General features: G+C 45.9%; 40 protein-coding genes (1 of these 40 cut by a window edge). 17 read left to right on the top strand and 23 right to left on the bottom strand.

Annotated elements, in window-relative coordinates:
- Window positions 1–166: 166 nt before the first annotated feature.
- Window positions 167–1045, bottom strand: coding sequence for a carbohydrate kinase family protein (locus tag AC1DP6_RS06415; RefSeq protein ID WP_477054088.1), 879 nt, complete (start codon window positions 1043–1045; stop codon window positions 167–169).
- Window positions 1046–1160: 115 nt separating this feature from the next.
- On the opposite strand from AC1DP6_RS06415, the gene AC1DP6_RS06410 reads away from it, so the two are divergent.
- The 3 genes from AC1DP6_RS06410 to AC1DP6_RS06400 all read left to right on the top strand — a co-directional run bounded on the left by AC1DP6_RS06410 (window position 1161) and on the right by AC1DP6_RS06400 (window position 8091).
- Complete coding sequence (locus AC1DP6_RS06410; protein ID WP_477054087.1) at window positions 1161–1844, top strand: VIT1/CCC1 transporter family protein; 684 nt, start codon at window positions 1161–1163, stop codon at window positions 1842–1844.
- Window positions 1845–1901: 57 nt separating this feature from the next.
- Window positions 1902–5699 carry a hypothetical protein gene (locus AC1DP6_RS06405; RefSeq protein WP_477054086.1) on the top strand — a complete coding sequence of 1266 codons (3798 nt, stop codon included), beginning with the start codon at window positions 1902–1904 and terminating at the stop codon, window positions 5697–5699.
- A 274-nt stretch (window positions 5700–5973) separates the two neighbouring features.
- Window positions 5974–8091, top strand: a complete 2118-nt coding sequence (locus AC1DP6_RS06400; protein ID WP_477054085.1) for a DNA topoisomerase 3 — start codon at window positions 5974–5976, stop codon at window positions 8089–8091.
- Between the two features lie 47 nt (window positions 8092–8138).
- On the opposite strand, the gene AC1DP6_RS06395 is transcribed toward AC1DP6_RS06400, so the two are convergent.
- The 4 genes from AC1DP6_RS06395 to AC1DP6_RS06380 all read right to left on the bottom strand — a co-directional run bounded on the left by AC1DP6_RS06395 (window position 8139) and on the right by AC1DP6_RS06380 (window position 11332).
- Window positions 8139–8972, bottom strand: coding sequence for an oxidoreductase (locus AC1DP6_RS06395; protein ID WP_477054084.1), 834 nt, complete (start codon window positions 8970–8972; stop codon window positions 8139–8141).
- Between the two features lie 85 nt (window positions 8973–9057).
- The gene (locus AC1DP6_RS06390; protein WP_477054083.1) at window positions 9058–9960 is read right to left on the bottom strand and encodes an AraC family transcriptional regulator; all 903 of its coding nucleotides are present in this window, start codon (window positions 9958–9960) and stop codon (window positions 9058–9060) included.
- Between the two features lie 127 nt (window positions 9961–10087).
- On the bottom strand, window positions 10088–10528 hold the full coding sequence (locus AC1DP6_RS06385; RefSeq protein ID WP_477054082.1) for a nuclear transport factor 2 family protein: 441 nt from the start codon (window positions 10526–10528) through the stop codon (window positions 10088–10090).
- Between the two features lie 261 nt (window positions 10529–10789).
- On the bottom strand, window positions 10790–11332 hold the full coding sequence (locus AC1DP6_RS06380) for a TetR/AcrR family transcriptional regulator (RefSeq protein ID WP_477054081.1): 543 nt from the start codon (window positions 11330–11332) through the stop codon (window positions 10790–10792).
- A 123-nt stretch (window positions 11333–11455) separates the two neighbouring features.
- On the opposite strand from AC1DP6_RS06380, the gene AC1DP6_RS06375 reads away from it, so the two are divergent.
- Window positions 11456–14218, top strand: a complete 2763-nt coding sequence (locus tag AC1DP6_RS06375) for an alpha-L-rhamnosidase (protein ID WP_477054080.1) — start codon at window positions 11456–11458, stop codon at window positions 14216–14218.
- Here AC1DP6_RS06375 and rpiA read toward each other — a convergent pair.
- The 3 genes from rpiA to AC1DP6_RS06360 form a co-directional block, all read right to left on the bottom strand.
- A complete protein-coding gene (gene rpiA, locus AC1DP6_RS06370; protein WP_477054079.1) occupies window positions 14206–14907 on the bottom strand; it encodes a ribose-5-phosphate isomerase RpiA in 702 nt (233 codons plus the stop codon). The genes AC1DP6_RS06375 and rpiA overlap by 13 nt on opposite strands.
- A gap of 64 nt (window positions 14908–14971) precedes the next feature.
- Window positions 14972–17422 carry a glycoside hydrolase family 95 protein gene (locus AC1DP6_RS06365; protein WP_477054078.1) on the bottom strand — a complete coding sequence of 817 codons (2451 nt, stop codon included), beginning with the start codon at window positions 17420–17422 and terminating at the stop codon, window positions 14972–14974.
- 114 nt (window positions 17423–17536) lie between these two features.
- Window positions 17537–18463 carry a YihY/virulence factor BrkB family protein gene (locus AC1DP6_RS06360; RefSeq protein ID WP_477054077.1) on the bottom strand — a complete coding sequence of 309 codons (927 nt, stop codon included), beginning with the start codon at window positions 18461–18463 and terminating at the stop codon, window positions 17537–17539.
- Between the two features lie 124 nt (window positions 18464–18587).
- On the opposite strand from AC1DP6_RS06360, the gene AC1DP6_RS06355 reads away from it, so the two are divergent.
- Window positions 18588–19403: a helix-turn-helix domain-containing protein gene (locus AC1DP6_RS06355; protein ID WP_477054076.1), complete on the top strand. Its 816-nt coding sequence runs from the start codon at window positions 18588–18590 to the stop codon at window positions 19401–19403.
- Here the strand turns inward: AC1DP6_RS06355 and AC1DP6_RS06350 are convergent.
- Window positions 19396–19581 (bottom strand): hypothetical protein, encoded by a 186-nt coding sequence (locus AC1DP6_RS06350; protein ID WP_441572074.1) that lies wholly within the window; start codon window positions 19579–19581, stop codon window positions 19396–19398. The genes AC1DP6_RS06355 and AC1DP6_RS06350 overlap by 8 nt on opposite strands.
- 178 nt (window positions 19582–19759) lie before the next feature.
- On the opposite strand from AC1DP6_RS06350, the gene AC1DP6_RS06345 reads away from it, so the two are divergent.
- Window positions 19760–20296: a dihydrofolate reductase family protein gene (locus AC1DP6_RS06345; RefSeq protein WP_477054075.1), complete on the top strand. Its 537-nt coding sequence runs from the start codon at window positions 19760–19762 to the stop codon at window positions 20294–20296.
- Window positions 20297–20345: 49 nt separating this feature from the next.
- On the opposite strand, the gene AC1DP6_RS06340 is transcribed toward AC1DP6_RS06345, so the two are convergent.
- Together AC1DP6_RS06340 and AC1DP6_RS06335 are read right to left on the bottom strand one after the other, a co-directional pair.
- Window positions 20346–20732 carry a tautomerase family protein gene (locus AC1DP6_RS06340; protein ID WP_477054074.1) on the bottom strand — a complete coding sequence of 129 codons (387 nt, stop codon included), beginning with the start codon at window positions 20730–20732 and terminating at the stop codon, window positions 20346–20348.
- Window positions 20733–20735: 3 nt separating this feature from the next.
- Window positions 20736–21122 (bottom strand): cupin domain-containing protein, encoded by a 387-nt coding sequence (locus AC1DP6_RS06335; protein ID WP_477054073.1) that lies wholly within the window; start codon window positions 21120–21122, stop codon window positions 20736–20738.
- An 89-nt stretch (window positions 21123–21211) separates the two neighbouring features.
- Here AC1DP6_RS06335 and AC1DP6_RS06330 point away from each other — a divergent pair, with 89 nt between their 5' ends.
- Window positions 21212–22111 (top strand): LysR substrate-binding domain-containing protein, encoded by a 900-nt coding sequence (locus AC1DP6_RS06330; RefSeq protein ID WP_477054072.1) that lies wholly within the window; start codon window positions 21212–21214, stop codon window positions 22109–22111.
- Between the two features lie 76 nt (window positions 22112–22187).
- Here the strand turns inward: AC1DP6_RS06330 and AC1DP6_RS06325 are convergent, their stop codons facing one another.
- The 7 genes from AC1DP6_RS06325 to AC1DP6_RS06295 all read right to left on the bottom strand — a co-directional run bounded on the left by AC1DP6_RS06325 (window position 22188) and on the right by AC1DP6_RS06295 (window position 31590).
- Window positions 22188–22889 carry a DUF3823 domain-containing protein gene (locus tag AC1DP6_RS06325; RefSeq protein ID WP_477054071.1) on the bottom strand — a complete coding sequence of 234 codons (702 nt, stop codon included), beginning with the start codon at window positions 22887–22889 and terminating at the stop codon, window positions 22188–22190.
- Between the two features lie 11 nt (window positions 22890–22900).
- A complete protein-coding gene (locus AC1DP6_RS06320; RefSeq protein WP_477054070.1) occupies window positions 22901–24850 on the bottom strand; it encodes a RagB/SusD family nutrient uptake outer membrane protein in 1950 nt (649 codons plus the stop codon).
- Between the two features lie 18 nt (window positions 24851–24868).
- Window positions 24869–28030 (bottom strand): SusC/RagA family TonB-linked outer membrane protein, encoded by a 3162-nt coding sequence (locus tag AC1DP6_RS06315; RefSeq protein ID WP_477054069.1) that lies wholly within the window; start codon window positions 28028–28030, stop codon window positions 24869–24871.
- 71 nt (window positions 28031–28101) lie between these two features.
- Window positions 28102–28455 carry a hypothetical protein gene (locus tag AC1DP6_RS06310; RefSeq protein WP_477054068.1) on the bottom strand — a complete coding sequence of 118 codons (354 nt, stop codon included), beginning with the start codon at window positions 28453–28455 and terminating at the stop codon, window positions 28102–28104.
- A gap of 9 nt (window positions 28456–28464) precedes the next feature.
- Entirely contained in the window at window positions 28465–28698 is a 234-nt protein-coding gene (locus AC1DP6_RS06305) for a hypothetical protein (protein WP_477054067.1), read from the bottom strand.
- 2 nt (window positions 28699–28700) lie between these two features.
- Complete coding sequence (locus tag AC1DP6_RS06300) at window positions 28701–30548, bottom strand: glycoside hydrolase family 2 protein (RefSeq protein ID WP_477054066.1); 1848 nt, start codon at window positions 30546–30548, stop codon at window positions 28701–28703.
- A gap of 19 nt (window positions 30549–30567) precedes the next feature.
- A complete protein-coding gene (locus AC1DP6_RS06295; protein ID WP_477054065.1) occupies window positions 30568–31590 on the bottom strand; it encodes a glycoside hydrolase family 43 protein in 1023 nt (340 codons plus the stop codon).
- Window positions 31591–31793: 203 nt separating this feature from the next.
- Here AC1DP6_RS06295 and AC1DP6_RS06290 point away from each other — a divergent pair, with 203 nt between their 5' ends.
- From AC1DP6_RS06290 to AC1DP6_RS06270, 5 genes are all read left to right on the top strand, one after another.
- Window positions 31794–34955, top strand: a complete 3162-nt coding sequence (locus AC1DP6_RS06290) for a ligand-binding sensor domain-containing protein (RefSeq protein ID WP_477054064.1) — start codon at window positions 31794–31796, stop codon at window positions 34953–34955.
- Complete coding sequence (locus AC1DP6_RS06285) at window positions 34937–35716, top strand: response regulator transcription factor (RefSeq protein WP_477054063.1); 780 nt, start codon at window positions 34937–34939, stop codon at window positions 35714–35716. Before AC1DP6_RS06290 ends, AC1DP6_RS06285 begins: the two co-directional genes overlap by 19 nt.
- A 143-nt stretch (window positions 35717–35859) precedes the next feature.
- Window positions 35860–36408 carry a hypothetical protein gene (locus AC1DP6_RS06280; protein WP_477054062.1) on the top strand — a complete coding sequence of 183 codons (549 nt, stop codon included), beginning with the start codon at window positions 35860–35862 and terminating at the stop codon, window positions 36406–36408.
- Window positions 36405–36773, top strand: coding sequence for a helix-turn-helix transcriptional regulator (locus AC1DP6_RS06275; protein ID WP_477054061.1), 369 nt, complete (start codon window positions 36405–36407; stop codon window positions 36771–36773). The genes AC1DP6_RS06280 and AC1DP6_RS06275 overlap by 4 nt, the downstream gene beginning before the upstream one ends.
- 206 nt (window positions 36774–36979) lie before the next feature.
- Entirely contained in the window at window positions 36980–39223 is a 2244-nt protein-coding gene (locus AC1DP6_RS06270) for a monovalent cation:proton antiporter family protein (protein ID WP_477054060.1), read from the top strand.
- Between the two features lie 75 nt (window positions 39224–39298).
- On the opposite strand, the gene acnA is transcribed toward AC1DP6_RS06270, so the two are convergent.
- Entirely contained in the window at window positions 39299–42025 is a 2727-nt protein-coding gene (gene acnA, locus AC1DP6_RS06265) for an aconitate hydratase AcnA (RefSeq protein ID WP_477054059.1), read from the bottom strand.
- Window positions 42026–42184: 159 nt separating this feature from the next.
- Here acnA and AC1DP6_RS06260 point away from each other — a divergent pair, with 159 nt between their 5' ends.
- Window positions 42185–43021: a class I SAM-dependent methyltransferase gene (locus AC1DP6_RS06260; RefSeq protein ID WP_477054058.1), complete on the top strand. Its 837-nt coding sequence runs from the start codon at window positions 42185–42187 to the stop codon at window positions 43019–43021.
- A gap of 94 nt (window positions 43022–43115) precedes the next feature.
- Here the strand turns inward: AC1DP6_RS06260 and AC1DP6_RS06255 are convergent, their stop codons facing one another.
- Both AC1DP6_RS06255 and AC1DP6_RS06250 read right to left on the bottom strand, forming a co-directional pair.
- Complete coding sequence (locus tag AC1DP6_RS06255; protein WP_477054057.1) at window positions 43116–44132, bottom strand: MBL fold metallo-hydrolase; 1017 nt, start codon at window positions 44130–44132, stop codon at window positions 43116–43118.
- 140 nt (window positions 44133–44272) lie between these two features.
- On the bottom strand, window positions 44273–46042 hold the full coding sequence (locus tag AC1DP6_RS06250) for a chloride channel protein (RefSeq protein WP_477054056.1): 1770 nt from the start codon (window positions 46040–46042) through the stop codon (window positions 44273–44275).
- A 146-nt stretch (window positions 46043–46188) separates the two neighbouring features.
- Here AC1DP6_RS06250 and AC1DP6_RS06245 point away from each other — a divergent pair, with 146 nt between their 5' ends.
- Entirely contained in the window at window positions 46189–46857 is a 669-nt protein-coding gene (locus AC1DP6_RS06245) for a Crp/Fnr family transcriptional regulator (protein WP_477054055.1), read from the top strand.
- Between the two features lie 4 nt (window positions 46858–46861).
- On the opposite strand, the gene AC1DP6_RS06240 is transcribed toward AC1DP6_RS06245, so the two are convergent.
- Both AC1DP6_RS06240 and cobA read right to left on the bottom strand, forming a co-directional pair.
- Window positions 46862–47554: a Crp/Fnr family transcriptional regulator gene (locus tag AC1DP6_RS06240; protein WP_477054054.1), complete on the bottom strand. Its 693-nt coding sequence runs from the start codon at window positions 47552–47554 to the stop codon at window positions 46862–46864.
- Entirely contained in the window at window positions 47541–48326 is a 786-nt protein-coding gene (gene cobA, locus AC1DP6_RS06235) for a uroporphyrinogen-III C-methyltransferase (RefSeq protein WP_477054053.1), read from the bottom strand. Before cobA ends, AC1DP6_RS06240 begins: the two co-directional genes overlap by 14 nt.
- A 185-nt stretch (window positions 48327–48511) precedes the next feature.
- Between cobA and nirB the strand changes: the two genes are divergently transcribed.
- From nirB to AC1DP6_RS06220, 3 genes are all read left to right on the top strand, one after another.
- On the top strand, window positions 48512–51010 hold the full coding sequence (gene nirB, locus AC1DP6_RS06230; RefSeq protein WP_477054052.1) for a nitrite reductase large subunit NirB: 2499 nt from the start codon (window positions 48512–48514) through the stop codon (window positions 51008–51010).
- A gap of 24 nt (window positions 51011–51034) precedes the next feature.
- On the top strand, window positions 51035–51418 hold the full coding sequence (nirD, locus tag AC1DP6_RS06225) for a nitrite reductase small subunit NirD (protein ID WP_477054051.1): 384 nt from the start codon (window positions 51035–51037) through the stop codon (window positions 51416–51418).
- Window positions 51419–51499: 81 nt separating this feature from the next.
- Window positions 51500–52543, top strand: partial view of an alginate export family protein gene (locus AC1DP6_RS06220; protein WP_477054050.1) — the 5' portion only. Its footprint extends 279 nt past the window's final position; the window shows 1044 of its 1323 coding nt (coding positions 1–1044); its start codon is at window positions 51500–51502; the stop codon falls past the right edge of the window.

Here is a 52543-nt window from a genome sequence, read left to right as displayed (position 1 = left end):
GTCCAGGATTACACTGATTTTCCGGATTTTGTTTTACAGGATTAAAAAAGATTAGAGAAGATATAAGCGGATAATGTTTGCTTATATTTTCTCTAATCTCTTAAACTTTATAATCAAAACAAATCCGGAAAATCAGTGTAATCCTGGACAAGACAAAAAACCACTCCTACCTAACCGCTATCTGCTCCGGCGCATAATCCGGACACCCGCCCGCATAGGATGCCACCAGTGCGCCCAGCACATTTGCAAAGCGCAAACACTCCCTCGCAGGCCGCTGCCTGCTGAAGTTATGCAGAAAGCCCGCCAGGAAAGCATCACCGCTACCAATGGTATCCACTACTTTCACCGCAATACCTGGCTCTACATAGCAGGTATCGTTCATAAACAGCAACGCCCCTTCGCCCCCCATGGTGACCACAATGGTAGGAATATTAAATTGCGCAGACAATGCACGCACTGCCTGTTCTTTATCTTCAAACGGATGATACCAGCCACTGATCAGCTCCAGTTCCGCGATGTTCAGTTTCAGGATATTACATTGCTGCAGCAGCCACTCCACATGTGCACGGGTATAATGAGGTTCCCGCAGGTTAATATCCAGCACTTTTACCAGATCATGCTGCAGCGCCTGTTCCAGCGTAGGCCGGGTTACCACCTCCCGGGAACAAAGACTCCCGAACACCAGGTACCGGGTACCGGCTTGTTTTAACAGCGCAGCCAGTGCCGGCTCCCATTGGATAAAGTCCCACGCTGCCGGATATACGATATCATAATGCACCTCGCTGGGATTGGTCATGTCTGCATATACCTTCCCTGTTTCCTGTTTTTCATCTACCTGCACAAAAGCAGTATTGAGCCCAAAACCATGCAGCATATCCAGCAATCCCTGCCCCCGCCGATCCTTTCCTATCCGCGATACCAGTGATACTGTTTCTCCCAGTTTCTGCAGGTGATACGCTACGTTCATCACGGCACCACCGGGCAATTCCTTCTCCGGCAGGATGTCCCATAACATTTCACCAAAACATACGATTTCGTTTGCCATAATTTTCCAACTTTGATTAGCAGTGGTGATCAACTGCGCTTACCTTTACAATCCATACAAAGTACGATAAAGCACTTATATTTATATCATTAATACCCCCTATAAACCCGGAAAAATGCATCAGGAAGAACATTTAAAAAGCTCGGACTTTATCACCGACATGGTCATCGGCATGAGCGATGGATTGACAGTGCCTTTTGCACTGGCAGCAGGACTCAGTGGCGCGGTAAGCAGCAACAACATTATTCTTACTGCAGGTATTGCTGAAATAGTAGCCGGCTGCATTGCCATGGGCCTGGGTGGCTACCTTGCCGGTAAAACAGAACTGGAGCACTACGAAAGCGAATTAAAAAGAGAATATGCAGAAGTTGAAACAGTGCCTGAAAAAGAAATGGAAGAAGTAAAAGAGGTATTTGCAGAATATGGATTAAGTGCGGAAGCACAGCAGCTCATCGCAACGGAACTGTCTAAAGACAAAACCAAGTGGGTTAATTTCATGATGAAGTTTGAACTGGGACTGGAAGCACCTAATCCCAACAGGGCCAGACAGAGCGCCCTCACCATTGGCGCATCCTATTTTGTGGGCGGCTTGCTGCCTTTATCGGCTTACCTTTTCACGGATACGCCTCAACGTGGATTGATCGGATCTACGGCACTCACTATTATTTGCTTATTTGTATTTGGTTATTTCAAAAGCAAAGTAACCGGTCAGCCGCCAGTACAGGGCGCGTTGAAGGTCACTATGATCGGGGTGCTGGCTGCTGCTGCTGCCTTCGGCATTGCCAGATTGGTGGCTTAATTTTAAACATAAGCGCCGGAGAAATGTTAGCAAATGGTAAATCCGTTAATCAAATTCATGAAACTAAATCCCAGGTATAAAAAATGGCTCAAAATATTGCTGATTCTACTCATAGCGAGGATAGTCATCGGCGGTTTGCTCTATTACCTGGTGCAGCATAAGTTTGTAAAGATTGTTCAATACATTGTTAACAAAGAATCCGGAGGTACCTACCAGTTTGATGCGGATGATATCAATTTCTCCCTGTGGAAAAAAAATATCGTGGTACATGGCGCCCGGCTCACTGGAAAAGATACCGTACACGTCAACGCTCACTACGATGTAAAAATACCCCGGATCTATTTATCTATACAGTCCTGGCGCGCCCTGATCCTGCATAAAAAACTGTTGGTAGACAGCCTTTCTGTGATCAGTCCTTCCCTCTTCGTTCATGAGCATGTGGCACCCGGCCCACGGCAGGAAACCTTTCAGCTGTCTTCTATCGTGGAACACCTGGAACAAACTTTACAATATGTAAACGCGCGCATCGTACATCTGCAGGAAGGATCCCTTGTATACAGCAAAGTAAATGGACCACCGCCGCTACGTGTGGATCACTTTAATTTCTCTATCGTTAATTTCTCCAAAGTCACCAACGCCGACAATCATATTTTAGGATCCGAAGATGTGGACTTCTCCTTCGATCAGCAGCACTGGATATTACCCGATGGCAGGAATACCATCAGTTTCAAACGCCTCCATTTCTCCGGTAAAAAACAAGTCTTTGAACTGGACTCCTGTACCATTTTCAGCGCGGCTACTGCCAACAAAGGCGAGATGTCGCTGCAGGCAGATAAATTCTATTTCAATGCACGCCACCTCCCCGCTATTTATATGCGGCAGGAACTGCTGATCGACACCCTCGTATGTATACGACCGGTACTGAAGCTTCCCGGTAGAAAGGCCACCGTCAAAGACAAACAGGTAGTATTGGACAGTCTGCCCAATACGTTATTCAAAAAAATGAACTTCAAATATATTGCGGTAAAAGACGGGGAACTGTTACTCAAAGGAAATGTGTCTACCGGTACCACTCAAAAAACAAACCTGCGGATTTACAACCTCACAATTGCACACGATACTACGCCTGGCATCACTACCGACAGCATTGCTCTCAACTTAAATAAAATAAAGTTCTACTCGCTGGACAGCATGTTCCAGTTGAGCGTAGACGAATTTATACTGCAACGCAATGATGTTATTTTCAACAACGTGGAATACGGGCCTACGCCGCAAAACCACTCCGGGAAAGGACTAACCTTTACCGCCCCCTCCCTGCGACTGAATAATGTAAGCCTCGAAGATCTGTTGAGAAAGCACCTCAAAGCCAGTGATGCGGAGTTGTACTCCCCCCGCATTTCGTTACTGACAAAAGCAAAGAAAGGCGTTAAAGGGAAACCACCGATAGATAGCACCGCCATTAAAATGCCGGCGTTTTATCAAACCCTGCACGGCCTGAGTGAACTGATCATGGTGAATACTTTCCGTATCACAGATGGTAATGTCAACTTCAGATCCACCGGAAAATCACCGCTAACGCTGCAGTTAAAAAGTGTAAACACAGATATCCTGTTACATAATTTCTTTCTGAGTGATTCTTTGGTAGATATAAAACATGCCATGCCCAATCTGCATATCCGGGAAATGAGCGTAGCTTCCGACAAAGTAAATATCACCGTGAACAATTATGCTTTTGACGGCACCCACCGGCATAATAAAGCAGATAAACTACTGGTAACACTCTCGAATGGCAGCCGCATTGCCGGTACCGCTCTTTACTGGGAAGTATTTGACTGGGATGTATTTCAGCAGTCAAAGGATATACAGGTAGACGTGTTACGCTTCGGCACCTTAAATATACAATTGCACAATACGGCAGCAGCCAAACACAATCCCCCTAAAGATTTGCCGGTGATACGCATTGCCCGGCTGGATATTGGCAGTCTGCAATTCAGTAGCAACGGACCTTTCCTGCAAAGCAGTTTCACCGCTAATAAAATAGCCTTCCGGGATCTGCGCACCAAACAACGGTTCATTACCTGGGGAGCGGCAGCCGGGCAGTTTTACAACATTCATCATCACAGCGAAAAAATGGAGCTGGATATGGCGGCTGTTTCACTTAATAGCAATAGTACTACTGCGCTTACAAATGCTCATGCTACCCTACATAACGAACACGGATATACTAAAATAGTGCTGCCTTCCCTGAGCATACAAACAGGCATCCACAGCACGGACTTCAGTCGCGTGATGGTGCAGTCACTCACCGCCGATCATCCGCAGATAGAGATATTCAGCAATGGAAAAGAAACCAAAAAACAAACTACTACGCCCCCGCTACAGGCCAGCATTACACAACTCAATGTCAACGATGCCGAATTACATTACACGAAAGTGAATGGAAAAGATAGTAACACGCTACATACGAGTATCCAACTGGCAGCCACCAAACTCGCCCTGCATACTGGAAGTGAACAACTATTACATTACGATCATATACAACTGGAAACAACACCATTGCAATTCCATAGCACGGGCACGGATCTTTCCATTCCGCAGCTGTCGCTGCAACTAACAAAAGGACTACTCAGCAAAGACAAGTCAGCTCAGATGAATCTCCACTCCGGCGTAGCGCTGAAATGGCAGGATGTACAGCTGGCACAGCATCATGGAGATACCATGGAACTGTCAGTGAATAAGCTATCTGGCATGTTTAACAACGCAGACTTCACGTTCCGGCAGCATCATAAAGTAGCCTGGCAGTCGTTTGTTGCCAACACCACCATTAGTGAAGGCGGTGTGTTTTACCGGAACAAACAACTACATGCGCAGGCCGGCGGTATTAAAATGGATCCGGCCACCCATACTTTATCTGTCAATGATTTCAGCGTAACACCCAATCTCACTGCAGAAGAAACTTTCCGGACAGCGCGCTGGCAGCGGGATTACATCACTGTAAAAGGAGATGCGCTACAACTGAGCGGCATCGTCAACAACCAGCTGCCGGAAGATACCACGCTGCATATCCGGAGGATTACTGCTACCAATACGTTGTTAACAACGGCCAGGGATAAACGAATTCCTTTTGAACATGGCATAGAAAAATTCATGCCCACCAAATTAATCAACACCTTACCATTGGCGCTGCAGGTAGATTCTATTGTATTGCAGCAGGCGGCCGTTACTGTGAATGAGTCTTCCAAATCCACCAACAAATGGTCGGCCGTACCCATTACAGATATTAATGCGCTGATCACGCACTTTGGTAATGTACATCCTAACGGCGACAGCCTGCGGGTGCAGGCCAGCGGCAAATTACTGGGTAGCCCTATTCATTACTTTTCGTATAACGAGTCGTACAGTGATTCCCTTTCCGGATTTTACGCACAGAGTTATCTGGCACCGATGGATCTGAAAAGATTCAACGAGGTAGCCATTCCTATGGCCGCTGTGAAAGTAAGACGGGGTTATGCAGATACCATCTATTCTAATTGGTCCGGGAATAAATATGTAACACTCGGCAATATGAATTTTTATTACCGTAACCTGAATGTGCAGGTGCTGAATAAAAAGGATTCCACCCGGCAAGGCTTTATGGCTAACCTGAAAACTTTGCTGGTAAATGCTTTCCTGAGAAATGCCAACCACCGGCCTACGCGTATGTTTTTTATACGCGACCGGGAGAAGTTTATTTTTAACTATTGGGTAAAAGCAGAAACTTCCGGTATCGTAACAGCCGTAGGTGTTAAGAAAAACCGGAAGTACCTGAAGAAGTATAATAAGGTGGCGAAGAAATATTCCTTGCCGAAACGATAGCGGGGAAGAAGTTTTTATTCCCTGATCAGCGAGCCCCCTTTTTCCAGTAACTCAACACAGCCAGCATACATCTAAGTGGCAAACAGGAGGAAGGTCAATAATTTCATGAACAGAAAAGTGTTTTTAAATATTTGCATTTCTAACCTTAAATTAGTGGGTATTATTGTGTTAAAGAAGTTTAAACGAGATCATGATCACTTTAACGGTAAACACCACTTTAACCCTATTCATTTGAACTATTTATCCGACATTTGTTACCCAATTTTAATCGATTATGAAAGTTTGCATTGCTGAAAAACCAAGTGTGGCAAGAGATATTGCAGAAGTGATCGGAGCTAAACAACGCAAAGATGGCTATTATGAGGGCAATGGCTACCAGGTAACCTGGACTTTCGGACATTTCTGCACCCTGAAGGAACCGCATGATTATTACGAGCAATGGAAGTTCTGGCGACTGGAAGATCTCCCCATGATACCTCCCAGCTTCGGTATTAAGCTGATTGAAAATTCAGGCGTACAAAAGCAGTTTAAGATTATAGAAACCCTGGTACAGCAATGTGAAGAAGTCATCAACTGCGGGGATGCCGGCCAGGAAGGAGAGCTGATACAACGCTGGGTACTGCTGAAAGCAAAATGTGTAGCCCCCATTAAAAGACTCTGGATTTCCTCCCTCACCGTGGAGGCTATCCGCGATGGCTTTCTCCACCTGAAGGAATCAGAACAATACAATAACCTATATGCTGCCGGCAGCGCCCGCGCTATCGGCGACTGGCTGCTGGGTATGAATGCCACCCGGCTTTTCACCAAAAAGTTTGCACAGGGAAAAGTGGTATTGTCCATCGGTCGCGTACAAACACCCACGCTGGCCATGCTGGTACAACGGCAAAAGGAAATCAATGCGTTTGTGTCGGAGGACTATTGGGAGCTCAAAACCATTTACAGGGAGACAGAGTTCACCGCCGCCATTGATCGGCTCAAAAGCCCGGATAAAGCCGCTAAAGGGCTGGCCTATCTGCAGGAGCATCCATTTGAGGTCACCTCTTTCGAAAAAAAAGATGGTAAGGAAGGTAATCCCCGTCTGTTTGACCTCACCGCCCTACAGGTAGAAGCCAATAAAAAATTCGGTTTCTCGGCAGACGATACGCTCAAATATATTCAGAACCTCTACGAGAAAAAACTGACTACCTACCCCAGGGTAGATACCACTTACCTCTCGGAAGACCTGCACCCGAAAATTGCCGGGATCCTAACGGATATGACGCCCTACAGTGCACTCACCGCACCGCTGCTGGCGAATCCTATCCCTAAGCTGAAAACCGTTTTCGATGATAAAAAGGTAACAGATCACCATGCCATCATCCCTACCGGTATGCACCCCGGCGGTTTGCCACTGGAAGAAAAGCGTATCTACGACCTGGTAGCCCGCCGCTTTATTGCCGCTTTTTACCCGGAATGTAAAATCTCCAACACCACCGTACTCGGAAAAGTAGGACAGGTACCTTTTAAAGTGACCGGTAAACAAATCCTGGAACCAGGCTGGAAGGAAGTATATGCCAACGATGTAAAAGAGAAAAAAGAAGGCGAAGAAGAAGAAAAAATATTGCCTCACTTCGAAGTAGGAGAAAGTGGTCCGCATACTCCCAGGATACACCAGGGAAAAACCACTCCTCCCAAAGCCTTTACAGAAGCTACTTTGCTGAGAGCGATGGAAACAGCCGGTAAACAGGTAGATGATGAAGACTTACGCGAAATGCTGAAAGATAATGGTATTGGCCGGCCTTCTACCCGCGCCAATATTATTGAAACCCTGTTCCGCAGAAAATATATAGAAAAGAAAAAGAAGAATATCTATGCCACCCAAACAGGCATAGACCTCATCGATACCATACAAACGGAACTGCTGAAAAGTCCCGAACTCACCGGTCAGTGGGAACGCAAACTCCGTCTCATAGAAAAAGGCGAGTATGCCATGGAAACCTTCAAGGATGAATTGATCCAGATGGTGGTAGACCTGACCAAAGAAGTAAAAACATCCAGCTATAAGTTCATCACCATTGCGCCTGATCCGCCACCGGCACCACCGGAAAAGGAAAAGGTTAAAAAAGAACCCAAGCCTAAAAAAGTGATGGTCATCGAAGAGATGTCCTGCCCCAAATGCAAAACACATTTACTCAAAAAAGGCAATACAGCCTACGGCTGCGCTAATTTCAAGGAATGTGGATTCAAACTTCCTTTTGAAATGCTGGGCAAAAAACTCAACGACAAACAGGTAGCCGATCTGGTTAGCAAAGGGAAAACAGCTAAGATCAAGGGGTTGAAAATGCCCGGTAGCAGCGAGGAGAAAGAAGGGAAGCTGGTACTTGGAGCAGATTTTAATGTCAGTATAGAATAAAAAAAGCAGCGGAGCTTCCGCTGCTTTTTAACTAAGACCTATGCTGTTTAAATCGCCGTGTTCACGGTCACTTCTTTCCACGTTTCCAGATCTGCTTTTATGGCATCCATTTTCTGATAAGCCATACCATAAGCATCTTCACCCAGGAATAAATGCAACGGTGCATTTTCAACAGCGGCTACGTTAATAATAGCAGCTACTGCTTTCTCAGGATCGCCGGCCTGATTACCATTGATCTCATGCTGATGCGCGCTTTGTACATCGCGTACTGCCTGGTAAGCAGCTATTGGCTGTGCAGGCACACCCAATGAGCCGGAAGCGAGAAAATCAGTCCTGAAATAACCAGGTGATACGATGGTTACTTTGATACCGAATGGTTTTGTTTCGGCAGACAATGATTCAGATAATCCATCTACGGCAAACTTGGTAGCGCAATACACGCCGAATCCGGGGAAAGCGCCCGTGAAACCTGCAATAGAAGAGATGTTGAAGATATGTCCGGATTGTTGCGCCCTCATATGTGGTAATATCGCGCGGGTTACATTTAAGAGTCCGAATACATTCACGTCAAAGTTAGCGCGTACTTCCGCATCAGACAGTTCTTCCAAGCCGCCTACCTGTCCGTAGCCGGCGTTGTTAACCAATACATCTATACGGCCAAACTGGCGGATAGTTGCCGCTACGGCTTCTTTTACACTACTTTCACTTTTCAGGTCTACCGCCAGCGGGAGAAAATCGGCAGCAGTGGAAAGCTTGCGCAGCTCATCGATGCTACGGGAAGTAGCAGCTACCTTATATCCCTGAGCTAATAATTGCAGAACGAGCGAACGGCCTAATCCTTTGGAAGCGCCGGTTACAAACCATATTTTGTTGTTGTCCATGATCTTTGTGCTTTTTTTGTTAACACAAAAGTAGATCAGGAATACCTCCCCGCCGTTACACTAATCAAACCATTCATTGCAAAATTCAAACAATCCGGAAAGCACCGGGGGTAATGCTGGTTTGTTTCTTAAAAAAGTTGTTGAAATGGGCAGGTTCTTCAAAACCAAGGGCGTAACTGATTTCTGAAATATTCCAGTTGGTATGTTTCAGCAGGGCTTTTGCTTCGCTGGTCAGCCGTTCTGCAATATGTGCTGTGGTGGTTTTACCAGTGGTTTCCCGGATGGCACGGTTCAGGTGATTTACATGCACGGATAACTGCTTGGCAAAGTCGTTGGCAGACCTCAACGCAAAACGCTGTGCAGGCGATTCAATCGGGAACTGTCGTTCGAGTAAATCGGTAAATACCGAGGTGATGCGGGACCTGGCATCTGCATGCTGGTACAGCATTTCAGACGGCTGCATTTTAAGCGCATAGTGGATAATTTCCGTCAGGTAGCTCCGTAACAGATCATACTTATACACATAGTCAGAGCTGATTTCGGACAACATCTTTTTAAATAACTGTGCTACTTCTTTGTCCTGTGTTTTATTAAGTTGGTAAGATGGAATTCCGCCCGGCACCATCATAGGCAGGTCATGAATATTACTCCTGCTGGCACCTGTAAAAAAGGACTCCTTGAATATACAGAAATAGCCCAGGCTTTCTCCTGACAAGGATTCCCAGGCATAAGGTACCTGCGGGTTAAAGAATATGAGTGTACTACCCTTTACTTCTACCGTTTTATCGGCATAATGGAAAAGGTTATGTCCTCTTACCAGACTTACCTTATAGAAGTCGCGGCGACTGTATTTCACCATAACACGCCCGTCAATAATACAGTCTTCCATGCGGAATACATTAAAATGACCGATATCCTGCTGCAGCGTTTCAGGCACTGTACTGAATTTGTGTTGATAAAACTCCTGTAACGTTTCTGTCTTACTCATTTATCAAAGTTACAAAATTCAATGCGGATTTTGTCTTGCCCCGGATGACAAGGAGGCAGATGACGATTTATAAAGAGGCCAGACAGGATATCAGCTCCTGCCTGGCCGGTGGTAATGTTCCATTTACTTAACAGGCCAGCACCATATCTTCCGGTTCCCGGAATTTCCGTTCGGTGCTTTTAATCGCTACATCGTTGATGGCGGCTAACCTCCGCTGCATCAAACCATTTTCATTAAATTCCCAGAGCTCGTTGCCGTAAGAACGGAACCAATTACCGGCATGGTCATGCCATTCGTATTCAAAACATACTGCAATGTGATTGTCTGTGAAACTCCAGAGTTCTTTTTTCAGTTTATAGTCCAGTTCTTTTTCCCATTTTTTGGTGAGAAAAGTTACCACTTCTTCCCGGCCGTTGAGAAACTGATCGCGGTTGCGCCACACCGTATCCTGTGTATATACTAATGAAACTTTTTGCGGATCCCTGCTGTTCCAGGCATCTTCTGCCAGCTGTACTTTCTGCAGGGCTGTTTCGCGTGTAAATGGGGGAAGGGGGAATTTCTGTTCCATGATAGTTTAATTTAAGTAGTGAATATTTAGATAGATCGACCTGTCTATTTAAGATGGCTAAAAAAAGACGCAATAGCATCTTTTAGTTTTGAACATGCATCTTCATGCCTGCTAATACGCCTATATCCTGGCGATCAATAAGTCCCTTGCATCATCTGTTGTTGCTCATTTCCTTCACAAAGATAAAACGAATATTTTAAAAACAGACAGATCGATCTATCTTTTTTTATTTTTTAAAAAGAAGTGAATTTTCCGCGTTGCTTACAACAAACCGCTCACCACCTTCTTCGCCTCCTGCACCGGCCACTGGCTACGGTAAAGCTGACTTTCCACTATCGCAGATTCGAACAACAGGTACACATGATCTTTCACGACCTGTTTTTCTTTGGTAAGAATATCCCCCAGAAAAGCACGCAGGTCTTTCTTATGATCCTGGATCACGGTCAGCACTGCTGGATCTTTGTCCGTTGTTTCCGACAGGATATTCAGGAAAGCACATCCCCTGAAATGCTCTCTTTCATTATTATCAGCGAGGAAATCAAAGGCTAACTGAATCTTTTCCTTAGGCTTGGTGGCCTTATCTGTGAAGGCTTTTAAGCCCGCCATCCAATCCACATGACGCTGATTTAAAAATGCCAGCAGCAGGGATTCTTTGGATTCATAGTGCATATACAAACTGGCCCTGGCCACACCTGCTTCTTCTATCACCTGGTTAATACCAGTGGCGTGATACCCTTGGTTATAGAACAGGTTAGTGGCAGTTTCCAATAAACGCTGTTTCGGATCGCTTATCTTCTTTTTCATCTCACAAAGGTACAAAAAAGACAGATCGATCTATCTTTATTTCCATTTACATAAAACAGGTAAAAAAAAGGGCGACTTATATTATCTTGTCGCAGATTAATATTAATTAAACGTAAGCCGAGCATGCATTCAACATTCAGGAACCTGGTTCTTCCTTTTATTTTAATCATTTTTGTTGGTTTAACAGTACGTGGCCATGCACTCACGGCCGCCAAATACGCGGCCCTGGATGCCTGTACGCTGGCAGGTCGGGAAACTCCCCCGGACAACAGCGCCGCAGCCGCCCCTGCAGCCTTAAAATGCGAACACCTCCCTACCCCGCTGGGAATAGACGCCACTCATCCCCGCCTGTCGTGGCTACTGGCAGACAGCCGCAGTGGCGCACGCCAAACAGCTTACCTGATCCGCGTAGCAACAGACTCGCTTAAACTGGAATCAGCACCTGTATGGACCTCCGGCAAGATGAATACAGCGGACATGCTGGTAGCCTATACCGGTAAAGCTTTACAGCCCTTTACAAGATACTACTGGAGCGTGGAAGTATGGGATAAGGACGGCCACAAGTTACCCGCTACCCGTTCCTGGTTCGAAACAGGCATGGTGAACAGCAGCAACTGGAAAGGCGCCTGGATCAGTGATGACGACAATGTAAAATTGAAAGCTGCCGCCAACTTCCGAAAAAATTTCACAGCTGCTAAATCGATTCAGTCAGCACGGGCCTATATTGCGGTAGCCGGATTATATGAATTGTATATCAACGGGYAAAAAGCCGGTAACCATCGCCTGGACCCCATGTACACCCGGTTCGACCGCCGCACGCTATATGTTACCTACGATGTAACCCCACTCCTGCAACAAGGTAAAAATGCCATTTGCGTAATGCTGGGCAACGGCTGGTATAATCACCAGTCTACTGCCGTATGGAACTTCCACAACGCTCCCTGGCGCGGCAGACCCGCTTTTTGCATGGACTTGCGCATTACCTACACCGATGGCAGCGTGGAAACCATCACCACAGGGAAAGACTGGAAAACAGCACCAGGCCCTATCGTTTTCAACAGCATCTACACAGCAGAACATTATGACGCCCGCCGCGAACAACCAGGATGGAATACCGCCAACTTCGATGACCAGAAATGGCAACACGTTATTTTCCGTTCTGCTCCGTCTAAAAATATTGTCTCCCAGCAATTATATCCCATAGAAAATGTGGAAGAAATTCCGGCGGCGAATATGACCCAGCTCAACGACAGCACCTGGGTATTTGACCTCGGCAGAAACATTGCCGGCGTCAGCAAAATCCGGGTGAGCGGCGCAGAAGGCACTGTCATTAAACTCAAACATGGCGAACAGCTGGATAAAAAAGGGTTCGTGGACCTTTCCAACATAGTGGTGCATTATCGCCCTACTGATGATACAGATCCTTTTCAAACAGACATCTTTACCCTGAGCGGCAAAGGCGAGGAATCTTTTATGCCCCGCTTTAACTACAAAGGCTTTCAATATGTGGAAGTAAGCAGCAACAAACCGGTGAAGCTGACGAAGGAAAGTCTGACCGGCTATTTCATGCACAGCAACGTACCCCCTGCCGGGAAAATAAATAGCTCCGACACCATGATCAACAAATTATGGTGGGCCACCAACAACGCCTATCTCTCCAACCTGTTCGGCTATCCGACCGATTGCCCGCAACGTGAAAAAAATGGTTGGACCGGCGATGCACAGATTGCCATAGAAACAGGTCTGTATAATTTTGACGGCATCACCATCTATGAAAAATGGCTGGCAGATCATCGCGATGAACAACAACCCAATGGCGTGTTACCTTCTATTATTCCTACCGGTGGCTGGGGCTACGAATGGGGTAATGGTCCCGACTGGACCAGCACCATTGCCATTATTCCATGGAACATCTATTTGTTTTACGGCGACACTACCCTGTTATCCGTTTCCTACGATCACATACGCCGCTATGTAGATCATATCACGGAAATCAGTCCATCCGGCTTAACTACCTGGGGCCTGGGCGACTGGGTACCGGTAAAATCAAAATCGCCGGTAGAATTCACCTCCTCTGCTTATTCCTATGCAGATGCATTAATCCTGGCAAAAGCCGCGAAACTATTTGGTAATGCTGCTGACTATACGAAATACAGTACACTGGCAGCGAAGATCAAAAATGCTTTTAATGCCAAATACCTGAATACCACTACCGGTATTTATGGAGAAGGTGTACAAACAGAACAGAGTGTTGCTTTGTACTGGGGACTGGTTCCTGATAATATGAAAAGTAAAGTAGCCGCCAAACTCGCAGAAAGAGTAGCAGCAGATAACTTCCACCTGGACGTAGGTTTGCTGGGAACTAAAAGTATCCTGAATGCCTTAAGTGAAAACGGATATGCAGATGTAGCGTACAAATTAGCGGCTCAACGCAGCTTCCCTTCATGGGGCTGGTGGATCATGAATGGCGCTACCACGCTGTTTGAAAACTGGGATATCAACGCCGCCTCTGATCTGTCACGCAACCATATTATGTTCGGCGAAATAGGTGCCTGGATGTATAAAGGCATTGCCGGCATTAAACCGGATGAAGCTGCACCCGGATTTAAAAACATATTGCTGTCACCCAATTTTGTAAATGGCCTCGATCATTTTGATGCCAGCCACGAAAGTCCCTATGGCACCGTTAATTCTGCCTGGGAAAGAAAAGGCGACGCGATCAGCTACCATGTAACAGTGCCTGCAAATGCTAGTGCAGACATTTACTTTCACATCTCTCCTAAACAAAAAATATATGAAAATGATCAACCGGTGATCACACAAAACACCGACAAAGGATTACGCTATCATATTACCGCAGGAACAAAAACGTTTCAGATTAAATAAGCAGGATCCTTTCTGATAATCTCTACTCCTTTCTTTCCCGCTATGATAGCAGCATGCGCCATATTGTAGAAAAGCGAAGTTTCCAGGATACCGGGAATTTCCTTTAAACGATGATTAAGACTGTCTAATGGCGGGAAGGAACGGAACCAGATATCAATGAGCAGGTTGCCATTTTCTGTAATCACGGCCCCATCTTTTTTGTTACTCATCCGGATCACCGGATTGGCCAGTGAAAATATTTTCTTCAGTTGTTGTAGTACAAATGGTATGGCTTCCGGTATCACTTCTATCACCACCGGAAAAGTAGTATATAACTGTCCTACATATTTTGCGCCATCACCAATCAGGATAAATTTATCTGCCATAGACGCCAGCAGCTTCTCACGGGTATGTATACCACCTCCGCTTTTCAGGGCATTCAGCTGATGATCAAACTGATCGCAGCCATCAAAATAAATATCCAGTTGGGATACCTCACTGATATCTTTGGTATGAAAACCATTCTCCAGCAGGAGTTGCCGGGTATTAAAAGAAGAGGTAACCGTAGTAATACTTTTAGCCAATGTTACCTCTTCTTTCAAAAAATTAACCAGGTGCGCAATTGTAGAGCCGGCACCTAAACCGATAATTTGACCAGGTTTTATAAAGTCCATTGCTGCCTTTGCAGCCACTTGTTTCAGATCTTCCATGTCAGGATATTGAATGGCAAAGATCTGTTTTTTTTTATTATGCGATTTTTTGTCTTTCTCTGGATTATACCGTTATTCGATAGCTCATGCCTTTAGTTGTATTAAAGCTTAACACCCCGTTTTCATACTGATGAGGTACAGCTACTCCATTACGATCCTTTACCACAGCAGTTTGTGGCAACAACAATTTGCAGGCAACGCCGCTACCAGAATGGATACTTACCTCCTGCACAGTTTTGTTTTTCCAGCTAAAGTCTATCACGAAATCATTTACCGCACGCAGTCCTTTAATGCGACCGGCGGCAAACTGTTCCCCATCCGGCAGTGCAGGTAATAAGCGGATAATATTTTCTTTGCCATGGCTTTGCAACAGCATCTCTGCAATGCCTGCAGTAGCACCCAGGTTACCATCTATCTGGAAAGGCGGATGTGCGCAGAACAGGTTCGCGTACGTACCCGCGCCGGAACTCATACTGATATCGCTACCGGCCGCAGCAGGCACCCATAATTCTTTCAGCATTTTGTAGGCATGGTTACCATCACCCAAACGGGCCCAGAATGCCACTTTCCAGGCACGGGACCATCCGGTAGCACCATCCCCTCTTCTGAGCAATGTTTTCTTCGCAGCAGCAGCCATTTCAGGGGTATCCCATGGTGTAATTTCATCGTAAGGATACAAGCCGTATAACGGGGATACATGACGGTGATGCGGGTCTGCTTCTTTATAATCTTCCAGCCACTCCTGTACCCCGCCGGTAGTTGGACTGATCTGGTTAGGCGCCAGCCTGGCCAGTACTATTTTCAGACTATCGGCCCAGGCCTTATCCGTTTGCAGGATACGGGCTGCTTCCAGGTTAGCCCCCAGCAAGTCTCTGCAAATCTGCATGTCCATAGTAGGGCCCATGCAGGTTTGTCCTTCCTGCCCGTTGGGCAGTATATAAGAATTCTCGGGTGAGTTGGAAGGCGCCGTTACCAGCCACTGGTGAGAAGGCTCGGTAATCAGAATCTCTTTAAAAAAGGTGGCCGCCCCTTTCAATACCGGGTATATTTCCTGCAAAAACTTTTTATCATTGGTATACTGGTAATGTTTCCAGAGATGGGAAGCTACCCAGGCGCCACCGGTTAATGCTGATCCCCAGCTGGCTCCTTCACCGGGAGAGGTGAATCCCCAGGGATTGTTGATAACGTGTGCCATCCAGCCATTGGCTTTATAATAGGTGCGGGCGGTACGCTCACCGTATTTGGACATTTGCGAAGCCAGGGTAAATAACGGCTGGTGACAGTCGGACAGGTTGGTGACTTCTGCCGGCCAGTAGTTCATTTCCACGTTAATGTCGAGGTGATAATCGCCATTCCAGGGTGTCTGGTATTCTTCTGCCCAAAGTCCCTGCAGATTAGCCGGCATGCCGCCGTTACGGGAAGAGCTGATGAGCAGGTAACGACCAAAATTAAAGTACAGCGATACCAGCGAAGCATCTTTTTCGCCCTGCTGCAAACGTTGCAGGCGATCGATGGTAGACAAGCCTTTTACCGCATCGTTGCTGTTATCCGTGAAGGAAAGCTGACAACGGTTAAAAAAGGAAGTATAGTCTTTTACATGCGACTGTACCAGTGCCGGCCAGGATATCGTGGCTGCTTTTGTAATATCTGCCACTGTTTTCGGCAGCGGATCCGGTCCCGGTGTTTCCACATTGGGCCAGTTCATATTGGTGCGGGCAGCGATCAGCAAAATACATTCATCTGCGCCGTTAATCGTTAGTTGATCTTTGCTTTCTTTTCTGGTACCACCTTTGGAAATCACTTTCAGTACAGCGGCATATTTTACGCCGACATCTCCATTGCCTCCGTTTAAGGTCCCGCTCATGGTTAATGCACCATTCAGGAGGTTGATATTGGCCCGTTCTTTACGATATAATCCTGTGGTAAACGACAGGCTGCCAGGTTTGCTGGCCACCAAACGTACCACCGTTACCTGCTGCGGGGCAGATACCAATACTTCTTCTTTATATGCTACGCCATTCCGCTCCCAGCTCAGGGTGCTGATGGCACTATCCAGCTTCAGCTGACGCTGATAATTACGTACAGCCGACACCGTGTCTTTCCATTGAATGAAAAGATCGCCCAGCGTTTGATAGCAACCAAATTTAACATTGGCGCCGTTACCACTGCCGGAACCCGGGCCCTGGCAGATAAAATACTGCTGCAACATTTTCTGCGCCTCAATATTTTTACCCTGCAATAACAGTTGCTGGATTTGCGGCAGGTAGGCCCCCGCTTCTTTACTATCTGCGTCCTGGATGCCGCCAGTCCACATAGATATTTCATTTAATACAATACGCTCTCTGTTTGTATTTCCAAATACCATGGCCCCTAAACGTCCATTGCCCAAGGGGGCAGATGCCGTAAAATGACGGGCTGGTTCGTTGAAACGTATGGTTACATCAGATTGCGCTGACAACGTCAATGCGCCCAATAAAAGTGCAGTTTGTAGTGTGGAATATAGCTTGCAGTTCATATGCATCAAGATATATAAAATAATGTTGCAGCGGGAACGGGAAAGGCGAATTGCGAATTAGCCATTAAAAAATGTGAATTATGTATCGGAAGCGGATTTTGTCTTTATTCAGGATTACTCTTCCGCTACCGTAATTTCATATCGGCTGGCGTTGTGCAGGGGATGTACGGGCCGGTCCGTACGGGCTCCCCAGGAGTCCGTGAAACAAGCCCCGAAATAAAAGATCAATGAGGAATAAAACATAAACAACAGTAGTAAAACGATAGATGCCGAAGCGCCATAGATGCTGTTGATACTGCTATAGGTGAGCATTACCTTCAGGATAGCTTTACCGATATTAAAAAGGATACTGGTTACCAATGCGCCGGTGATCCCTACTTTCCACTGCGGGCGTCCATCCGGTAAAAAATTGAAGACCAGGAAAAACCAAATGGTAACGATGATGATAGAGATAACGTAATTGAGTGCACTGTCATAATAAATACCCAACGCCGGTACATACAGCGTAACGTACTTGCCCAGAAAAATGCGGGCTGCTTCGGCTACCAGGTCAATGATAAATAATATGCCGGCAAAAATAATGACCAGCACCGCTTTCAGCCGGGACAACATGATCTGACCGAAGTTCTCTTTGTGAATAGCTCTTACTTTCCACAATTCATTGAGCGAACCTTTAATAATTTTAAAGAGTGTGGTGGCTACAAATAGTAAAAAAATAAAACCGCAGATGGCGATAATCCAGTTTTGTGCAATGCTCCGGAACGCCCTCAGCGTTTGCAGGATAGCCTCCGTAGTTTCTACACCAAACATACCTTCCAACTGTACCATCAACCGCTTACCGGGATGTTGTATCCGGAAAATAATACGTAACAGTTGTATGATAATAATAAGAATGGCAGGCAAAGCAAATGTGGTAAAAAATGCCGTTGCTCCTRCCATACGCAGTGGGTCATTCGCTTGTAGCTCCTTATATGCGTCTTTAAAAGAAAGCAGAAATAACTGCCAGCGGGGTAAAATTTTCTCTGTTGTAACCGTTTCCATGCCTACCCGATTAAGGCCCAATTTACTGATTAATTTCCTTCAGCGCTCATTACGCTGATATTGATTATTGGGTCATCATTAAAAAATGTAAAATCCGGTAGCGGAATCCGTATTTTTGTGATGCATGAATGCGCACATATACATACCAAAAAATGATTTACGTGAAGCCATCGATTATATCTGGTATCATGAGGCCGCAATTGTGCAATTAAAAGCCTATAACATTCCCTTTCTGCACCAGGAGCTGATTATTAATTTTGGAGCACATCTTTCTATTACTAATCAGCAGCAGCAAAGATTTAGTTATCCCCGCGCCGGTGGCCTCACTGGTGTGCTTTCCCAGCCTACCGTTACCAGGGCACAGGGGCATTATGCCGCACTCGGTATTATGCTGAAGCCATTTGGCCTCTATCGTCTATTTAGTTTTTCTGCTGCAAAATTAAACCGACAACCACTAACACTACAAGCCATTTGGGGAGAGGCAGCGCAGCCTTTAATCACAGAACTGGAAGCAACGCCTGCTCCCACGGAAAAAATCCGTGTCCTGGAAAAATTCCTGTTGCACATGGCCCGGCCTCATATTATTCCAGAAGAAATCCTGGCCCTGCAACAGCAACCATCCTTGCATAAAGGATCTATCAAATCACATATTTCCGATAAACTGATTTCTTTTAAAAAATATATTCAAACCAGTGGCACCATTCTGGGCATGCCGCCGAAAAAATATACACAGCTCTCTTTGGTGAATGCCGCAGTGACACAAATAGCAGCTGCACCAGAAACGCCGTTAACCACGGTGGCTTATAATAATGGGTTTTATGATCAGGCGCATTTTATCCGCGTGTTTAAAGCATTTGCCGGGATGACGCCGTCCGCATACAGATCAGCGGTGAGGGAACAACGGGTGCATGCGACCTTTCCGAATACGATATTTATGTAATCCCGCGGTCATTTATAAATGCCAGGTGTTCATCTATCAGATCAAAACGGTAGTCAAACCGGGTCTCCATCAAATCTACCCGGATGTCCACTACATTCAATTTCAACTCCAATGCTTCCAACATATTGCTCATCGTATTCAATTGGGCCAATACCTGCTGCCATCCTGAAAGATCCATATCCTTAAAATTTCTCAAAAATAATATCTTGCCGGACACGAAAAACCATTGGTACAGATATTTTTTATCACCCTATCATCTCTCACAACCATTTCTCACACTTACTTTCCACTAATCAAAACAACTGGAAATTTTGTACAATTTTCCTATCGTCCAATACCTCACCTTCGTAAAAAACATGCGGAAAATCAAAATCTATACTGCGGTCAGCCTGGACGGATACATTGCTACCAGGGAAGGAAAAATAGAATGGCTCACCGGATTCCCCAATCCCGAGGGAACCGACTACGGTTATGCGGAATTCCTGGCTACTATCGACACCACGCTGATGGGTAACAATACGTATAAAGATGTACTGACACTCAGTGAAACATACCCTTACCCTGATAAAACCAATTATGTTTTTACACGCGATAGCATACATGTGAATACGGAGTTTGTGCAATTCATTAGCAGAGACATCATTGAATTTGTAGCCGGGCTGAAAAAAGCGGACGGGAAAGATATCTGGCTGGCAGGAGGCGGACAGCTGAATGGTGCGCTATTACGGGCAGACCTGATAGATGAAATGATCCTCCATGTAATACCGGTGGTATTGGGAGATGGGTTACCGTTGTTCGGTGGAATACCGATGGAAAAAGTGTTTAAGCTAAGCGCTACCAAAACTTACAGCAGCAGCGTGCTGGAACTGCACTATAAAAAAGCAGCTCACTAAAATAACAAAGATGTTTGTGTGGAGCGTTGCCGCTCCACACAAACATCTTTTACTTCGCCACCATCTGCGCTTCTCCTCGGCCAAATGACCAACCAGCCAAATCATTTTCCACCAGGATAATCACTACATCATCCGCACTCACGGGCGTAGCAGCCGCTATGCGGGTGGCAATACTTTTATATAATGCCTGCTTCTGTTCCACCGTTCTGCCGGCTCTTGCAGTAATGCGTATATACATCAGGTTGTCTGTGTGCGGCACATCAAAGTAGCTGTCCGGGTACAGGATATCTCCTGGCTGCATGGTATGGATTACCTGAAAATAGTCATCTGCGGGGATGTTGAAATGTTCCTCCAGGCTTTGATGTACCGAAAGGGAAATATCTTTTTTATTGGCAGCGGTGAGATGATGACCGAGATAAATTTGTACGAAAGGCATAATTTATTTTTTAATGATGATAGCAGGTTGATCTTTCTTTAACAGGTAAACCGCTACAAACGTGGCTGGTTTGTCGTCCTGTGCATTTTTGAAGAGGGTGATTTCCCTACCGGCGGTTTCGCGGAAAGCATCGCCGGCATGCAGCAGCACCGCAGCTTCTCCGGCGGGCTGATACAATATTTCACCGGATACAATATAACCATACACCTCACATGGATGATGATGTACCGGGGCACCCTGTCCGGGTGCAAAAGTGATTTCATCCATCCGTACTTCCTCTACGGTGGTTGCCGGTAGTATTTGCTGTAACAGTTGTTTACGTGCGGGCGGAGTTTGTGCCGCAGCGCTGCCTGTTGTTAATACGGACATGATGAATAGTAATTTTTTCATACGAAAGAATATTTCACCACAAACTTACCAACCTTTAATACATTTGCAATATTGAAACATTTAACACCACACTTTAATAAAACTAAACTATGATAACAGACCTGCTGGAACTCGATTTGCTGCGCACCTTTGTGCTGGCGGTGGATCTGGATAGTTTTGCCCGGGCGGCAGACCAGGTGGCCCGCTCCCAGTCTGCCGTGAGCCTGCAAATGCAGCGGCTGGAAGAAATCACGGGACAGCAGCTGTTTTTGAAGCAGGGCCGGGGCTGGCGGTTAACCGCTAATGGAGAAATGCTACTCGGCTATGCGCGGCAGATGCTGGAGATCAACCAACAGGCTATTACCGCGCTAACGGCTACACATATAGCAGGAAGAGTAAGACTGGGACTACCGGCAGATTTTGCAGAGAGTGGCCTTCCCGTAGCGCTGGCCCGCTTCGCCGCCATACATCCGCAAATGGAAATTGAAGTCACACTGGAACGACAAGCAGTGCTGGCAAAGCTCCTGCAGAGTGGCAAACTCGATGTCATCATCTCCTTTGGAAAAGATACGCCCGAAGATGCCCTGCCAGTAGGCACCCTTCCTATCCGGTGGATAAGTGGTACCATTAGTACAGCAGCATTACAGCAACCTTTACCGCTACTACTGTTTGAAGCCCCTTGCCTGTTCCGCACTACCGGGCTGGCAGCACTGGAAAAAGTGAAACGTACCTGGCGCCCTGCACTCACCAGCGGCAGCGTAGCAGGTATGTGGGCCGCCGCCCAGGCAGGACTGGGTATTACTATCCGTACCGAAATAGGCATGCCGGCAGGCTGTATCGCATTAACGCCCTCCAGCGGCTTACCTCCTTTGCCGGATGTTGCAGTGTTTATGCTCACGCACAAAAAAACGCCTTCTCCGGCGGTTAAACGGCTGATCGATATCCTGCATGAAACCATCACTGCACAATTGCATGACATTCGTAAACGGGCCAGAAAGGGCTCTAAATAAGGTGGCTACATGTGTAGATAGGTGCATAAAAAAGTCCTCCGGAAAACCAGAGGACCGTGTCAATATTCATCATCCTTTACAAAGTAATTTCCTGTACCGGCGAATAGATCATATCTTCTACACCGGCAATTTTTAACCCTACACGGGCAAAGACTGTTTTCTGTTCGGGCACCGTTGCAGGTACATCTACCTGTAAACTGATACCCGCAGGATCCGTAATACTGCCACCATTCAGGTCCTTCGTGGCGATACTGTTGCGCCCATCCACAAACTGCGTTTTACACACATAGAGCGATACCCGCTCAATATTACGGGCATTCGCATCTTTAATGATCTGCTCTGCCGCGAACGTCGCGGTCAGCTTTCTGCCGGTGGCAACAAACTTCGGCGTGCGGATCATATAGTAAGGCAATACTTCTATATCACGTGTGAGACTACCCGAAATTGTTAACGGAATAGTATCTGAATTGGTGGTTTTATCCGTCAGCGAACGAAATGGCCCCTGCGCAGCAGGAATAACCAGCTTGTACGCCGCATCAAATAATAAGGCTGAAAATTTACCATCCTGACTTACACTAACGTTAATAGGCGTACGCTTTCCCCAACCCGGCTCCCACAATTCAAAATACACATCGTTGTAACTTACATTCACCGGTTCTCCCTGGTATACCAGTCTCCCACTGAATGTACTGGCAGGCGCTTTATAATTATCTTTTTTGCAGGAAGTTAAAAAGATGCCTGCCAACATGAATAAAGTATACTGAATATTAGTTCTCATAATACATCGTTTTACTGGTTGGGATTCTTCACAATTTTAGGATTGTTGTTCCTGATATCATCTCCGATAGCCGCATAATAATTACCGAGGCGGAATAAATGTGCGGAGGTAACGGCACCTGGTAATACCTGTTTAAAAACGTACTTGCCATTATTGGGACTTCCCGGGTCATATACTTTATACGGCCACAAAGCAAATACCCTGGTGCTGGACTCATCACTTTTTCCTGGCTGTGTGGTCAGGTTGGTCTTTACCCCATTCCACACTTTATGCGCCAAACGCCAGCGCTTCATATCCCAGAACTCATGCCCTTCAAAAGCCAGTTCTACTTTTCTTTCATGTACAATCCGGTCGAAAGTAATATCTGCGGCTGTCAATGGAATTTTAAACCCTGCCCGTTCACGTACCTGATTCATATAACCGGCGGCTACATCGCGCTGTCCCAGTTCAAAGGCTGCTTCTGCCGCATTCAGCAATACTTCCCCATAACGATACCTGATCCACCATACCTCACTCTGTGTACCAATGCGGCCCGAACCTACGGTAGGGTCCATATACTTCCGGATAATAAAACCAGACTGCGCACTGAACTCAAGATTATTAACCGGCCCATCGTAACCTACTACCTGCACATCCGGACCATTCGGCTCCAGCTTTCCCTTAGCTCCGAAATTATCTCCGGTGATGATCTTTCCGTCTTTCAACATATATCCTGCCCAAATATCTACTTTCTTGTCTTTAAATTCAGCGCCGGGCAAAATAACGGTCGCGGCTAAACGTGGATCTCTATTGGCAAACAGGTCCAGTGGATCATTATAATATACATAGCCTCCACTTGCTGCGTTGGTGGGCAATGGCGCAAAAGTATTATCGAGTAATTCAAACGACTGCACCAGGTTCAACGATGGATTTAAGCGGCCGCCCTGCTGCTCTTCCGCATTGGAACGTGGCTGGCTCCATAACGTCCATGGCTGCACTCTTCCGCTTTGCAGTTTAAAATCCTTTGCAAAAATCACTTCAGGATTTGATCCTTTATCGATAAAGAGACTGATAAAGTTTTGCGTAAGATTATCACTGTTCTTTTTATACAGGGAGTAAGTACCACTGCTGATCAGCTCCTGTGCTGCCTTCAGCGCTGTAGTGTAATATCCGTTGGCGGCGGAGGCAGGGATACCTACTTCTCCCCCTGGTAAAGTTACCTGCGGCGTTGTAACACCATATTTTGCAATAGCACCTGCATACAATGCAGCCCTTACCTTGGTAGCTAATGCCAGGCCCACGGTAGCGCGGGTTTTGCTAATCGGACTAACGGGCAGGTATTTCTTCACGGTATCCATTTCACTGATCACGAAATCATATATTTCAGATTCCTTTGCCCGCGGATGCTGCAGGTAAGCAGGGTCACCTTCATAATTATATTCCATAGGCTTTAGCACCAGTGGTACGCCTCCTACTCTTTTTACCTCTTCAAAATATACCACGGCTCTCAGGTAGCGTGCTTCTGCAATAAACCGGTTCTTTACATCTGCTTTCAGCTTGGTGGAAGTACCACATTTTTCGATGAAAATATTCAACTCCCTGATATAGGCATAGTCCCAATAAGTAATTTCTCCGGTATTCCTGGCTATCATCCCCGGAAATACATAATCATACTCCGTAGTGCCATGCCGCCAGTACTGTCCGTTCTCTGAAGCAAACGCTTCGTCAAATCGTGCAAATTCACCCCAGTTATCTATGGTTTGCGTCACCATAGAAGGAATGCCTGTGGCGTTGGCATCAGTCTGACGATCCGGATACCGGTCATACAAATCGGCCAACACAGACAGTATTAATCCTTCATCATTCCATAGCTGATCATTCTGCAATACATTGGAAGGTGCAACACTGAGGAAATCTTTATCATTACACCCTGCATTTACAGCAAATACAGCCAGACATATATATAACAAACTCTTTTTCATAACGATTCTATTTATTACTTAAAAAGTAAGGTTCAGCCCAATATTCACCAGCTTATTCTGCGGATACTGCAACCCGTTTTCATCCGTTATCTCCGGCTCTATACCCAGGTCCTTCACATTATCCAATGAAAACAGGTTATAGGTGTTGATATATATCCTGGCCTTCTTAAACTTCACTCTGTCGAGCAGTTTTTGGGGAATGGAATAACCCAGTTCCATGGTACGCAGCCGTATATAATGCACATTATGCAACCAGAAAGTAGACGCTTTGTTGTAGTTACTGTGATCTCCTTTATTGAATCGTAAAGGCGGATTTTTTCCGGGTATCCATTTACTGTTTACATCAAAAGGATCTTCCCGATGCCAACGGTCATCATAAAACTGTTTCAGCAGATTACCTCCATTCTGGAAAGGCCATCTCATTTCCCAGTTTTGATTATACGAATACATAGAGCCACCGGAGAAGTCGGCTGCAAAATCAAATCCATTCCATCTTACCCCCAGGTTAAAACCAAAGTTCACCGTAGGATTACCCGTTGTCTGGTATCCGATGGGTCTTTCATCATAACCATCAATCACATTATCACCGTTTAAATCCTTATAAATAATATCACCAGGCAACAATGTTTTGTTTCCCTTTCCATCTACGTTAACAGGATACTTATTGATCTCTTCCTGAGACTGGAACTGCCCGATGGCTTCATATCCCCAGTAAATATTATTCCACCTGTTTTCAATAGAAGAGCGGTAATGATCCAGTGAATTACCCCATACCGGTTTATAAGATTCCAGGAATTTACTCCTTGAATAAGACACGTTACCACCAACCACAAAATTCACTTTACCTACATTGGCAGTATAGGCAGCAGAAAATTCTCCGCCTTTCTGCTGATCACTGTTTACGTTTTCATCCGGTAAACTGTAGCCGAGTTCACTGGGCACCAGCACATCATACTTGCGGCCACGAAGCCCGGAACGTTTACGGTTAAAGAAATCGAGGGAGCCGTATACTTTACCATTCCACAACTGGTAGTCGAGCCCCACATCCGCGATCTTGCTGACAAACCAGGAGAGGCGGTTATTAGGTACGCCTTTATCACGGGAACCTTTAATTACAGTACCATCCAGTATCACGGTAGAAGTAGCATAGGTATATCCAGGGAGGTAATCGTATGCCCCTATACCAATATCATCATCACCCAGTTCTCCATAAGAACCACGGACTTTCAATTCCGTGAGGATGCTATTACTACCTAACCATTTCTTGAAGAACGATTCTTCCGTCAACCGCCATCCGGCAGAAACAGAAGGGAAGAAGCCCCACCTTTTATCCGGTGCGAATTTCCAGGAGCCGTCATAGCGTCCGGCGACTTCCAGGAAATACTTATCGCTGAAACAATAGTTAAAACGGCCGATGTAGCCAATCCGCGCTTCGGTCCAGTCGGCGTCATTGTAGGTGTCCATATCAGAAAACTGGATCAATGGCAGCACATTGCTTTTAGGCACGGCATGCACCCATACATCCAGTTCCCGGCGTTTAATTCTCTCTGACACGAAAGTAGCGCCAATGGTATGTTTGCCGAAGGTATTGTTATAGTTCACCTGTCCCTGCAGTACATTCTCCAGCACCTTATGCGTACCGCGTTCGCGCCATGGATTGGAGCTACCACCTGTACGTTCATAGGTATCATTGTCTGCATGATAGGTATACGTGTCGTACGTATATTCGTGGCCGTTCATCAGCTTGTCCGCGTAGTAATAGGAATACATGCCTTTTAAGGTCAGTCCCTTAATGGGTGTTTCGTAGGTGCCATTAAAGTTGGTTTGCAGCACTCGCCAGTCTTCGGTCCAATAGCCGGAGATGGCTTTGGATTGTACCGCCCAGTTCTCCGTATTATGGCCAATATCATTAGGATATAATGGGTTGTCGTTCGCATACGGTCTTTCTGTAGGTCTGTTACGAAACAGCGCAAAACGTGGCGCCCAGTAGTCATCTCCGCCGGGTACTCCGGGGTTATCCCGTTCCTCAATACGTCCGTTGATCTGTACCCCTACCTTAAGCCGTTTGGTGATTTTAGCATCCACATTACTTTGGATGTTGGTGCGATTAAAATCAAATTCCCTTCCCAATACAGACTTCTGATCCAGGCGGGTAACAGACAAATAATAGTTGATATTTTCCGATCCACCGGTGGCGTTTACGTTGATGGAATGCTGCGGCGCATTTTTCTTTATGATGAAATCGTACCAGTCAAAGCTCTGGTATCCTTTTTCCGTACCGGCTTTCCATTTCTCCAGTTCTGCTTTGGTGATATCTGTTCTGGGATCTTCGGCATTCATTTCCGCATCTGCTTTACCCAACATCCATTCATAAGCGTTCACTGTTTTAGGAAACCGGGACCAGTTTTGCCATCCCGTATATGCGTCAACGTTAATAGCGTTACCACTACCTGGTTTTCCTCTTTTGGTAGTAACCACTACCACGCCATTCGCCGCCCTTACGCCATAAATGGCGGCAGAGGCGTCTTTCAGGACGGTGATACTTTCTATATCATTAGGGGAAATATTATTGAACTGACCTGCATCTTTCTGAATACCATCAATTACATACAGGGCGTTACCAAAATTACGGATTTGAATATTGGCGCTGGCACCAGGTCTGCCGTCCGGCATACGGAAAGAAACACCAGGTATTTTACCCGCCAGTGTAGCGCTTACTGTAGAAGCATGTACTCTTTCCAGGTCTTTACTGGTAACACCGGAAATAGCACCGGTAACAGATTCCTTTTTCTGGGTGCCATAACCTACCACAATTACTTCACCTAGTCCTTTGCTATCTGTGAGCAACCGCACATTCACTTCTTTTTTTTCTCCTACTGGAATTTCCTGCTTTATATAGCCAACAAATGAAAACACCAGGACCGCATTTTTGTCTGGTACAGAAAGCTGGTAGCTACCATTTGCATTCGTAGATGTCCCCCTGGCGGTACCTTTTATGCTGATCGTGACACCAGGTAGCGCAGCTCCCTGCTCATCTGTTACCTTACCGGTAATGTTAATATCTGTGGGAGCTCCGTGCGCCATGAGCGAAGCAAAGAGCAGGTATACTGTTAAGTGCAGGCATGGGCCGGCCAGTATTACTTTCCGGATCAGATCCCGGATACGTAATCGTTTTTTCATAACTATTTTTTGTGGTCTTTTAAATTTATCAGGCTTACATAACTGTTTCTTTGGTTGATGGTGCTATCTTCTTACTTTACTACGGGGAATGCTACTATTCTTACCTTGGTACAACCATATGGTACCAGGGTGATTATTTCTTCTTTATCACTTACTTTGCCTTTGTATACGCCATTTCTATCAGTAACGGGTTGAGGTGCTACATCATCCACCAGCTTCCATTCCGGATTCTTTTTACCGGTAGTGGTAATAGTAAGGGGTGCATGCTCCAGGTTCCATACAAAATCTGCTGTTACCGGTTTTATATTATTTACCTGCAGATATTGCGCAGGTGACTGAATAACTTTTTCAGGAATACCATAATTCCAGTCGTCTTTGGGATGGTGTTTCTTCCCATCCGTCACCTTTTCCTCCCAGCCAGCCATTATCGTTTTTCACCTTATTATATACTTCATCGAGGTGACCGGTGCTGCCATCCCGCATGATCTCCAATTGATGGCGCAGCCATCCTGTGGCTTTACAGCTCCCAGTGGCAATGCTTTGTATGCCGGCGTTACATATGCGTTTGTGTCAGCCCTGGCGCCCGGCGAATGCATAGCATCCGCCGGGATAATACCAACCCAAAAAGCAGAAAGAATAAATAAGCCTGTAGACTTTCGCTTTCTCATTCTTATGGTTTTAAGGTGACCAAAGCCGGGTTATACAATTTCTGATGAACGGCCTTCAATTTTTCCAATGGCATCTTCTGCACTTTCCGGTCATACGTCATTAAGCCGTTTGTTTCTACTTCCACATCTGTGGTTTGTGTATATACTGCAGCTGACAATCCCTGTCTGATCAACGTTTCCAGTCTGTCGGTAAAACCACTGTAACGTTTAAAAAGATCTTCCGCATTTTTGAAGCTCTGGTATCCCCAGTTATCTTTCTGCTGCCATACGTGATCGTTCACCGGCAATCCCAGTCCACCGAATTCACCCAGTACAATAGCGCGTTTATCACCATACACTGCCGGATCCGGCATAGCTGGTTCCGGATAGTTATGCAGATCGATGATATGTCCTACAGGATAGAAGTTACCTCCACTGGCGGTATTCACCAGGCGGGAAGGATCTTTCTGCATGGTCCATTGGGCAATGTCCATGGTTTTAAACTGTCCCCATGCTTCGTTGAAAGGGGTCCATACCACAATAGAAGGATAATTATATAAATGATCGATGATGGCATTCCATTCTTTTCTGTAGTAGCCTTCTGACTCAGCGGAGCGTTGCTGATCCGAACCACGGTCAATTACACCCGGACGGGGTTCCCAGCCGTTCCCAAGGTCGCCGCTTGGCATATCCTGCCATACCATGATGCCTAACTGATCGCAGTAGTAATACCAACGTGCCGGCTCTACTTTGATATGTTTGCGGATCATATTAAAGCCCATTGCTTTGGTTTGCACAATATCAAATTTCAATGCTTCATCTGTAGGGGCAGTATATAATCCGTCAGGCCACCAGCCCTGATCCAATGGACCAAACTGAAATACAAAACGATTGTTTAGCAACATGCGTTCCGTACCGTTGGCATCTTTTCCAATAGAAGATTTGCGCATCGCGAAGTAACTCTTTACCTCATCGATCACTTTTCCTTTACGTATAACCGTTAACTTTAGATCATAAAGGAAAGGAGATTCCGGTGACCATAGTTTGGGCGATGCGATTTTTAATACGGTGTTTTCGCCACTCATCACACTTTCGGCGATTTTGGCACTGCCATCAAAAGCGGTTACTGTGACTACATCTCCGGCTTTTGCATTTTGTATATTGGCATTTATCGTCAGGCTTTCCTGGTCAATATCCGGTGTTTGTTTGGTTCCTGCTATATAAGTATCGGCTACCGCTTCCACCCATACTGTTTGCCATATGCCTGTTACCGGTGTATACCAGATACCTTCCGGTCTCTTCACCTGCTTACCTCTTGGCTGTACGCCCTCATCGGTAGGATCCCATACACGCACTACGATATCCTGCTTCCCTTTTTTCAGCAGGGCAGTAATATCCAGGGTAAAAGGATCAAAACCACCTTCATGATTGCCTGCTTCCTGACCGTTCACGTATACGGTAGTACGCCAGTCTACTGCACCAAAATGCAGCAGTACTTTTTTCCCCTGCATGCCGGAAGGCAGTGTAAGCGAGGTGTTATACCATAATACATTGTCTTTCCCCACATTACGTCCTACACCGGAAAGTGCAGATTCTACAGCAAAGGGTACCAGTATCTGTCCGTCCCATGCAGTGGGCTTATCTTCATTTTTAGGTTTAATGGCATAATTCCACAATCCATTCAGATTTTTCCAGTTGCCGCGTACCAGCTGTGGGCGTGGATATTCAGGCAAGGTGGTAGTAGGAGTTACCTGTTCACTCCAGGAAGTCGCAATTTTTCCCGTAACCATTTTCCACGCTTGCTGTTGTGCCGACACGGCATTCCATCCAAGTCCGAGCGCAAGTGCAAAAATTAAGTGTGTTTTTTTCATATGTATACTTAAAGTGATTTTATTCTCCTGAAGGATTTTTAATAGCGGTATTTATCTTTACCGGCAGGCCAAAGTCCGGACTCCCATCGGCTTTCCAGTTGACCCGTTGCATACGTGGATTTCTGCGCTGTCCGCAGCCCTCTCCTGCTTTGGAATTGGCGTGATAGATGATCCAGTCCTCTTTTCCATCCGGTGATTTAAAAAAGCCATTATGCCCCGGTGCGTAAGCGCCGTTTTCCGGTTTACTTTGCAGCACAGGTTCGGCAGACTTCGTCCAGCTTTGCGGTTGCAGCGGGTCTGCACCATGTTTGAGCTGCATGATACCCAGTGCATAGTTTTCTGTCCAGCAACCGCAGGCGGAAAAGATGAGGAACACTTCTCCCTTTGCATTCTTCAGTATTTCCGGTCCTTCATTTACGCCATTCTGTTCCCATGAATACTGTGGCGCAGCTATTTCCACTCTCGGAGATGTCAGTGTCCAGGGATTAGCCATGCGGGCGATGTATAATCGTTGCACCATATCTTTTCCATTATGCCCACTCCAGATAAAATAGTTTTTGCCTTTATGAGTAAAAATGGTACCATCTATAGCAAAGTAATTGGCTGCGGTATCCCTGATTTGTCCTTTATCTGTCCAGGTACCGGTAGTAGGATCTTTAGCGGTATTTTCCAGCACAAAGGTATGCTGCGGATGTATACTGTCTGACGATCCTGCGGTATAATACAGGTACCATTTATTATTCAGACGATGTAACTCCGGCGCCCAGATATCCCTGGCATTAGGGCCTTTGGCTGGTGGTGTCCATATCACCACTTCCTTTGTTTGCCCAAGGGCAGACATCGCAGCAGTTTTACGTATCACCAGGTTATGGCCGGTGGTGTTTAAATAATAGTATATCCCATCCTGTTGTATCACCCATGGGTCAGGACCGCTCCCCAGCAAAGGATTGGTAAAAACACCGCTGGTATCAGGCCGAGCCGCGTGGCAAAGGCTGCTGACCAGTAACAGGCATAGCAGCGAAAGTAGTTGGCTACTTTTCATAACATGGATTTAGAAAATGGCCTATATAAGCGTAAAAATCACGCTTAAATCTATTCTCCAAAGAAAACACTTCCTATCGTTACTTGTTTGCCAATTTATCTCAATCTTTCTCTTTTTTGTATCAATTTAGGAGATGGACACAGGGAATGAGCTTTTAGCTAAAAAACTGTTAGTTTTAGCTTTTACAATCCGGACGGGACCAGATGATAAAAGTCAGATACTATATTTTACTGTTGCTGGTGAGCAAAACACTTTATAGCCAGGAAGCCAACTTCATTCACTACCAGGTAGAGAACGGATTGTCTCATAACGCGGTTATTTGTACACTACAGGACCGGCAGGGCTTTATGTGGTTTGGCACCATGTATGGCTTAAATCGGTTCGATGGCTATACATTCCGCGTATTCCGCAGATCAAACGAACCGGGCAGCCTGGGAGCTAATTTTATACTCAGTCTTTTCCAGGATGATAACGGGCTGTTATATGTAGGAACAGATAAAGGCGTGTATGTATACGACCCGCACAGTGAACAATTCCGCGAGTTAAACAAAAGAACAAATGGAGACATACACAGTATTACCAAAGATACACAGGGCGATATCTGGATCACGTCCAGCGGGCGGCTATTCCGTTACCAGACAGCTACAGACAGTTTGTATGATGTTCCCGGTTTCCGGGATGTATCGTCCATTTGTATGGGGAGTGATGGCCAGTTGTGGGTAGCATCTTCCGAAGGAAAAATAGGTGTATATGACAGGCATAAAAATGCAATGATCAGCTATTCCCTCTTTGATCATTCTCCGAAAAGCAGTACGTTTTGGGTACAAAAAATTGTAGCTATCGGGAAAGACTCCATCTGGGTCTGTACCAATACACAGGGCGTTAAATTATTTGATACACACACACGTACTTACAAAGATTTTTTCTCTACCGCACCTGATCATACAGAAATATTTGCGCGGGATATTATTCAACGAACCCGTGATGAATATTGGGTAGCCACAGAATCGGGCATCTATATTTATCATCTTCAAAGCGGGGAAATCATCAACCTGAAAAAAAAATACAACGACCCTTATTCTTTATCAGACAATGCAGTATATAATTTTTGTAAAGATAAAGAAGGTGGAATATGGGCGGGTACTTACTTTGGCGGCATCAACTATTTTCCGCAGCCCTATACTTCTTTTGAAAAATTTTTCCCGCAAACAGGTATTGCCTCCCTCAGTGGCAATGCCGTAAGAGAAATCCACAACGATCGTTACGGCCATCTATGGATAGGGACAGAAGATGGAGGTCTGAATAAATTCACGCCCGCTACCGGTGAGTTTCGTAATATAAAAACACTTCCACCGCCACAAAGTGGCTTATCACATAACAATATCCATGGATTGCTGGTTACCGGAGATTCTTTGTGGATAGGCACTTTCGAACATGGACTGGATATCATGGATATTCCCAGCGGTAAATTTATCCGGCATTACAATGCCGGCAGCCAGCCACATGAACTACACAGCAATTTTATTTACTGTATGCTGCGTACCAGTAGTGGCGATATCCTGATATGCACAACGAGGGGATTATATCAGTATAACCGTGAACGTGATGATTTTGATACGGTGACCGAAGCGCCGGATTATATATTTTATACCGCGGTGTTTGAAGACAATGAAGGCACTATCTGGCTGGGCACTGTAAGAGATGGACTATATTATTATAACCGCCGCACYGGTAAAAAAGGAGTCTATCTGCATGATCCAGCCAATCCGCATAGTGTGAGTAACAACCGCGCCAACAGGATCTTTCAGGATAGTCAGCATCGCCTGTGGCTGGCGACAGACGATGGTCTTTGTTTGTTTCATCCGCAACAAAATAATTTCACCACCTACGATACCCACCAGGGTTTCCTGAGCAATATGGTGTTCAGCGTCCTGGAGGATAAGCGCGGACAGCTGTGGGTGACCACGTCCAAAGGGCTGGCGTGTTTTTCTCCGGCGACGGAGAAGGCAGTTGTTTTTACGAAAGCCAATGGATTACTAAATGATCAGTTCAACTATAATTCCGTTTACCAGGATAGCAGTGGCAATATGTACTTTGGTGGCGTAAAAGGCATGATCCGTTTTAACCCGGATCATTTCCTGCATAATAGCTTCCTGCCACCTGTATACATTACCGGTTTCCAGGTATTTAACAAAGAAGCACAGGTAGGTGATATCCTGAAAAAGTCGGTATCATTTACCGACACAGTAGTATTGTCGCATGACCAGTCATCATTCAGTATTGACTTTGCGGCACTCAGTTACACATCCCCGGAGATGACGGCCTATGCGTATATGATGGAGGGGCTGGACAAAGACTGGACCTATTTAGAAACCAACCGTAAAGTCTATTTTACCAAACTATCTCCCGGCACTTATCGCTTTATGGTAAAAGCAGCCAACAGTGGCGGCAGCTGGAGTGTATCGCCACGGATACTTTTCATTAAAATATTGCCTCCTTTCTGGGCCAGCTATTGGGCATATGCGGTGTATGCGATCCTGCTGTGCAGTATTATTTATGGCATTATCCGCTGGTACCATCAACGGGCATTACAAAAACAAAACAGATTACTGGAATTACTGGCACATGAAAAAGAGAAGGAAGTGTACCAGGCCAAGATAGAGTTCTTCACTCACCTGGCGCATGAAATACGGACGCCGCTCACGCTCATCAAAGGGCCTATGGAAAAGGTGATCCGCAAATCGGAAGAGGTGCCGCTGATACAAAAGAACCTGCGGATTATGGAGCGTAATACCGATCGTCTGCTGGATTTAACGAATCAGCTACTGGACTTCCGTAAAACGGAGATCAATGGATTCAGTCTTAATTTTGTGCGCACTGATATTCCTGATCTGCTGAAAGAAAACCATCTGCGCTTTACACCGGCAGCCGAACAAAAAAATATCCGTTTCAAAATAGAGTTATCCAGCCTGCATTTCTTTGCGTATGTAGATACAGAAGCATTGCATAAAATATTAGGCAATCTTATTAACAATGCCATCAAATATGCTGCTACCAAAGCATCTATACACCTGTTGCCGGTAGCCGAAGGAGATCTTACCTTTACCATACTGGTAAAAAATGACGGGTATATTATTCCTCCGGAGATGAAGGAAAAAATATTCGAACCTTTTTTCCGGGTAAAGGCTACGGCGGAACAATCTGGCACCGGCATCGGTTTATCGCTGTCGAGATCCCTGACGATACTGCATAAAGGTAGCCTGGAATTGATAACAGCGGATGCGGGACTCAATGTATTTTCGCTTACCTTACCTATTCATCAGGAAATAGAATTTAATCTGAGCAAATGGAAAATAAATCACTGATACTGTTGGTAGATGATAACGAAGAAATACTTTCTTTCATCGCTGATGACCTGGAAGAGAAATATAAAGTAGCCACGGCGCTTCATGGGGCGGCGGCGCTTGAAATATTGCAGGAACAACCTGTGCAGCTGGTGATCAGTGATGTAATGATGCCGGTAATGGATGGCTTTGAACTATGCCGGATTATTAAATCCGGTGTGGAGTCCAGCCATGTTCCTGTGATCCTGCTCACCGCACGCAACACCCTGCAATCCAAAATTGAGGGCCTGGAACTGGGTGCAGATGCTTACGTAGAAAAACCATTCTCACCTGAATTTCTGCAGGCACAAATAGCCAGTCTGCTGAGCAACCGGCATAAAATAAAATCCTATTATGCCAGCAGCCCGCTGGTACATCTGCGCAGCATGGCCAACACCAATGCAGATGAACAATTCCTGGAAAAACTCCACGACCTCATTAATCAGCATCTGACCAATATGGACCTGGATGTGGAGCAACTGGCGGATTTCATGAATATGAGCCGTCCTACTTTTTACCGGAAAATAAAAGCAATATCAGATTTAACACCGCATGAACTAATTAACATTGCTCGTCTCAAAAAAGCAGCGGCATTATTATCTACCGGTGCATATAAAATTAATGAAGTAGCAGAGCTGAGCGGCTTTGGTTCATTGACTAATTTCGGCAAGAATTTTCAAAAGCAGTTTGGAATACTACCATCAAGATATGTAGCGCAAATACAGTCTGAAAGAGATTGTTAGCCGTTTTATTTTTTGTTTTATCAAACTTCACTACTTTTAACTATCGGCAGTATTCATCGCTGATTCACTTTCCCCTTTCCCATAAATCAACATTGCAACTCAGGTATTTTTTGTCAAAAAAAGTAAACCTATAAGTTGATTTTATGGAAATAAAACGTATCTTTGCTTCAGCAATCAGTACTAGTCCTGGCGGATTATATTCCTTGCAGTATGACCAGTCAGGCATGAGTGAATATAAACGTGTAAGACAATACTGGCGAGATCATCAATCGCTGTACACTTTTTTCAATAGCCATATAACTGATCTTAAAAACGGATTCTGGGGTGATTTAAGCATTGATGATGCCATATTGACCACGATGATTGATGCTGATCAGTTTGAAGATGCGCTATTAACTTATTGTCAGGGTGGCAAATATGAACTGCAATTCATATTTCAGCCATTATACAACAGTGAGTACCGATTAGTTTCTCTCCAAAAAAGTAAAGGAAAAATAAGAAGAAGCTGGTTAAGGCTATATGCACTGCGATTAGAAAGGAATTGTTTTGTTATTACCGGTGGTGCTATTAAACTAACCCACAACATGCGGGCACCACATCTGCAGGCGGAATTAAACAAATTGGAACGGGCAAAAGTATTTTTCCAATCAAACAACATCTATATCCCTGAAGATTTAAACACGATATTATGAGCGAACTTAGAAAAAAACTAGACGCATTGGTAACTGAAGATGAGTCGGCCGACTTTGTGGAATGGGTAAATTTCCGCAGGGAAAACAAAGCATGGCTATATAAATCCGGAGCTATTGCCAGCGCTGTGTTACATGCCCTGGATGCATTAAATATCACGAAAAAAGAATTAGCGAAGCGGATGAATGTTTCTCCTCAACAAATCACCAAAATACTACAGGGAAGCGAAAACCTAACATTGCAAACCATTACAAAACTGGAAGCAGCATTAAGTGTTGAATTGGTGCCAGTTAACCGGGCTGCAATCGTATTAAAAGCTATTGATAAGCTAAATAAAGAAAGTAAAGCGAAACCAGATAAATCCTGATAAGACGCTTGCCTTATATGATATAGTACACCACTATTTTCTACTATTGTTACTCTCTCCTGCCAAATATTCTCTTGCTTCCCCGCAGGAAAAATGATATATTAGCGATATTCATAGATCCGGAAACTGGCATCTGACACATATGTGCAGTGATTTCTCATTGCCATAAATGTACAACACACGAACCTTAAATCGATATTTACTGTATGCATCTACCATCATTGATCATTGACCTGGCATTAATATTAGGAGCGGCGGGCGTTATTACTTTACTATTCAGAAGGCTGAAACAGCCGATGGTGCTAGGGTATATCATTGCAGGATTTTTAGTTGGTCCGAACTTTCATTTATTTCCTACCATCGCAGATGCTACGGGAATAAAAACATGGTCTGAGATCGGCGTAATATTCCTTTTATTTTCATTGGGACTGGAATTCAGTTTCAAAAAACTCATGCGCGTAGGAGGCACCGCCACCATTACCGCATTTGTAGAAATTGCCTGTATCACCCTTGCCGGTTATTTCACCGGACAACTCATGGGCTGGAGTTTTATGGACAGTCTTTTTCTCGGCGGCTTACTCGCCAGTTCCTCTACTACCATCATTATCCGTGCATTTGAAGAATTAGGTATCAAGAAAAAGTCCTTTACCAAAATCGTATTCGGCGTATTGGTGATAGAAGATATTGTGGTCATCCTCATGATGGTGTTGTTATCCACCATGGCCGTGAGCAGGGAGTTTGAAGGCACGGAGATGTTATTTACCATCGCCAAACTGATGTTCTTCCTGGCCATCTGGTTTCTCGCAGGCATCTTCCTGCTGCCAACAGCGCTCCGGAAAATGGAAAAGTACATGAACAGTGAAACCCTGCTGATACTAAGTATAGCCCTCTGTTTGGGTATGGTAATACTGGCCACCAAAGTTGGTTTCTCTGCAGAACTGGGCGCGTTCATCATGGGCTCTATCATCGCAGAAACTACTTCTTCCGAAAAAGTAGAACACCTGATACAACCGGTAAAAGATTTATTCGGCGCCATCTTTTTTGTGTCTGTGGGCATGCTCATTAACCCGGAAATGATTGTTGAATATAAATGGCCGGTATTGTGGATAACGTTATTAACATTAACCGGTAAATTTCTCAGCACCACCATTGGCGCGCTGTTATCCGGTCAGCCACTGAAACAGGCCGTACAGGTAGGTATGAGTATGGCGCAGGTGGGTGAATTTGCTTTTATCATTGCTACACTGGGTGTTACCCTGGGCGTGACCAGTGAGTTCCTTTTCCCCGTGGCAGTAGGCGTTTCCGCCATTACCACCTTTACCACACCTTACATGATTAAGTTTTCCGTGCCGTTATACAACTGGCTGGAGAAAATTATTCCTGCACGCTGGTTAAATGCCCTGAACCGCTATAGTGCCAGTTCACAAACCTTACAGGCTGAAAGCGACTGGCGCATTGTATTACGCAGTTACGTAAAAGTAATTGTACTGAACAGCGTTATCATGCTGGCCATCATCCTGCTGAATACCTATTACATCGGACCTTTTGTGATAAAGTATCTGAACAACACATTCAGTGCAAGACTACTTTGTGTCGTCATTGGTATTGCGATGATGTCGCCATTTATCTGGGCACTGATGGTACAAAAAATCTCCAGCATCTCTTACAAGGCGCTGTGGCTGGATTCCAAATACAATCACGGTCCGCTGGTGGTGGTGGAAGTAGTGCGTAACATTGTGGCGGTACTGCTGGTGGGTTTCCTCGTAAACCAATACTTCCCTTTCTGGCAGGCATTGCTGGGCACCGCCATGGTATTGGCCTGTGTGTTGCTGGTACTGCGTTCACAGCTGCAGAAATACTATAACCGTATTGAACGCCGCTTCCTGGCGAATCTGAATGCACGCGAAAATGCAGATGCAGCAGCACAGAAAACAGCAGCGGCAGACCTGCTCCCCTGGGATGCTCAGGTATCCGAAATAGAAATAGATCCCTGGTCAAGCCTGGTGGACAAACCTCTCATAGACCTTCAGCTGCGTGAAAAATATGGCATCAACGTAGGCGCTATCAAAAGAGGCAATGTGACTATTTACGCTCCTACCCGCGATGAAAAATTATTCCCTCATGACATCCTCACCGCCATCGGCACAGAGGCACAGCTGGAAGAATTTAACCGCGTGGTAAATACCCTGAATGTTCACCGGAGTGATGATGTGGCAGATGAAAACATTGGCTTAACCAGCCTGGTAGTAGATGAACACAACGGCCTCAAAGGGCAAAGCATCCGCGATTCCGGTATCCGGGAAAAAACAAAAGCCCTGGTAGTAGGCATTGCCCGTGGTGGCGAAAAAATCCTGAACCCTGCTTCTGAAACCGTATTTGAATGGGAAGATGTGGTATGGCTGGTAGGGAACCGAAAAAAGATCATGGAATTTTCACGGAGTAACGCGTAATAATATCTTCTTACAAATAAAAAATGCAGCGGAGAAAACATCCGCTGCATTTTTTATTTGTAAGAAGATATACACTCAGGCCTTTTGCAGAAATGCTCTCAGCACATATTGCAGGATACCGCCATGACGATAATATTCAATTTCTATCAATGAGTTCAGTTTGCACTTCACTTTAAACTCAACCGGATCTCCCGATGCCGGGATAGCCGTTACCGTTAGTATTTTACCAGGAATGAGATCTGTGGATACTCCGCTAATAGCGTACGACTCTGTACCTGACAACTGCAGCGAGGCAGCGTTTTCACCTTCCATGTATTGCAGGGGCAAAACACCCATGCCTACCAGGTTGCTGCGGTGAATACGTTCATAACTTTCCGCGATGACCGCCTTGACTCCCAGGAGGTTAGTGCCCTTAGCCGCCCAGTCGCGGGATGATCCACTGCCATACTCTTTACCAGCGAGTATGATTAATGGCACCTTATTGGCCGCATATTGCGCTGCGGCATCATAAACAGGCATCACCATGCCGGAAGGGATCACCGTAGTAAATCCGCCTTCTTTAGGCGATAATTCATTTTTAATACGCACGTTGGCAAAAGTACCCCGTATCATCACCTCATGATTTCCCCTGCGGGAACCATAGGAGTTAAATAAACGGGGATCGATGCCATGGTCCAGCAAGTACTTCCCGGCAGGGGTATCTGCCTTGAATGAACCGGCTGGAGAAATATGATCGGTGGTCACCGAATCACCCAGCTTCAGCAATACGCGGGCATCTTTTATATCTTCCAGCGGCGAAGGATCTTCCGGCAGCCCGTTAAAAAAGGGCGCTTCCCGGATATAGGTAGAGTCGTTGCTCCAGTGATAATCTTTTCCGGAAGGTGCCAGCAACCCACGCCACTGCTCATCTCCATCAAAAATCACTTTATATATATTTTCAAAATCTTCCTGTTTCACTGCGGCAGCTACGGCTTCATTAATTTCTTCCTGTGTAGGCCAGATATCGCGGAGATATACCGGCTCCCCGTTAGGATCATAACCCAGCGGAGCAGTGAGCATATCCACATCTATCCGTCCGGCGATGGCATAGGCTACCACCAGCAACGGCGATGCCAGGAAGTTCATTTTCACCTGCGGATGTACCCGGGCTTCAAAGTTACGGTTGCCTGATAATACAGAGGCTACCACCAGGTTGCCTTTATCCACGGCTTCTGCAATGGCCGGCGGCAAAGGACCACTGTTACCAATACACGAAGTACAGCCATAGCCCACTATATGAAAACGTAATGCTTCCAGTTCCGTTAACAGGCCGGCACGTTTCAGGTATTCGGTCACCACCCTGGAGCCGGGCGCCAGGCTGGTCTTTACCCAGGGCTTTACATACAATCCACGGCTGATGGCCTTCTTAGCTACCAGTCCCGCTCCTATCATAACGCTGGGGTTGGAAGTATTGGTACAGCTGGTGATCGCCGCAATAGTAATAGCACCGTCACTCAGCACATATTCTTCATTCTTTAATTTAATGCGGACAGATTTGAGGTAGTCCACTTCTACCGCCACTTCTTCGGAAGACTTCTGAATTTCATAGGTAAATGCCGTACCCGAACCTCCTTCAGACAACCAGGCCGTATCCCGGCGCTTTCCTTCCGGTGTATACATGCGCTTGAATTCCTTGTTCAACAGGCTCTCAAATTCATTGTGCAGATCTCTCACCAGGATACGGTCCTGTGGACGCTTGGGACCTGCTACAGCCGACTGTATGCCATTCAGGTCTACTTCCAGTATATCCGTATAAGTGATGTCTTCATTGCCATGCCGCCACAACATATTTTCCCGGCAGTAAGCTTCCACCTGCGCGATTTGTTCCGGTGGACGATTGGTGCGGTGCATATACTGCAACGTTTGATGATCGATCGGGAAATAGGTGACGGTGCAACCAAATTCAGGCGACATATTGGAAATAGTAGCCCTGTCGGGCACTGACAAATGATCGAGCCCATCACCAAAAACTTCCACAAACTTATCCACCACCCCGTATTTACGCAGCAGTTGCGTGATGGCAAGCACCATATCTGTAGCCGTTACGCCTTCTGTTAAGCGGCCGGTGAGCTTTAATCCGATCACCTGTGGACAGGAAAAATAGATGGGCTGTCCCAGTATAGCTGCTTCCGCTTCTATACCACCTACGCCCCAGCCTAATACCCCGATCCCATTCACCATAGGTGTATGAGAATCTGTTCCAACCAGGGTATCGGGAAACAGCCAGCCATCGCGGTTAATAACGCCCTTGGCCAGGTATTCCAGGTTTACCTGGTGACAAATACCCATGCCTGGGGGCACTACGGTAAAATTATCGAAAGCCTGTTGCGCCCATTTAAGCAGCTGATACCGCTCTTTGTTGCGTTCATATTCATAGGCCACATTTTTTGTATAGGAATAATCAGTGCCGAAGAAGTCTACCTGCACCGAGTGATCTACGACCAGGTCTACCGGTATGGCCGGATTAATTTTAGCACCTTCTTTTCCTTTCCGGATCACTTCCGCACGAATGGAGGCAATGTCCACGACTGCAGCTACGCCGGTAAAATCCTGCATCAGCACACGGGCCGGCTTAAAAGGTATTTCTTTGTCTGTGCCCGCAGGGTCCCAGTTCACCAACGTCTCCAGGTGTTCATCCGTAATGGCAAAGTTATCGTGATTCCGTAATACATTTTCTAATAAGATCCTGATGGAAAAAGGCAGACGGGAAATCTGTCTTCCTTCTTTTTCCAGCTTGCTGAGTGACGCGATACGAGGCTCCATAATAAATGATTAGTTGACAACATTAAGGAAACAATGACTCAAAGGTTTTGTTTATACAATATAGCTAATTATGAACCTTTTATACCGTTTTAATATTAAAATAACCCTGCGATGCCCACGCACCGGCACTTCCTAGCTTTATCCCAAATACCCCTCAAAATGCCGCAACAATTAAAAGTCCCCTCGACTTCCCGCCTTGTGCTGGAAGCAGCCATGCAACTCTATACAACACCTTTACAACAGCGTTATATTGAGTCCATCGATTTCAGTGAAACCAGCCGTCTTTTTTATGACCTGAAGCAGCATTATCCCTATATAATAGATGCGATTTGTTTGCGCAAACAAAGTATCCGCGCCATGCTGCGGGAAAGGATCTCCCGGTTACCGGGACAACAGGTGATCCTGCTTGGCGCAGGACTGGACCCGCTTTCTTTATATCTACTGGAAAATTACCGGGAACAGGTCAGCAGGATTATAGAAATAGATAACGGATATATAGAAGAAAAACAACAGCTCTACACCACTATTATTCCCGAAGAATCAATGATCCGCTTATCAAAATGTGACGTGACGGATACGGTATTACTCTGGAATAAACTACTGGAAAATGGCTACCGGGAAGAGATCCCTGCCATTATTGTTTTTGAAGGCGTGATTCATTATGTCAGCAATGATGCCTTTATCAACACCATGAAACTTTTTAAAACACTGGATAGAAGGAACCTGGCGATGCTGGATTATTCTTTATCGGAAGAAGAGGTACCTGCTGAATTTTTGCAGCGTCACCAGGGGCTGATAAGGATGCTGGAAACATTTGTTAACACCCGTTTAAATGTTAACAGTCATGCCGACATGGCTGGCATTATTTATCAGCTGGATGCCACACTGGAAAACCTGGAACCCATGTGTGAAACAGAAAGAAAAATCACCGGGAGCAATAAAATATTCCATTCTCCCGGCGAAGGCGTTATGGAAATGCTGAGCTTTAGTTTATGATAGGATAGCTTTTAGCCATTAGCTGTTAGCTTTTAGGCAATGCAGCGGAGATAAATATATGATGGTCTTCGCTGCATTGCCTAAAAGCTAACAGCTAAAAGCTATCCCACCAGTGTTCCTTTGGGTAATGCTCTCCTACTATTACCGGTTCTCCTATTTTCGGGGTGGTAACAGTCAATCCTCTTTGTACTCCGCTGGCGGTCACCCGTTTGGCGGATTCATTCCAGGGGTGGTTGGCGAGGGCAAATTTAGCCCAGTGTACCGGCAGCAATACTTTGGCCTGCAGGTCAATGGCTGCCTGCACGGTTTCTTCCGGCTTCATGTGTATAAACGGCCAGTTGTCGTTATACTGTCCGCATTCCAATATTGCCAGGTCAAAAGGACCGTATTTATCGCCTATGGCTTTGAAATGGGTATCATATCCGGAATCTCCGCCAAGAAAAAGCTGGTATCCGAATATCTGCAATACAAAAGATGACCAGAGACTGCCACCTCTTTTTAATCCGCGGCCGGAGAAATGTCGTGCAGGCGTTGCCGTTATGGTAATATCTTTTGCAATGTCCTGTGTTTCCCACCAGTCCATTTCCGTGATATTATTTTCGGGTGCCAGGCAGGATTGCAGATCCCTGCCTACGCCCAGTGAAGTCAAAATCGTTTTGGTATGTGGCTTTAACAGTGCCAGTGTTTTTTTATCAAGATGATCATAGTGATTATGTGTAATAATCAGCAGATCTATTTCCGGCATATCAGCAGGCGTGTAAGCATCTGCACCCGGGAAAGCCTTGATCATAAAAGACATCGGGGAAGCGCTGCCGCTAAACACCGGGTCTACCAATATATTGAAACCCTTTACATGAATGAGGTAGGAAGAATGCCCGAACCATACGATCACCGGCTTCTCTGAATACAATGTTTTCAGGTTCGTTTTTACGGGAGTCAACGGTGCCGGCGGTCTTACATCTGCCGGACGCTGAAAAGTTTCTTTCAGCATCTGGTAATAGGTAACATCATCCGGCTTCATGGGCGTGAGCGATAAATTCTGGAATACGCCGTCCCGGAAATTCTGCGAATGCTTTATTCTTTCCTTTATAGAAGATGATTTTCGCTGCATGCATTAAAGTTAAGAAGTGTTTTGTTAAAAACGTCTTATACAGTAGACGAACAACGGCGGGATATATTTTAAAGGTACCTGAAATAAAAGAGCTGCCCATAAAGAGCAGCCCTGCATCCAACCTATCTCGAAAACAAAAATCATGAACGTACCAGCAATCTTTTACCCCTGGCCATCAACCGCAACAGGCGGGTGTTACCGTAAAAAGCAGAATGATACCTGCCATCTGCCTTGCGTCGTTCACCATAAGCCCTCAATACCGCATCTGCGGTTACCATCCCTATTACTTTTTTATTTACATCCAGCACGGCCAGTATATCCGGGGGATAGCTATCGAATAATTCTGTGACCAGGTTAATATCATCGGAGCCATACACATACGGCGCCGCTGCTTCCAGGTTTTCACTGACACCCGATGTATTGGACGCCGATAAGCAGGTCCTGTTGAGATATCCTTTAAAATGCCCCTCCTCATCTGTTACCGGCAGGTACCGATAATAATAAGGGCTGCAGTGTTCGTGCAACAGGCTGTATGCATGCGCCAGCGTCATGTTGTTACGCAAAGTTACCGGCGACGTTGAAACAACCGCTGCTACATTGATAAGCTGCAGGATGTCCGGCGTATATTCATCCGGTGCGGTAACGCCTCTTCTCCGGATCTTTTCGGTCATGATACTTCCTTTCATAAGGAAAAAGGATACGAAATAAGCAGCTGTACAGGCGCCTATCAATGGGAGCAAGCCATGTGGCTGCCCGGTTGTTTCCAGTGAAAACACAATGGCAGTCAGCAATGCGCGAGAGGCTCCTGCAAACATAGCAGCCATTCCTATCAGTGCCGCAGTAGCAATGTTGATTTCACAGCCGGGAAATAATCTCAGTATCACTATGCCCAACAAAGCGCCTAAAGCCCCACCAATCGTAAATAAGGGCGCCAGTGTACCACCAGAGGTACCACTACCCAGGGATATTACCCATGAAATATATTTGAGTACGCAAAGCGATATTACCAGCGCCAGTGGCACGTTACCAGTCAACAGGGTCTTGATATTATCATATCCTACGCCCATGGTATGTGGGGCAAAATAGCCCACTACACCCACCACTACTGCGCCCAGTGCGGGCCACCACATCCAGTGAATGGGGAGTTTTTCAAACATATCTTCCACAAAATAAACGGACTTTGATACATAGGCTGCTATTACGCCTACCAACGCGCCCATGAGCACATAAGTCAGCAACGCGATATCTGATACCGCTGGAATATCCGGCATTGCAAACACCGGATGACTATCGAATAAACCGATATGCATACCTGCGCCCACAATACAACCAATGGCGACTGGTATCACCGCGCGGGGAGAAAATTCAAACAGCAATAATTCGATGGCCAACAGAATGGCCGCCAGCGGACTGCCAAAGATTGCCGCCATACCGGCACAGGCGCCGGCTGCCAGTAATACTTTTCTTTCGGCAGCAGAAATATGAATAACCTGTCCGGTGAATGAACCGATGGCGCCACCGGTGGCAATGATGGGACCTTCTGCACCAAAGGGTCCGCCCGTACCAATAGAAATGGCGGCAGATAAAGGTTTCAGCAAGGTAATCACCGGGGGTATTTTGCTGTCGTTCAAAATAATATTTTCCATGGCCTCCGGGATGCCATGACCACGGATAGCTTTACTGCCAAAGCGTGCCATTACGCCCACCATCAAACTACCGATAATAGGGATGAATATAACGATCCAGCCGAGGTAATTACCGGCAGGTCCTGCTTCTTCAAATGAAAACCGGCCGTAGAACGACAGGTTGGTAATGAGACTGATCAGCATCACCAGTCCTTTCGCCACAAAGCCTATTACCAGCGCATTGATACCCGCCTGCATACTGAGGTAAAGTACTCTCCGTGACATATTTCCAGCAAACTTTTGCCCTTTTTTATGATTCATACTATATAAAATGACAATAAAAAATTTAAAACAGCACAAAAATATGATCTAAATCATATTAAAACCTATTATTTCTTTCAAAAACACAAAAAAACATTACTATTGCAATCATGAAAAAAGCCGGAACCTGCGATTTAAAAACCTGTTTTCTTTGCCAGTTCAGCATTCCGGAGTGGATTGCCGCAGTAACAGATCATAAACAACACCTGTTTTATAAAAAGAATGAAATCATCTTCCAGGAAGGACAGCCGGTAAAGGGCATCTTTTTCCTGTATGAAGGAAAAGTGAAAGTGCATAAGCAATGGGGAGAGGACAAAGATCTGATTGTTCGTTTTGCGCAAAAGGGAGATATCCTCGGGCATCGTGGACTGGGCAGTGGAGAGCGTTTATATACTGTGTCTGCCACTGCACTGGAAGACACCACCGTATGTTATACTGACCTTACTTTTTTTGAAGCATCGCTGAAAGTGAATCCCAATCTGACTTTGAAACTGATGCAATTTTATGCGGATGAGTTACAGGAAGCAGAGAGAAAGATGCGCAACCTTGTACACATGGATGTAAAAGGCAGACTGGCAGATGCTTTGCTTGAAATCAGCCGTTTGCATAATGATACGCAGTTTACCATCAGCCGGCAGGATCTGGCCTCTTTTGCAGGCACCACCTATGAAACTATTTATCGCAATCTGCAGGAGTTTATACAGGAGAAATTAATTGCCGTAGAAGGAAAAGCTATTCATATTTTAAATGAGAAAAAGTTGAAAAAGTATGTGGGGTAAGATGTCACACTATTTCTGTTAACCGCAATAATTTAGTTTCATTCAGTATTGTAAAGCTCTTCCCGGAAACCGCTACCAGCCGCTCTTCTATCAGTTCATTCAATATCCTGAAAGTAGTTTCATAGGTAGCGCCAATATAGGAAGCAAGGTCTTGTTTGGAGAGGGAGAGATCTATAAATCCCTCTTTATTAAATCCGAATTTTTGTTGTAGCAGTAACAGGGCATTGGCCATGCGGCCTTTGACAGACATATGTGCGAGGTTGCGCATATGCTTTTCGGAAGATTGTAATTCCTGTGCGTAAAACAGCATGAGTTCATATAACAGGTCATGGTTTACTTTGAGAGATGACTGAAAAAAATCCATCTCTATAAAACAAATTTTTACCGGTTCCAGCGCGGTGGCAGATACCGGGTATAGATGTTCCGTTCCTCCCATTCCACGGTGTCCCACGATATCTCCTTTTTGCGCAAAACGAACAATCAGTTCTTTTTCCGCTCCCCAGTGCTTGTGCACTTTCATACGGCCTTCATAAATGAAGTAGATACCCGTTACTTTATCACCTTCTTTAAACAGCATTTCGCCTTTATTGAGGATAAAGTTTTTCCGGTGTAAAGCTACTGCCGGCGACCATTCCTTAATGGATAGTCTGCAAAGGAGACAGGTTTTACCATCACAACCCGCTTTATCTTTCTTCATGTATAATATCGTTGTTTTGTAATTGTTGCCACGTTTCATCTGCTAATATGGTGTGCAGCTTCACCACCTCTCCTACTACAATAATGGCCGGATTGCCCATACCGGCCGCCTGTGCTCTCCATACAATGTCCTTCACCGTACCAATCACCATTTGCTGTTGGGGTGTGGTACCGTTTTGTATAATGGCCACCGGCGTATCACTTTTCCCCTGTTTGGCAAAAAGTTCCATGATGCCTTCCAGTTTGCTCATGGCCATCAGTATTACCACTGTAGCAGTGGAGCGGGCAGCCAGTTCAATATCACCGGAAATATCGCCGGAGCTTGTGGTACCGGTCGTTATCCAGAAGCCTTCCGCAATACCTCTGCAGGTAAGCGGAATCATTTGTGACGCAGGAACTGCTATGGCGCTGGATATGCCGGGTATAATGGATACTTTGATACCGTGTTGTCTGGCAGTTTGTATTTCCTCCACTGCTCTGCCAAATACAAAAGGATCGCCTCCCTTTAACCGTACCACGTGTCCATGGGCATTGGCCATTTCCACAATGAGCCCGTTGATTTCCTGCTGAGATAGTGCATGACAGCCATAGCGCTTTCCAACAAACCGGATGATGGCACCTGACGCCGCATATGTCAGCAATGATTCATTCACTAATGCGTCATATAATATCACATCTGCCTCACGGATGGTATTAATGGCTTTCAGGGTAATCATTTCCGGATCTCCCGGTCCTGCTCCTACTAAAGATAGAGATGGAATTGACACATGCATATACATTACAATTAAATTTATATAACACTTTTACAAAGATTGATACCTAAAATTAAAACAAAATCGCGTAATTTTATAACCAACATCATACACCTACCTCTAAAATCATCTCCAAAACGCGAAATAATATTATATTAATTTAATTATAATATAATCTAAGTTTTCTGATCCTTAAATATAATCCAATGAAAATAGTAGTTATAGGGAACGGTATGGTGGGCTATAAATTTTGTGAGAAGATGATAGCCAAATCCGGCCACCTCCCCACTGAAATGGTTGTATTCGGAGAAGAACCCCGCCCCGCCTATGATCGCGTGCATCTCACTTCCTGGTTTGATGGTAAAACAGCCGATGATCTCCTGCTGGCTACAGCCGAATGGTACAGCCAACAAGGCATCAAACTCCACCTGGGCGACCCGGTGCAGCAAATTGACCGCGACAACAAAACCGTATACTCCCACAAAGGCATCGTGGAAACATATGATTACCTGGTAATAGCTACCGGCTCCGCCGCCTTCGTGCCACCGGTGCCGGGCATGGATAAAAAAGGCGTATTTATTTACCGCACCATAGAAGACCTGGAAATGATGAAGGCCTATGCACCGAAAGCTACCCGTGGAGCGGTAATCGGTGGCGGCCTACTGGGACTGGAAGCGGCCAAAGCACTGCTGGACCTTGGCATCTCCAATACGCATGTGATCGAGTTTTCCTCCCGCCTCATGCCTCGCCAAATAGATGAACAGGGGTCTGCCATCCTTCAGACAAAACTTGGCAGCCTGGGTCTGAAAGTACTCACCGGCAAAAATACCCGCGAAATACTGGGCAACGATGCCATCACCGGTTTACAGTTTGCAGATGATACCATCCTGGAAGCAGATATCCTGGTGGTATCTGCCGGCATCAAACCCCGTGATGAACTGGCAAAAGCCGCCAACATCACCACCGGCCCACGCGGCGGTATTGTTGTCAATGAACAAATGCAAACCAACGACCCCTTTATATATTCCATCGGCGAATGCGCGCTCTACAACAACATGATCTATGGCCTGGTAGCCCCCGGCTATGAAATGGCTGAAGTAGCAGCGTCACATATCACCGGTGAAGCAAAAGCCTTCACCGGATTTGATATGAGCACTAAATTAAAACTCATCGGCGTAGATGTGGCCAGCTTCGGTGACCCTTTCTCTGATCCGGAAAACTGCCATAGCATTGTATTTGAAGATAAATACAAAGGCACCTATAAACGTATCAATATTACGACAGATGGTCAATTCCTGCTGGGAGGTATCTTAATTGGCGATGCAGCTGCTTATAATATGCTGCTGCAAACGACTAAAAACAAACTGACGTTGCCGGCCAATCCGGAAGACTTACTACTGGGCGGCAGCCGTAGCAGCGCCGATACTGGTGCGGGCGTTACGGCCCTCCCGGATGAAGCCATCATCTGCAGCTGCGAAAGCGTTAGCAAGGGCACTATCTGCCAGGCAGTCACAGATGGTCTCGAAACACTCGATGAAGTAAAGAAATGCACGAAAGCCGGCACCTGCTGCGGCGGTTGCACCCCTATGGTAAAAGACCTGATCACCGCCACCATGAAGGCCCAGGGCAAATACATCCGCAACGTGGTATGCGAACACTTCGCCTACTCACGCCAGGAAATGCTGGATCTCATCCGCGTAAAATCACTCCGCTCCTTTGATGAAGTACTGGACCACTACGGAGAAGGCGAAGGCTGCGAAGTATGCAAACCCGTCATCGCCTCTATACTGGCCAGTCTCTGGAACGACATGATCCTCGACAAAGGCAATGATACCGCACAGGACTCCAATGACCGCTACCTCGCCAACATACAGAAAGGAGGCACCTATTCTGTAGTACCCCGCATTCCCGGTGGAGAAATTACACCTGAGAAACTGGTAGTAATCGGAGAGATCGGTACTAAATATAACCTCTATACGAAAATCACCGGCGGACAGCGCATTGACTTATTTGGCGCACATCTCAGCGACCTGCCCAATATATGGGAAGAACTGATTGCCGCCGGATTTGAAAGCGGACATGCATATGGTAAAGCGTTGCGCACGGTAAAAAGCTGTGTAGGCTCTACCTGGTGCAGGTTCGGTTTGCATGACAGCGTTAGCTTTGCCATCCGCATAGAAGAACGTTACCGCGGATTACGGGCGCCACATAAAATCAAATCTGCCGTATCCGGCTGCATCCGGGAATGTGCGGAAGCACAGTCGAAAGACTTTGGCATCATTGCCACTGAAAAAGGATGGAACCTGTATGTATGCGGCAACGGCGGCTCCAAGCCACAACATGCACAACTCCTGGAAGCGGATGTAGACAGCGACACCTGTATTCAATACATTGACCGCTTCCTGATGTTCTATATCAAAACAGCCGATCCGCTCACCCGCACGGCTACCTGGCTAAACAAACTTGATGGCGGTATCGACTATCTCCGTAACGTAGTACTGAATGACAGTCTGGGTATCGCGTCTCAGCTGGAAGCAGAAATGCAGTTGCTGGTAGATAACTATAAATGCGAGTGGAGAGAGGTAGTGGAAAATCCTGAACTGCGCAAGCGCTTCTCTCACTTCATCAACGCTCCTGCCGATAAAGATCCAACAGTAAAATTCGAAACCATGCGTGCACAGAAGAAAGCCGCAGAATGGAAATAATCTCTTTACACAAAATATACTGCTATGTCTACGATTCACACTACTGCTACCACCTGGTTCTTTGCCTGTAAAACATCAGATGTACCCACCAATGGCGGCGTATGCGTAAAGCATAAAGAAGAACAGATTGCCCTCTTTTATTTTGCCCGCAGAAATGAATGGTATGCCACGCAAAACCTTTGCCCGCACCGTCAACAGATGGCGCTCAGCCGCGGCATGACGGGCACTGTAAAAGATGAGCCTAAAGTAGCATGCCCTTTTCACAAAAAAACATTCTCCCTGAAAGACGGCCGTTGCTTATCTGACGACACAGAATGTTCACTCACTACCTACCCGGTAAAAATCATAGATGATATGGTATATATCGGTGTAATGGCAGATGTGGAAATGGTAAATGCAGCAATATAAAAAACGAAACCCGGTAGCTGGCAGGCTAACCGGGCTTCTGATCCGTAAATGATTGGCTCATTCAAAATCAACCAAAGTTACATGAAAAAATGGTTTCCCCGCAGGGTATCAATGATACTCCCCGGCCTGCTGTTGTCACAGTATGGCTATGCGCAACTTAACTTCGGTGCACAACTAAGAACACGCACCGAACTACGTAACGGACAAGGCGCACCACAGGTACAGGGCGCCGACCCAGCCTTCTTTACTTCCCAGCGCACCCGCCTCATGGCCGGTTTCAGCGCCTACCGCATCAAATTGGGTCTAACGGTGCAGGATGTACGCGTATGGGGACAGGATGCTTCTACCATTAACCGCACCACCCCCCCGGACAACAACGGATTTATGTTACACGAGGCCTGGGCGGAAATATTACTGACAGATACTATCGTAAAAAATAAAAGTCTGTCGCTCAAAGTAGGCCGGCAGGAGCTCGTGTATGACGACAGTCGCCTGCTGGGCAACCTCGACTGGCTGCAACAGGGACGCCGGCATGATGCTGCAGTATTAAAATATGAAAGTAACTACTGGACCTTACATACCGCTGTTGCTTTTAACCAGAATAAAGAAAATGCGAGTGGCACCGTTTACAACCCAACTCCGGCAGGTAACTACACCGCTAACACCAACGGCGGTAATGCCTATAAAAGCCTGGAGTTGGTATATGCATCCAGGAAGTTAACGAAAGGGAACCTGTCGTTCCTTTTCCTCTCCGACCAGTTTTCTAAATACCATACAGACAGTATAGAACATGTGGCTACGAAAGTATGGGAAACAGGCACCTACACCCGCATGACTACCGGCTTGTTTTACACGCAGCAATTCAACAGGATCAGTTATACTGCTGCCGCTTATCATCAGTTCGGCACTAACGGCAACGGGCAAACGGTAAATGGCAGTTTACTATCCGGATCTTTCCAATACAATGTCAGCAAAGCTTTCAGCGCAGGCGCAGGTGTGGATTACACCACACCTGATTTTGATCCGCTGTATGGCACCCCGCATAAGTTCTGGGGTAACATGGACTATTTCTACGTAGCCAGTGGATTTGGCAATAAAGGATTACAGGACTATTATGTAAAAACG

This window comes from Chitinophaga sp. 01L420 (assembly GCF_056399985.1).
This window is presented reverse-complemented; position numbering and strand designations above follow the sequence as displayed.

Coding starts and splice junctions, on each gene's coding strand:
- AC1DP6_RS06365 (WP_477054078.1), bottom strand. CDS start 17,422: ATGAACTGCAAGCTATATTCCACACTACAAACTGCACTTTTATTGGGC.
- cobA (WP_477054053.1), bottom strand. CDS start 48,326: ATGCATGTGTCAATTCCATCTCTATCTTTAGTAGGAGCAGGACCGGGA.
- AC1DP6_RS06275 (WP_477054061.1), top strand. CDS start 36,405: ATGAGCGAACTTAGAAAAAAACTAGACGCATTGGTAACTGAAGATGAG.
- AC1DP6_RS06385 (WP_477054082.1), bottom strand. CDS start 10,528: ATGGAACAGAAATTCCCCCTTCCCCCATTTACACGCGAAACAGCCCTG.
- nirD (WP_477054051.1), top strand. CDS start 51,035: ATGTCTACGATTCACACTACTGCTACCACCTGGTTCTTTGCCTGTAAA.
- AC1DP6_RS06400 (WP_477054085.1), top strand. CDS start 5,974: ATGAAAGTTTGCATTGCTGAAAAACCAAGTGTGGCAAGAGATATTGCA.
- AC1DP6_RS06415 (WP_477054088.1), bottom strand. CDS start 1,045: ATGGCAAACGAAATCGTATGTTTTGGTGAAATGTTATGGGACATCCTG.
- AC1DP6_RS06410 (WP_477054087.1), top strand. CDS start 1,161: ATGCATCAGGAAGAACATTTAAAAAGCTCGGACTTTATCACCGACATG.
- AC1DP6_RS06245 (WP_477054055.1), top strand. CDS start 46,189: ATGAAAAAAGCCGGAACCTGCGATTTAAAAACCTGTTTTCTTTGCCAG.
- acnA (WP_477054059.1), bottom strand. CDS start 42,025: ATGGAGCCTCGTATCGCGTCACTCAGCAAGCTGGAAAAAGAAGGAAGA.
- AC1DP6_RS06320 (WP_477054070.1), bottom strand. CDS start 24,850: ATGAAAAAGAGTTTGTTATATATATGTCTGGCTGTATTTGCTGTAAAT.
- AC1DP6_RS06305 (WP_477054067.1), bottom strand. CDS start 28,698: ATGAGAAAGCGAAAGTCTACAGGCTTATTTATTCTTTCTGCTTTTTGG.
- AC1DP6_RS06395 (WP_477054084.1), bottom strand. CDS start 8,972: ATGGACAACAACAAAATATGGTTTGTAACCGGCGCTTCCAAAGGATTA.
- AC1DP6_RS06330 (WP_477054072.1), top strand. CDS start 21,212: ATGATAACAGACCTGCTGGAACTCGATTTGCTGCGCACCTTTGTGCTG.
- AC1DP6_RS06355 (WP_477054076.1), top strand. CDS start 18,588: ATGAATGCGCACATATACATACCAAAAAATGATTTACGTGAAGCCATC.
- AC1DP6_RS06350 (WP_441572074.1), bottom strand. CDS start 19,581: ATGGATCTTTCAGGATGGCAGCAGGTATTGGCCCAATTGAATACGATG.
- AC1DP6_RS06380 (WP_477054081.1), bottom strand. CDS start 11,332: ATGAAAAAGAAGATAAGCGATCCGAAACAGCGTTTATTGGAAACTGCC.
- AC1DP6_RS06340 (WP_477054074.1), bottom strand. CDS start 20,732: ATGCCTTTCGTACAAATTTATCTCGGTCATCATCTCACCGCTGCCAAT.
- AC1DP6_RS06260 (WP_477054058.1), top strand. CDS start 42,185: ATGCCGCAACAATTAAAAGTCCCCTCGACTTCCCGCCTTGTGCTGGAA.
- AC1DP6_RS06240 (WP_477054054.1), bottom strand. CDS start 47,554: ATGAAGAAAGATAAAGCGGGTTGTGATGGTAAAACCTGTCTCCTTTGC.
- AC1DP6_RS06255 (WP_477054057.1), bottom strand. CDS start 44,132: ATGCAGCGAAAATCATCTTCTATAAAGGAAAGAATAAAGCATTCGCAG.
- AC1DP6_RS06325 (WP_477054071.1), bottom strand. CDS start 22,889: ATGAGAACTAATATTCAGTATACTTTATTCATGTTGGCAGGCATCTTT.
- nirB (WP_477054052.1), top strand. CDS start 48,512: ATGAAAATAGTAGTTATAGGGAACGGTATGGTGGGCTATAAATTTTGT.
- AC1DP6_RS06280 (WP_477054062.1), top strand. CDS start 35,860: ATGGAAATAAAACGTATCTTTGCTTCAGCAATCAGTACTAGTCCTGGC.
- AC1DP6_RS06250 (WP_477054056.1), bottom strand. CDS start 46,042: ATGTCACGGAGAGTACTTTACCTCAGTATGCAGGCGGGTATCAATGCG.
- AC1DP6_RS06300 (WP_477054066.1), bottom strand. CDS start 30,548: ATGAAAAAAACACACTTAATTTTTGCACTTGCGCTCGGACTTGGATGG.
- rpiA (WP_477054079.1), bottom strand. CDS start 14,907: ATGGAAGATCTGAAACAAGTGGCTGCAAAGGCAGCAATGGACTTTATA.
- AC1DP6_RS06295 (WP_477054065.1), bottom strand. CDS start 31,590: ATGAAAAGTAGCCAACTACTTTCGCTGCTATGCCTGTTACTGGTCAGC.
- AC1DP6_RS06405 (WP_477054086.1), top strand. CDS start 1,902: ATGAAACTAAATCCCAGGTATAAAAAATGGCTCAAAATATTGCTGATT.
- AC1DP6_RS06315 (WP_477054069.1), bottom strand. CDS start 28,030: ATGAAAAAACGATTACGTATCCGGGATCTGATCCGGAAAGTAATACTG.
- AC1DP6_RS06345 (WP_477054075.1), top strand. CDS start 19,760: ATGCGGAAAATCAAAATCTATACTGCGGTCAGCCTGGACGGATACATT.
- AC1DP6_RS06285 (WP_477054063.1), top strand. CDS start 34,937: ATGGAAAATAAATCACTGATACTGTTGGTAGATGATAACGAAGAAATA.
- AC1DP6_RS06390 (WP_477054083.1), bottom strand. CDS start 9,960: ATGAGTAAGACAGAAACGTTACAGGAGTTTTATCAACACAAATTCAGT.
- AC1DP6_RS06270 (WP_477054060.1), top strand. CDS start 36,980: ATGCATCTACCATCATTGATCATTGACCTGGCATTAATATTAGGAGCG.
- AC1DP6_RS06310 (WP_477054068.1), bottom strand. CDS start 28,455: ATGGCTGGCTGGGAGGAAAAGGTGACGGATGGGAAGAAACACCATCCC.
- AC1DP6_RS06335 (WP_477054073.1), bottom strand. CDS start 21,122: ATGAAAAAATTACTATTCATCATGTCCGTATTAACAACAGGCAGCGCT.